Annotated in this window: 53 protein-coding genes (2 of these 53 running past the window's edge); 28 read left to right on the top strand and 25 right to left on the bottom strand. The window is 71.6% G+C overall.

Annotation, left to right across the window (positions count from 1 at the left end; genetic code table 11):
* The 8 genes from ACR68M_RS04555 to ACR68M_RS04520 form a co-directional block, all read right to left on the bottom strand.
* Positions 1–295, bottom strand: partial view of an amino acid permease gene (locus ACR68M_RS04555; RefSeq protein ID WP_441249095.1) — the beginning only. Its footprint begins 1,115 nt before the window's first position; the window shows 295 of its 1,410 coding nt (coding positions 1–295); its start codon is at positions 293–295; its stop codon lies off the left edge, out of view.
* A gap of 224 nt (positions 296–519) precedes the next feature.
* Positions 520–1,902, bottom strand: a complete 1,383-nt coding sequence (locus ACR68M_RS04550; protein WP_441249094.1) for an 8-oxoguanine deaminase — start codon at positions 1,900–1,902, stop codon at positions 520–522.
* A gap of 61 nt (positions 1,903–1,963) precedes the next feature.
* Positions 1,964–3,436 (bottom strand): nucleobase:cation symporter-2 family protein, encoded by a 1,473-nt coding sequence (locus ACR68M_RS04545; protein ID WP_441249093.1) that lies wholly within the window; start codon positions 3,434–3,436, stop codon positions 1,964–1,966.
* A gap of 251 nt (positions 3,437–3,687) precedes the next feature.
* Positions 3,688–4,602: a factor-independent urate hydroxylase gene (gene pucL, locus ACR68M_RS04540; protein ID WP_441249092.1), complete on the bottom strand. Its 915-nt coding sequence runs from the start codon at positions 4,600–4,602 to the stop codon at positions 3,688–3,690.
* A 26-nt stretch (positions 4,603–4,628) separates the two neighbouring features.
* Positions 4,629–4,964, bottom strand: coding sequence for a hydroxyisourate hydrolase (gene uraH, locus ACR68M_RS04535; protein ID WP_441249091.1), 336 nt, complete (start codon positions 4,962–4,964; stop codon positions 4,629–4,631).
* A 39-nt stretch (positions 4,965–5,003) separates the two neighbouring features.
* Positions 5,004–5,534: a 2-oxo-4-hydroxy-4-carboxy-5-ureidoimidazoline decarboxylase gene (gene uraD, locus ACR68M_RS04530; RefSeq protein WP_441249090.1), complete on the bottom strand. Its 531-nt coding sequence runs from the start codon at positions 5,532–5,534 to the stop codon at positions 5,004–5,006.
* A 202-nt stretch (positions 5,535–5,736) separates the two neighbouring features.
* On the bottom strand, positions 5,737–6,117 hold the full coding sequence (locus ACR68M_RS04525) for a helix-turn-helix domain-containing protein (protein WP_441249089.1): 381 nt from the start codon (positions 6,115–6,117) through the stop codon (positions 5,737–5,739).
* Positions 6,114–6,398 (bottom strand): thiamine-binding protein, encoded by a 285-nt coding sequence (locus tag ACR68M_RS04520; protein WP_441251510.1) that lies wholly within the window; start codon positions 6,396–6,398, stop codon positions 6,114–6,116. The genes ACR68M_RS04525 and ACR68M_RS04520 overlap by 4 nt, the downstream gene beginning before the upstream one ends.
* A gap of 171 nt (positions 6,399–6,569) precedes the next feature.
* On the opposite strand from ACR68M_RS04520, the gene ACR68M_RS04515 reads away from it, so the two are divergent.
* The 14 genes from ACR68M_RS04515 to ACR68M_RS04450 all read left to right on the top strand — a co-directional run bounded on the left by ACR68M_RS04515 (position 6,570) and on the right by ACR68M_RS04450 (position 21,932).
* A complete protein-coding gene (locus ACR68M_RS04515) occupies positions 6,570–7,409 on the top strand; it encodes a TIM barrel protein (RefSeq protein WP_441249088.1) in 840 nt (279 codons plus the stop codon).
* Positions 7,410–7,478: 69 nt separating this feature from the next.
* The gene (locus tag ACR68M_RS04510; protein WP_441249087.1) at positions 7,479–8,372 is read left to right on the top strand and encodes a 2-hydroxy-3-oxopropionate reductase; all 894 of its coding nucleotides are present in this window, start codon (positions 7,479–7,481) and stop codon (positions 8,370–8,372) included.
* A 335-nt stretch (positions 8,373–8,707) separates the two neighbouring features.
* Positions 8,708–9,850, top strand: a complete 1,143-nt coding sequence (locus tag ACR68M_RS04505; protein WP_441249086.1) for a glycerate kinase — start codon at positions 8,708–8,710, stop codon at positions 9,848–9,850.
* Positions 9,851–10,023: 173 nt separating this feature from the next.
* Positions 10,024–11,382 carry an allantoinase AllB gene (gene allB / locus ACR68M_RS04500; protein ID WP_441249085.1) on the top strand — a complete coding sequence of 453 codons (1,359 nt, stop codon included), beginning with the start codon at positions 10,024–10,026 and terminating at the stop codon, positions 11,380–11,382.
* 11 nt (positions 11,383–11,393) lie between these two features.
* Positions 11,394–12,659 carry an allantoicase gene (gene alc, locus ACR68M_RS04495; protein WP_441249084.1) on the top strand — a complete coding sequence of 422 codons (1,266 nt, stop codon included), beginning with the start codon at positions 11,394–11,396 and terminating at the stop codon, positions 12,657–12,659.
* A gap of 71 nt (positions 12,660–12,730) precedes the next feature.
* Positions 12,731–14,188 (top strand): catalase, encoded by a 1,458-nt coding sequence (locus ACR68M_RS04490; protein ID WP_441249083.1) that lies wholly within the window; start codon positions 12,731–12,733, stop codon positions 14,186–14,188.
* A 297-nt stretch (positions 14,189–14,485) separates the two neighbouring features.
* Complete coding sequence (locus ACR68M_RS04485; RefSeq protein ID WP_441249082.1) at positions 14,486–15,265, top strand: IclR family transcriptional regulator; 780 nt, start codon at positions 14,486–14,488, stop codon at positions 15,263–15,265.
* A 75-nt stretch (positions 15,266–15,340) separates the two neighbouring features.
* Positions 15,341–16,318, top strand: a complete 978-nt coding sequence (locus ACR68M_RS04480; RefSeq protein WP_441249081.1) for a DUF6528 family protein — start codon at positions 15,341–15,343, stop codon at positions 16,316–16,318.
* Positions 16,319–16,431: 113 nt separating this feature from the next.
* The gene (locus ACR68M_RS04475; protein ID WP_441249080.1) at positions 16,432–17,328 is read left to right on the top strand and encodes a metal-dependent hydrolase; all 897 of its coding nucleotides are present in this window, start codon (positions 16,432–16,434) and stop codon (positions 17,326–17,328) included.
* A gap of 57 nt (positions 17,329–17,385) precedes the next feature.
* On the top strand, positions 17,386–18,465 hold the full coding sequence (locus ACR68M_RS04470) for a PDR/VanB family oxidoreductase (RefSeq protein ID WP_441249079.1): 1,080 nt from the start codon (positions 17,386–17,388) through the stop codon (positions 18,463–18,465).
* Positions 18,466–18,477: 12 nt separating this feature from the next.
* Entirely contained in the window at positions 18,478–19,323 is an 846-nt protein-coding gene (locus ACR68M_RS04465) for a M24 family metallopeptidase (RefSeq protein ID WP_441249078.1), read from the top strand.
* On the top strand, positions 19,320–21,041 hold the full coding sequence (locus ACR68M_RS04460) for an SDR family oxidoreductase (RefSeq protein WP_441249077.1): 1,722 nt from the start codon (positions 19,320–19,322) through the stop codon (positions 21,039–21,041). Before ACR68M_RS04465 ends, ACR68M_RS04460 begins: the two co-directional genes overlap by 4 nt.
* Before the next feature lie 48 nt (positions 21,042–21,089).
* Positions 21,090–21,293 (top strand): cold shock domain-containing protein, encoded by a 204-nt coding sequence (locus ACR68M_RS04455; RefSeq protein WP_441249076.1) that lies wholly within the window; start codon positions 21,090–21,092, stop codon positions 21,291–21,293.
* A 12-nt stretch (positions 21,294–21,305) separates the two neighbouring features.
* Complete coding sequence (locus ACR68M_RS04450; RefSeq protein ID WP_441249075.1) at positions 21,306–21,932, top strand: LysE family translocator; 627 nt, start codon at positions 21,306–21,308, stop codon at positions 21,930–21,932.
* Between the two features lie 11 nt (positions 21,933–21,943).
* Here ACR68M_RS04450 and ACR68M_RS04445 read toward each other — a convergent pair whose 3' ends face one another.
* The 8 genes from ACR68M_RS04445 to ACR68M_RS04410 all read right to left on the bottom strand — a co-directional run bounded on the left by ACR68M_RS04445 (position 21,944) and on the right by ACR68M_RS04410 (position 30,790).
* Positions 21,944–23,029 (bottom strand): DUF1648 domain-containing protein, encoded by a 1,086-nt coding sequence (locus ACR68M_RS04445; protein ID WP_441249074.1) that lies wholly within the window; start codon positions 23,027–23,029, stop codon positions 21,944–21,946.
* Positions 23,026–23,454 carry a GntR family transcriptional regulator gene (locus ACR68M_RS04440; RefSeq protein WP_441249073.1) on the bottom strand — a complete coding sequence of 143 codons (429 nt, stop codon included), beginning with the start codon at positions 23,452–23,454 and terminating at the stop codon, positions 23,026–23,028. Before ACR68M_RS04440 ends, ACR68M_RS04445 begins: the two co-directional genes overlap by 4 nt.
* Before the next feature lie 101 nt (positions 23,455–23,555).
* A complete protein-coding gene (locus ACR68M_RS04435) occupies positions 23,556–23,849 on the bottom strand; it encodes a hypothetical protein (protein WP_441249072.1) in 294 nt (97 codons plus the stop codon).
* A gap of 205 nt (positions 23,850–24,054) precedes the next feature.
* Positions 24,055–25,239, bottom strand: a complete 1,185-nt coding sequence (locus ACR68M_RS04430) for an XdhC family protein (RefSeq protein WP_441249071.1) — start codon at positions 25,237–25,239, stop codon at positions 24,055–24,057.
* Between the two features lie 78 nt (positions 25,240–25,317).
* Complete coding sequence (locus ACR68M_RS04425; protein ID WP_441249070.1) at positions 25,318–26,799, bottom strand: NCS2 family permease; 1,482 nt, start codon at positions 26,797–26,799, stop codon at positions 25,318–25,320.
* Between the two features lie 261 nt (positions 26,800–27,060).
* Complete coding sequence (gene pucD, locus ACR68M_RS04420) at positions 27,061–29,421, bottom strand: xanthine dehydrogenase subunit D (protein ID WP_441249069.1); 2,361 nt, start codon at positions 29,419–29,421, stop codon at positions 27,061–27,063.
* Positions 29,418–29,906 carry a (2Fe-2S)-binding protein gene (locus ACR68M_RS04415; RefSeq protein ID WP_441249068.1) on the bottom strand — a complete coding sequence of 163 codons (489 nt, stop codon included), beginning with the start codon at positions 29,904–29,906 and terminating at the stop codon, positions 29,418–29,420. Before ACR68M_RS04415 ends, pucD begins: the two co-directional genes overlap by 4 nt.
* Positions 29,903–30,790 (bottom strand): FAD binding domain-containing protein, encoded by an 888-nt coding sequence (locus tag ACR68M_RS04410; RefSeq protein ID WP_441249067.1) that lies wholly within the window; start codon positions 30,788–30,790, stop codon positions 29,903–29,905. Before ACR68M_RS04410 ends, ACR68M_RS04415 begins: the two co-directional genes overlap by 4 nt.
* Before the next feature lie 409 nt (positions 30,791–31,199).
* On the opposite strand from ACR68M_RS04410, the gene ACR68M_RS04405 reads away from it, so the two are divergent.
* Positions 31,200–32,789 (top strand): PucR family transcriptional regulator, encoded by a 1,590-nt coding sequence (locus ACR68M_RS04405; protein ID WP_441249066.1) that lies wholly within the window; start codon positions 31,200–31,202, stop codon positions 32,787–32,789.
* Between the two features lie 58 nt (positions 32,790–32,847).
* Here ACR68M_RS04405 and ACR68M_RS04400 read toward each other — a convergent pair whose 3' ends face one another.
* The gene (locus ACR68M_RS04400) at positions 32,848–33,825 is read right to left on the bottom strand and encodes a glycoside hydrolase family 16 protein (RefSeq protein WP_441249065.1); all 978 of its coding nucleotides are present in this window, start codon (positions 33,823–33,825) and stop codon (positions 32,848–32,850) included.
* Between the two features lie 268 nt (positions 33,826–34,093).
* Here ACR68M_RS04400 and ACR68M_RS04395 point away from each other — a divergent pair, with 268 nt between their 5' ends.
* The 4 genes from ACR68M_RS04395 (at position 34,094) to ACR68M_RS04380 (ending at position 38,429) form a co-directional block, all read left to right on the top strand.
* The gene (locus ACR68M_RS04395; RefSeq protein ID WP_441249064.1) at positions 34,094–34,573 is read left to right on the top strand and encodes a hypothetical protein; all 480 of its coding nucleotides are present in this window, start codon (positions 34,094–34,096) and stop codon (positions 34,571–34,573) included.
* 106 nt (positions 34,574–34,679) lie between these two features.
* Complete coding sequence (locus tag ACR68M_RS04390; RefSeq protein ID WP_441251509.1) at positions 34,680–36,755, top strand: bifunctional polysaccharide deacetylase/glycosyltransferase family 2 protein; 2,076 nt, start codon at positions 34,680–34,682, stop codon at positions 36,753–36,755.
* A gap of 2 nt (positions 36,756–36,757) precedes the next feature.
* Complete coding sequence (locus tag ACR68M_RS04385; RefSeq protein WP_441249063.1) at positions 36,758–38,017, top strand: acyltransferase family protein; 1,260 nt, start codon at positions 36,758–36,760, stop codon at positions 38,015–38,017.
* Between the two features lie 49 nt (positions 38,018–38,066).
* A complete protein-coding gene (locus ACR68M_RS04380; RefSeq protein WP_441249062.1) occupies positions 38,067–38,429 on the top strand; it encodes a hypothetical protein in 363 nt (120 codons plus the stop codon).
* Between the two features lie 53 nt (positions 38,430–38,482).
* Here the strand turns inward: ACR68M_RS04380 and ACR68M_RS04375 are convergent, their stop codons facing one another.
* Both ACR68M_RS04375 and ACR68M_RS04370 read right to left on the bottom strand, forming a co-directional pair.
* Positions 38,483–38,692 (bottom strand): DUF397 domain-containing protein, encoded by a 210-nt coding sequence (locus ACR68M_RS04375; protein ID WP_441249061.1) that lies wholly within the window; start codon positions 38,690–38,692, stop codon positions 38,483–38,485.
* Positions 38,679–39,446 carry a helix-turn-helix domain-containing protein gene (locus ACR68M_RS04370; RefSeq protein WP_441249060.1) on the bottom strand — a complete coding sequence of 256 codons (768 nt, stop codon included), beginning with the start codon at positions 39,444–39,446 and terminating at the stop codon, positions 38,679–38,681. Before ACR68M_RS04370 ends, ACR68M_RS04375 begins: the two co-directional genes overlap by 14 nt.
* A 353-nt stretch (positions 39,447–39,799) precedes the next feature.
* Here ACR68M_RS04370 and ACR68M_RS04365 point away from each other — a divergent pair, with 353 nt between their 5' ends.
* Positions 39,800–40,978, top strand: a complete 1,179-nt coding sequence (locus ACR68M_RS04365) for a methyltransferase domain-containing protein (RefSeq protein ID WP_441249059.1) — start codon at positions 39,800–39,802, stop codon at positions 40,976–40,978.
* Positions 40,979–41,036: 58 nt separating this feature from the next.
* Here ACR68M_RS04365 and ACR68M_RS04360 read toward each other — a convergent pair whose 3' ends face one another.
* On the bottom strand, positions 41,037–42,164 hold the full coding sequence (locus ACR68M_RS04360) for an alpha/beta hydrolase (protein ID WP_441249058.1): 1,128 nt from the start codon (positions 42,162–42,164) through the stop codon (positions 41,037–41,039).
* A gap of 328 nt (positions 42,165–42,492) precedes the next feature.
* Here ACR68M_RS04360 and ACR68M_RS04355 point away from each other — a divergent pair, with 328 nt between their 5' ends.
* From ACR68M_RS04355 to ACR68M_RS04340, 4 genes are read left to right on the top strand one after another with little or no spacing between them, the layout of a single operon-like run.
* On the top strand, positions 42,493–43,479 hold the full coding sequence (locus tag ACR68M_RS04355; RefSeq protein ID WP_441249057.1) for a substrate-binding domain-containing protein: 987 nt from the start codon (positions 42,493–42,495) through the stop codon (positions 43,477–43,479).
* Positions 43,476–44,516, top strand: coding sequence for an ABC transporter permease (locus tag ACR68M_RS04350; RefSeq protein ID WP_441249056.1), 1,041 nt, complete (start codon positions 43,476–43,478; stop codon positions 44,514–44,516). The genes ACR68M_RS04355 and ACR68M_RS04350 overlap by 4 nt, the downstream gene beginning before the upstream one ends.
* Positions 44,513–45,307 (top strand): ATP-binding cassette domain-containing protein, encoded by a 795-nt coding sequence (locus ACR68M_RS04345; RefSeq protein ID WP_441249055.1) that lies wholly within the window; start codon positions 44,513–44,515, stop codon positions 45,305–45,307. Before ACR68M_RS04350 ends, ACR68M_RS04345 begins: the two co-directional genes overlap by 4 nt.
* A gap of 41 nt (positions 45,308–45,348) precedes the next feature.
* Positions 45,349–46,404: an ROK family glucokinase gene (locus ACR68M_RS04340; protein WP_441251508.1), complete on the top strand. Its 1,056-nt coding sequence runs from the start codon at positions 45,349–45,351 to the stop codon at positions 46,402–46,404.
* Positions 46,405–46,426: 22 nt separating this feature from the next.
* Here ACR68M_RS04340 and ACR68M_RS04335 read toward each other — a convergent pair whose 3' ends face one another.
* Positions 46,427–49,213: a PKD domain-containing protein gene (locus tag ACR68M_RS04335; protein WP_441249054.1), complete on the bottom strand. Its 2,787-nt coding sequence runs from the start codon at positions 49,211–49,213 to the stop codon at positions 46,427–46,429.
* A 196-nt stretch (positions 49,214–49,409) separates the two neighbouring features.
* Between ACR68M_RS04335 and ggt the strand changes: the two genes are divergently transcribed.
* The 3 genes from ggt to ACR68M_RS04320 all read left to right on the top strand — a co-directional run bounded on the left by ggt (position 49,410) and on the right by ACR68M_RS04320 (position 52,978).
* A complete protein-coding gene (gene ggt / locus ACR68M_RS04330) occupies positions 49,410–51,200 on the top strand; it encodes a gamma-glutamyltransferase (protein WP_441249053.1) in 1,791 nt (596 codons plus the stop codon).
* 97 nt (positions 51,201–51,297) lie between these two features.
* Entirely contained in the window at positions 51,298–52,095 is a 798-nt protein-coding gene (locus ACR68M_RS04325) for an exodeoxyribonuclease III (protein ID WP_441251507.1), read from the top strand.
* A gap of 160 nt (positions 52,096–52,255) precedes the next feature.
* Complete coding sequence (locus tag ACR68M_RS04320) at positions 52,256–52,978, top strand: hypothetical protein (protein ID WP_441249052.1); 723 nt, start codon at positions 52,256–52,258, stop codon at positions 52,976–52,978.
* 21 nt (positions 52,979–52,999) lie between these two features.
* Here the strand turns inward: ACR68M_RS04320 and ACR68M_RS04315 are convergent, their stop codons facing one another.
* Together ACR68M_RS04315 and ACR68M_RS04310 are read right to left on the bottom strand one after the other, a co-directional pair.
* The gene (locus ACR68M_RS04315; protein ID WP_441249051.1) at positions 53,000–53,656 is read right to left on the bottom strand and encodes a lysoplasmalogenase; all 657 of its coding nucleotides are present in this window, start codon (positions 53,654–53,656) and stop codon (positions 53,000–53,002) included.
* Positions 53,653–54,513 carry a sterol desaturase family protein gene (locus ACR68M_RS04310; RefSeq protein WP_441249050.1) on the bottom strand — a complete coding sequence of 287 codons (861 nt, stop codon included), beginning with the start codon at positions 54,511–54,513 and terminating at the stop codon, positions 53,653–53,655. Before ACR68M_RS04310 ends, ACR68M_RS04315 begins: the two co-directional genes overlap by 4 nt.
* 129 nt (positions 54,514–54,642) lie before the next feature.
* Here ACR68M_RS04310 and ACR68M_RS04305 point away from each other — a divergent pair, with 129 nt between their 5' ends.
* Positions 54,643–56,016, top strand: coding sequence for a DUF2398 family protein (locus tag ACR68M_RS04305; RefSeq protein WP_441249049.1), 1,374 nt, complete (start codon positions 54,643–54,645; stop codon positions 56,014–56,016).
* A gap of 25 nt (positions 56,017–56,041) precedes the next feature.
* Here the strand turns inward: ACR68M_RS04305 and ACR68M_RS04300 are convergent, their stop codons facing one another.
* On the bottom strand, positions 56,042–56,233 hold the full coding sequence (locus ACR68M_RS04300) for a hypothetical protein (RefSeq protein WP_441249048.1): 192 nt from the start codon (positions 56,231–56,233) through the stop codon (positions 56,042–56,044).
* 35 nt (positions 56,234–56,268) lie between these two features.
* Positions 56,269–56,318, bottom strand: the final stretch of a protein-coding gene (locus ACR68M_RS04295) for a hypothetical protein (protein ID WP_441249047.1). It continues 1,060 nt past the right edge of the window; the window shows 50 of its 1,110 coding nt (coding positions 1,061–1,110); its start codon lies beyond the right edge, outside the window; the stop codon is at positions 56,269–56,271.

Below are 56,318 nucleotides of genomic sequence, written 5' to 3'. Positions count from 1 at the left end.
ACCGGCCGAGCGCGCGGTCCGCGTACGCCGAGAACGAGCCGCTCTGCGGGTCCGCCGCGGCCATCTCGCCGAGCATCCGCATCACCATCACGACCAGCACCCCGGCCAGCGCGTACGACAGCAGGATGCCGGGGCCGGTGGAGGCGATCCCGGCGCCGGAGCCGACGAAGAGGCCGGCGCCGATCACCCCGCCGATCGCGATCATGGAGAGGTGGCGGTTCTTCAGACCGGCCTGGAGGTGGCCGTCGCCGGGGGTGGGCGGGCTGATGCTGGAGGGCTTGGTTTCCGTGCTCATGACGGGTAGCAAACCCGGACATCCGGGATTTGGTAACCCCGGAGCCGATTCCCAGAGCTTCTTTTGAGGGTTACTCGCAAGTTACCCGTAAGTTCACGTGTGACAGCCCCGGACTCTCGCCGTGAGTCCGGGGCTGCTCTCCGTTCCCCCGCGCGGTCTCCCGAGCGGGGGCGGAGTCCGGGTGTCGCGCCGTCCCAGGCGCGGCCCGGAGTCTTCGGGGTGGGTCAGCCGCGGGCGGCCAGCTCCTTGGCTGCGCGGGCGCAGTCCTGGGCGATCTTCTCCTCGTTGACGGTGGTCAGCAGGCCCTTCTCGACCACCGGGTTGCCGTTGACGAGCAGCAGCGCCAGCGGCGGCAGGGCGCCCAGCGAGAGGGCGGCGACCGGGTCGGCGATCGAGGAGTGCATGATGCCGTCGATCTTCCAGAGCGCCAGGTCGGCGAGCTTGCCGACCTCGATCGAGCCGATCTCGTTGTGACGGCCGAGCACCCGGGCGCCGCCCATGGTGCCGAGGCGCAGCGCGGAGCGGGCGGTCAGCGCGTCCGGGCGGCCGTGCAGGCGGTTGATCAGCAGCGCGTTGCGCAGCTCGGTGCCGAGCTCGCCCGACTCGTTGGAGGCGGTGCCGTCGACGCCGAGACCGACCGGGACACCGGCCTTCAGCATGTCCGGGACGCGGGCGATGCCGGCCGCGAGGCGGGCGTTGGAGGACGGGCAGTGCGCGACACCGGTGCCGGTCTCGGCGAACTTGGCGATGTCCGAGTCGTTCATGTGGACGCAGTGCGCCATCCAGACGTCCTCGCCGAGCCAGCCGGTCGACTCGAAGTAGTCGGTCGGGCCCATGCCGAACAGCTCCTTGCAGAACTGCTCCTCCTCGGCCGTCTCGGAGCCGTGGGTGTGCAGGCGTACGCCCTTGCGGCGGGCGAGGAGGGCGGCCTCGCGCATCAGCTCGGTGGAGACCGAGAAGGGGGAGCAGGGCGCGATGGCGATCTGCAGCATCGAGTCGAAGGAGGCGTCGTGGTACTTGTCGACGGCGGCCTCGGAGGCGATCAGGATGTCCTCGGTCTTCTCGACCGCGTGGTCCGGCGGCAGGCCGCCGTCCTTCTTGCTGCGGTCCATCGAGCCGCGCAGCGCGGTGAAGCGCATGCCGAGCTCCTGGACGGCCTCGATCTCGGCGCCGAGGATGTCGCCGCCGTCCTTCGGGAACACGTAGTGGTGGTCCGAGGCGGTCGTACAGCCGGACTTGAGCAGGGCGGCGGCCGAGCCCTGGGCGGCGGCGTGCACCAGCTTGTCGTCGATCCGGGCCCAGGTCGGGTAGAGCGCGACCAGCCAGTCGAAGAGGATGTTGTCCTGGGCCAGGCCCCGGGTGATCCACTGGTAGAAGTGGTGGTGGGTGTTGACCAGGCCCGGGGTGATCAGGTGGCCCTCGCCGTTGACCCGGCGCACCACGTTGTCCAGCCACTGCGGGGCGGGGCCGTTGCCGACCGACTCGATCTTGTTGCCGAGCACGACGACGTGGCCGCGGGCGTACTCGGTGTCGTTGGCGTCGACCGTCGCGATCGCGACGTTCTCGATCACGATCCGCTGGTCGGCGGGCGGGGGCTGGACTGCCATGGTGTGTCTCCTATGGGGGAGGGTCGGGGGCGCGTAATGAGCGGTACGCGCCCCCGACCGGTCAGGACGGTGTCGCCGTTGGCACCGTCGCGCCGGGTGCCTCCGGGTTTGGGGCCCTACGGGCGGCACCGACGTGGTGGAAGAGCAGGTTGAGCAGGACGGCCATCACGCAGCCGGCCGAGATCCCGGAGTGCATCAGGGTGCGGACGGCCTCCGGGAAGGCCTCGTAGAAGTCCGGGACGGCGATCGGGACGATGCCGATCCCGAGCGAGACGGACACCAGGATGGTGTTGCCGCTGGACTCCATCCCGGCCTCCGCCAGGGTCCGGATGCCGCTCGCCGCGACCGTGCCGAAGAGCACGATCCCGGCGCCGCCCAGGACGGGCTGCGGCACCAGTGACACCAACGAGCCGAGCACCGGGAAGAGACCCAGCAGGATCAGGATCCCGCCGCCGGCCGCGACCACGAAGCGGCTGCGGATCTTCGTCAGTGCGACCAGCCCGATGTTCTGGGCGAAGGCGCTGCAGGCGAAGCCGTTGAAGACGGGGCTGAGTGCGGTGGCCAGCCCGTCGGCCCGCAGACCGGCCGTCAGCGTGCGCTCGTCCGCCTCGCGTTCGACGATCTGGCCCAGCGCCAGCATGTCGGCGGTGGACTCGGTCATCGAGACCACCATGACGATGCAGAACGAGGTGATCGCCGCCGCGTCGAACATCGGGGCGCCGAAGTGGAACGGCGAGGGGAGCGCGAAGACCTGCGCGTCCCGCACCGCGCCGAAGTCGGCGAGACCGAGGGGGAAGGCGAGCAGCGTGCCGGCGGCGAGCCCGACGAGCAGCGAGAGCTGCTGCCAGAAGCCGCGGAGCAGCTTGTTGCAGAGGACGACCGCGGCGAGGGTGAACGCGGCGAGTCCGATGGCCCGCATGGAGCCGAAACCGGGTGCGGCGGGTGAACCGCCACGGGCCCAGTTGACCGCGACCGGCAGCAGGGACACCCCGATGAGGGTGATCACGGTGCCCTGGACGACCGGCGGGAAGAACCGGATGAGCTTGGAGAAGTACGGTGCCGCGAGGAAGCACAGGACCCCCGCGACGATCACTGCTCCGAAGATCACCGGTAGGGCGTCCTTCGGGCCGTGTTCCTTGGCGATCGCGATCATGGGCGCGACCCCGGCGAACGAGACGCCGTTCACGAACGGCAGCCGTGCGCCTATGCGCCACACGCCGAGCGTCTGGAGCAGGGTGGCCAGGCCCGCGGTGAACAGGCTGGCCGAGATCAGGAGGGCGAGCTCGGCGGGGGTGAGACCCACGCCGGCCCCGACGATGAGCGGGGGCGCTACTACGCCCGCGTACATCGCGGCGACGTGCTGGAGACCGGTGCTGATGAGTTTCACCGGGGGCAGCAGCTCGTCCACGGGGTGGACACTGGGGACTTCGTGTCCGGACGGTGCATCGGGGAGGTTGGTTGACACACCGTCCGGACCCGAAGGTCTGGAAGGGGTGGAACCGCCGTCTTTGGTACGGGTGAAGCGGAGTGCCATGTCGAGCCCCTCTTGTGCTCGTGGCTCTCGGCGCGCCCGCGGCGCTGGAGAGGGTCCGGGGGCGGGACGGCGGAGCAAGGGTCCCCCGGGCGGCTTCTCCAGCTCCCCGGGCCGGCCGCCGCGAGGCGAGCACGATCTCCGGTTGGTGGGGGTGGAGAAACAGGTGGTGCAAGGGCCCGTCCGGTACCGTCCAGAGCTGTGGGCCTGGTGGGTGCAGCGGTGCCGGGCGGGAGTCATGGGGTGGTGCTGGGTCAGGCGACCGGGATGACCGGTACGACGCCCTCGCGGTGCACGGTGCCCTCGATCAGGCCGTACATGCGGTCCGCGGCGTAGTACACCTCGTTGTCGTTCTTGAGGCCGAAGGGCTCCAGGTCGACGAGGAAGTGGTGCTTGTTCGGGAGCTCCAGGCGGACCTCGTCCACCTCGGCGCGGTTGTTCAGCACCCGGGTGCCCATGGCGTGCAGGGTCTGCTGCAGCGAGTACGAGTAGGTCTCGGCGAACGCCTCCAGCATGTGGCGGCGTACGTGGGCGTAGGAGCGGTTCCAGTTCGGCTGGGCCTCGCCCTCCGCGCCGCTGAAGGAGTACTTCCAACGAGCCGTCACCTGGGTCGCCAGGATGCGGTCGTAGGCCTCCTTCAGGGTGGTGTACTGGTCCTTGATGTAGCCCCAGAACTCCGAGTTGGTGGTGTTCATGACCACCAGGTCCTTGAGGCCCGAGATGACCTGGACGGTGGTGCCGTCGTAGGTGATCTCGCAGGTCCGGGTCTCACCGCCGTTGCGCGAGAAGGAGTGCCCGACCTCCTCGGAGCCGATGAAGCGCGAGGAACTGTCCGGGGTCTTGATCCGGTCCCAGGTGTACTCCTCGATCCGGATCCGGGCGCGGTGGATCGGCTCGTTGTTGTCGACGAAGTGCTTCGCCAGCGTGATGCCGAAGGCCTCCGCCGACTCGATGCCGTACTCCTTCGCGAACGCGAAGACGGTGTTCTTGGTGGTGTCGGTGGGCAGGCAGTTGGCGTTGGAGCCGGTGAGGTGGACGTCGTCGAGGTCACCGGAGAGGGCGACCGAGACGTTCAGGTCCTTGATCTCGTGACGGGTGCTGTCACGGTAGACGCGGACGATGCGGTTCTCCGCCTTGCCGTACTGGTTCTGACCGAGCACGTGGGCCATGGCGTGGCTCCTAAGCTTTTCGCGGTCTAGCTTCCGCGGTAGACCGAGTATCCGAACGGGTTGAGCAGCAGCGGCACGTGGTAGTGGTGCTGCGCGGGTGCGACCGTGAAGACGATCGAGACCTCGGGGAAGAACGGCTGCTCGTCCGACTTCTGCGCGTAGTAGGCAGCGGTGTCGAAGAGGAGCCGGACGACCGAGCCCGCCTCCACGGCCGGCAGGTCCTTGGCCCGGCCGTCGGAGTCCGTGGCGGAGGTGCCGAGCACCTGCCAGCCACCCTCGGTGTGCAGTGCGAGCTCGACCGGGACACCTTCGGCCGGGCGGCCGAGGCTGGTGTCGAGCACGTGCGTGGAGATGCCAGTCATGGGTGAAGAGACCTTAACTTTGGCAGAAGTGACGAGCCGTCAGCCGACGTACTCGTCCAGCAGGCGGTTGATGCGGATGTCGTTGATCTTGCGCAGCTCGCCCCGGACGATCTCCGCCTCGGCGGGGGCGTCGTTCGGGTAGCGCTCGCGGAGCGAGCCGAGCATGGTGGCCGCGGTGCGGCCGGTCGCGCAGATCAGGAACACGTGGCCGAACTTCGCCTCGTAGGCGGCGTTCGCCTCGTGCAGTTCATCGAGGAGAGCGGAGTCCACTCCCTGGATGCCGGCCTGTTCGCGCTCGGAGGTGGCGTCGCCCGCCTTGGGCTTGCCGATCCGGGCGTGCCCGGCCATCGCGTCGGCCAGGTCACCGGTGGTGAGCGCAGCCATCGCGGCCGCGTTGGCGGCCAGCAGTGCAGCGCGGTCGGCCCAGGGCCGGGAGCCGGCGACGGCCTCGGCCCAGCTGGGGCTGGAACAGATCTCCAGCAGGGTCTTCGTCAGCTCGGCGGCGGGTGCCGCCGCCAGCGCCTCGAGGGCGGTGGTCGCGTCGGAGGACGGAAGGGGGTGGTTGGTCACGGGTGGACCTCCTGAAGAGTGGTGCCACCCGCAAAAGCTAGATCGACCACCCCCGGCCGTCAACACTTTGTTGAACGGTTGGTGGTTACGTTTTGGGCAGAGGCCCCTGACCGGCCACTTTCGTGTGCGATTCGCCAAATGTGCCCGGTGTGTCAGGTGGGACAGACTGGGCGAAGCCGACCGCAGGGCCGGCGCTCGCGGGTCAGCTCTTGGCCGTCCCGTCCTGGCGGTTCAGATAGTTGTACACCGTGAACCGGCTGACGCCGAGGGCCGAGGCCACCGTCTCCACCCCGTGGCGGACGGTGAACGCGCCGCGCTCCTCCAGGAGGGCGACCACGCGCTGCTTCTCCCAGCGGTCCAGATCGGCCAGCGGGCGGCCGTCGAACTGGCGGGTCATCTCCGCCAGCATGCGGTCGAGGGCGCTGCTGAGGTGCGGCAGGCGCACGGCGACCGCCGGGGCGCCGTCCCACTCCAGCACCACGTCCTCCGGGCGCGCTTCGGCGACCGGGACGGGAGTCGCGCCGACCGCGTCGAGCAGCGGCTTTATCGCTGCGGCGAGCGGGTGTTCCAGGGCGTTGCTCACTGCGTACCCACTCCTTCCGGGGTGTTGTCCTTGTCGCCGTCCTTGCTGCCGTCCTCCGTCAGCACGCTGACCTGGACGGAGATCCGGGTCGCCCCGGCGGCCAGGGTCTCGTGCAGCAGCTTGGTCACCGCCGCGAGGATCTGCTCGGCCTCGCCCTCGGCACCCGTGCCGAACGGGCCGACGGCGACGGCCAGCCCGGCCTCGTCGACGACCCGCTGCGCGGCCACCGCGTGCTCGGGGAACGTGTCCAGCTCGAACGGTTCTGTCGTGAACTCCACCATCAATCGCACTCGCTCACTGTATCGAGCGGGCCCGCAGATGGGAGGGGGCGGGCGACTGCTTCAACAAAATGTTGCGGCGGCCTTGACACCTCCTCGGTTCCCGGAGCAAGCTTCCACCAAGCAGAATCCCTCTTCCGGATCGTGGAAGTTGGATGTACGGAAGAGTGAAAGGTGATTGACGTGACTGCCGCTTCCAAGCAGAGCTATACGGTCAACCTGTCGATCCTGTTCAGTGAGCTTCCGCTCCTGGAGCGCCCCGCCGCCGCGGCCGCCGCCGGTTTCACGGCCGCCGAGCTGTGGTGGCCGTTCGGTGCGGACCACACCCCCTCGCAGGCCGAGCTGGACGAGCTCCGCAAGGCCTTCACCGACGCGGGTGTGCAGCTCACCGGCCTCAACTTCCTCGACGACCTCACCAAGGGCGCCAAGGGCACCCTCTCGGTGCCGGCCGAGAAGGAGCGCTTCCGGGAGAACCTCCCGGTCAGCATCGCGCTCGCCGAGTCGCTGGGTACCAAGGCGCTCAACGCCCTCTACGGCAACCGGGTCGAGGGCGTGGACCCGGCGGAGCAGGACGCTCTCGCCCTGGAGAACCTCACCCTCGCCGCGCAGGCCGCGCACGCCATCGGCGCCGTCCTGCTGATCGAGGCCCTGAACCGGAACGACGCCCCGGACTACCCGCTGCACACCGCGAAGGCCGCCGTCGAGATCGTCGACAAGGTCAACGCCGCCACGGGCCTGGGCAACGCCAAGTTCCTCTGCGACTTCTACCACCTGGCGGTCAACGGCGAGGACCTCGTGCAGGTCATCGACACCTACGCCGACCGCTTCGGCCACGTGCAGATCGCCGACAACCCGGGCCGCAACGAGCCGGGCACCGGCACCCTCGACTTCGAGGACCTCTTCGCCCGGCTGACCGCCGCCGGCTACACCGGCCGGATCGGGCTGGAGTACCGCCCGTCGACCGGCGTCAGCGCCGACAGCTTCGAGTGGCTCCCGCGCGACCTGCGCGGCTGAGCGGCGCAAGCCGCCAGAGCAGTCTGAGCTGCACCTCTCCCTCCCCCCGTACGTAAGGAACGCGACGCGATGAGCGCCTCCCGCAAGATCGCCTTTATCGGCCTCGGCATCATGGGCAGCCCGATGGCCGCCAACCTGGTCAAGGCCGGGCACCACGTCACCGGCTTCAACCTCCAGCAGTCCGCGATCGACGCCCTGGTGGCGGCCGGTGGCCACGGCGCGAGCAGCATCGCCGACGCGGTGAAGGACGCCGAGGTCGTCATCACGATGGTCCCCGCCGACCCGCAGGTGCTGCAGGTCATCCTCGGTGAGGGCGGTGTGCTGGAGAACGTGAAGCCCGGCACGCTCGTGATCGACATGTCCAGCATCACCCCGCAGACCTCGATCAAGGTCGCCGCGGCCGCCAAGGAGAAGGGCGTCCGCACCGTGGACGCGCCGGTCTCCGGTGGCGAGGCCGGTGCGGTCGAGGCGGTGCTCTCGATCATGGTCGGTGCCGACGACGCGGCCGACTTCGCCGAGGCGAAGCCGCTCTTCGACGCGCTGGGCACCACGGTCATCCACGTCGGCCCGGCCGGTGCCGGCCAGACCGTGAAGGCCGCCAACCAGCTCATCGTGGCCGTCAACATCCAGGTCCTGGCCGAGGCGGTGGTCTTCCTGGAGAACGCGGGCGTCAACCTGGAGGCCGCGCTCGACGTGCTCGGCGGCGGGCTGGCCGGTTCGACCGTGCTGAACCGCAAGAAGGCCAACATGCTGAACCGCGAGTTCGCCCCGGGCTTCCGGATCGACCTGCACCACAAGGACATGGGCATCGTCACCGACGCGGCCCGCGCCGTGGGCGCGGCGCTGCCGGTCGGCGCGGTCGTCGCCCAGCTGGTCGCCTCGGCCCGCGCCAACGGTGACGGCTCGCTGGACCACTCCGCGCTGCTGCGCGGCGTCGAGCGGCTCTCCGGCCGCACGATCTAGTCCCTCCAAGCTCCTCCTGGTGGCGTGTACCTGTCCGGTCGTGCCCGCGTCACCAGGAGGCTCAGTTCGGTCGGCAGGAGAGCTGGTGCTCAACCGTTCTCCTGCTGACCGTGCCAGACCGGCGACGCGCGCCACCCCTCCCGGGGGCACTTCGGTCGTGCCGCGCGCATCGCCCGGCCCCCTCCCTCGCCGAGGGGAGCCTCTCGTACGTCGGAAGCGGGACGAGAGGAACGGCGGGGAGGGGGTCGCACCCCGACTTTCCCGAGGTTTTACGTACAGACTCGGTAGCAGCACCCAGCTCCAGATCAACCCGTACCGGAAGTGAGGCCCACGCCATGCCCGCCACCCCCACTCAGGGTCATGTCGTCGTCGCCCCCGACAAGTTCAAGGGCACGCTGGAGGGCGCGGAGGTGGCCGCCCGGATCGCGGACGGCATCCGCCGCGTCGCGCCGGAGCTGGAGATCCGCGAGCTGCCGGTCGCCGACGGCGGCGAGGGCACCCTGGCCGCCGCGCTGGCGGCGGGCTTCACCCGCGTACCGGCGAAGGTGGCCGGGCCGACCGGCCTGCCGGTGGACGCCGCGATCGCCGTGCGCGGTGACACTGCAGTGGTCGAGCTGGCGCAGTCCTCGGGCCTGGCCCGGCTGCCCGGCGGCCGGACGGCCCCGCTCGGGGCCGGCTCGTACGGTGTCGGCCAGCTGATCGCCCGCGCCCTCGGTCAGGGCGCCAAGCGGATCGTGCTCGGCCTCGGCGGCAGCGCCTGCACCGACGGCGGCGCGGGCATGGTCCAGGCGCTCGGCGTCGGCCTGTACGACGCCGAGGGCGCGGAGCTCGCGCCCGGCGGCGGCGCGCTGCGCAAGCTGGCCCGGATCGAGCTCGGCTCGCTCGCGGACGGCCTCACGGGGGTGGAGATCGTCGTCGCCTGCGACGTCGACAATCCGCTGCTCGGGCCGCGCGGTGCGACGGCCGTCTACGGCCCCCAGAAGGGCGCGGACGGCGATGACCTGGTGATCCTGGAGGAGGGCCTGACCCGGTTCGCGGACGTCGTCCGCGACGCCACCGGGCGGGACTTCCGGGACGCCCCCGGCGCCGGGGCGGCAGGCGGAGTGGGCTTCGCGGCCCTCGCCCTGCTCGGCGCCACCATGCGACCCGGCATCGAGCTCCTGCTCGAACTGCTGGGCTTCGACGAGGCCGTGCGTGGGGCACGCCTCGTCGTGACCGGCGAGGGCTGCCTGGACGCGCAGACGCTCCATGGCAAGGCTCCCGCCGGCGTTGCCGCGGCGGCTACCCGGGCGGGGGTTCGGGTAGCCGCAGTGGCAGGGCGGCTGGAGCTGTCCGAGGACCAGTGGCGGTCGGCGGGCTTCGTCGCCGCGTACGCGCTGACCGACCTCGCCGAGCAGCCAGGCGACAGCATGACCCGGGCGGCGGAGCTGGCCGAGGTCGCGGGGGAGCGGCTGGCGGCCGACCTCCTCACGGGCTGACCGGAAGCTGACAGAGCCCTCGTACGTTCCTACATTGACGTTTTGTTGAAGGCGGGCCTAGGCTCCGAGCAATCGCAGTGGAAGTCCGATCATCAGACTTCCCAACTGCCGTGCGGCGACTGCCTGCCCGCCTTCGACGACCCCCAAGCCGTACATCCTTCCCGGAGGTCCAGATGTCCCTCAGCGAGACGCCGTCCGCGACGGTGGTGATCCGCTCCCGCCGCGTGGTCCTGCCGGAGGGTGAGCGCCCCGCTGACGTCCTGGTCCGGGACGGGAAGATCGTCGCCGTCGCCGACCACGGCACCTTCGCCGGAGACCGGATCACCGACCTCGGCTCGGTGGCCCTGCTGCCCGGCCTGGTCGACACCCACGTGCATGTCAACGAGCCCGGCCGCACCGAGTGGGAGGGCTTCGCCACCGCCACCCGGGCCGCAGCCGCCGGTGGCGTCACCACCGTCATCGACATGCCGCTCAACTCCATCCCGCCGACCACCACGGTCGACGGCCTGGAGACCAAGCGGAAGATCGCCGAGGGTCAGGCCTGGGTCGACCTCGGCTTCTGGGGCGGCGCGATCCCCGGCAACGCCGCCGACCTCGAACCGCTGCACCGCGCGGGCGTCTTCGGCTTCAAGAGCTTCCTCGCCCCCTCCGGGGTGGACGAGTTCCCGCACGTCGAGCAGGCCGACCTCGAGCTCGCGCTCGCCGAGCAGGCCCGGATCGGCGCGCTGGCGATCATCCACGCCGAGGACCCGGCTGTGCTGGAGGCCGCCCCGCAGCAGCCCGGCGTGCACTACCGCGACTTCCTCGCCTCCCGCCCCGACGATGCCGAGGCCGCCGCCGTCGCCCGGCTGCTCGACACGGCCCGCCGCACCGGCGCCCGGGTCCACATCCTGCACGTCTCCTCGGCGGCCGTGCTGCCGCTGCTGCGCCAGGCCCGCGCGGACGGCGTGCAGGTCACCGCCGAGACCTGTCCGCACTACCTCACCCTCGCGGCCGAGGAGGTGCCGGACGGCGACACCGCCTTCAAGTGCTGCCCGCCGATCCGCGACGAGTCCAACCGTGACCAGCTCTGGGCGGCGCTGGCGGCCGGCGAGTTCATCGCCGTCGTCTCCGACCACTCGCCCTCCACCCCGGATCTGAAGCTGCTCCAGCGCTACGGCGGCAGCGGCGACTTCGCGGCCGCCTGGGGCGGCATCGCCTCGCTCCAGCTCGGGCTGCCGGCGATCTGGACGGAGGCCCGCAAGCGCGGCCACTCGCTCGTCGACGTCGTCCGCTGGATGTCCTCCGGGCCTGCCTCGCTGGTCGACCTGACCGGCACCAAGGGCGCCATCGCCGTCGGCAACGACGCCGACCTGGTCGCCTTCGACCCCGACGCCGCATTCTCCGTGCACGCCGAAGAGCTGCACCACCGCAACCCCGTCACCCCGTACGCGGGCAAGACGCTGACCGGGGTCGTCCGCACCACTTGGCTCCGCGGCCGGGTCGTCGACGTGGACGCCGAGCCGTTCGGCCGTCAGATCACTCGTCACTAGGAGAGACTCAGATGAGTACCAGTCAGATACCGAGCGCTCCCTTCACCGAGCTGGTCAACCTGGCGTCCCGGCTGCTCGGGGCCGGTGTGGTGGCGACCAACGAGGACACCTTCGCCGACGCGGAGAACCTGCTCGTCGCCAAGCCCGCCGAGTTCCGTGCCCACACCTTCGGGCACAAGGGCCAGATCATGGACGGCTGGGAGAGCAAGCGCCGGCGCGGCGTCTCCGCCGAGCAGCCGCACCCGACCGACGAGGACCACGACTGGGCGGTCGTCCGGCTCGGCGTCGGCGGCGTCATCCGCGGCGTGATCGTGGACACCGCGCACTTCACCGGCAACTACCCCGAGTCCGGCTCCGTCCAGGGCGCCTCCATCCCGGGCGTGCCGTCGGTGGAGGAGCTGGACGCGGCCGAGTGGGTCGACCTGGTACCTCGTACCGCGCTCCAGGGCAACACCGCCCACGAGTTCGCGGTCGAGGACGACACCCGCTACACCCACGTCCGCCTCAACATCTGGCCCGACGGCGGCGTCGCCCGTCTGCGGGTGCACGGCGAGGTGCTGCCCGACCCGCGCGACCTCGACGGTCTGACCTTCGACCTCGCCGCGCAGGAGTTCGGCGGCGTGGCCGAGGCCGCCTCGGACCGCTACTTCTCCTCCCCGCACAACCTGAACTCTCCCGGCCGAGCCTCCGTCATGGGCGAGGGCTGGGAGACCCGGCGTCGGCGCGACAAGGCCAACGACTGGGTACAGATCGCCCTGGCCGGGGGCGGCGAGGTCCTTGCCGCCGAGGTGGATACCACCCACTTCGTCGCCAACGCCCCCGGCTGGGCCGACCTGGTGGGCTACGACGCCTCGAACGGCGGCAACCCGTCCGACGACGCTGATGGCTGGTTCGAGATCCTCCCCCGTACGCGGCTCCAGCCCGACACCCGCCACCGCTACCGCCTCGCGGGCGGACGCACCGTCACCCACGTGCGGATCAACGTCTACCCCGACGGCGGCCTGGCCCGCCTGCGGCTCACCGGCAAGCTCACCGAGGCCGGCCGTGCCGCCCTCGCGCTGCGCTGGTTCAACGCCCTCCCGGCCGCCGAGGCCGAGACCGCACTCACCGAGGCCGGCCTGAACCCGGCGGAGGCCACCGCGCTCACCGCCGCCCGCCCGCTCGCGGACGCCGCCGCGACCACCGCCGCCGTCACGGCCCTCCAGCCCACCGACGGCCCCGACGGTGAGCACGCCTCCCGCCGCCGGTCCTCGATCTGGCGCCTGCTCGGCGTCTGATCCGACCGTCCGACCGTCCGGCCGGAAAGAACCTCTTCTCCTTGCACCGCCTCTCCTCAGAAGGACCCGTCATGTCGAAGATCCTGACCACGGAATCCGGCGCCCCGATCGCCGACAACCAGAACTCGGCCTCGGCCGGCGAGTACGGCCCGCTGCTCATCCAGGACCAGCAGCTCATCGAGAAGCTCGCCCGCTTCAACCGTGAGCGCATCCCGGAGCGCGTCGTGCACGCCCGTGGCTCCGGCGCGTACGGGTACTTCGAGGTGACCGACGAGGTCTCGCAGTACACCAAGGCCGACTTCCTCTCGGCCGTGGGCAAGCGCACCGACGTCTTCCTGCGCTTCTCCACCGTCGCCGGTGCGCTCGGCTCCTCCGACGCGGTGCGCGACCCGCGCGGCTTCGCGCTGAAGTTCTACACCGCCGAGGGCAACTACGACCTGGTCGGCAACAACACCCCGGTGTTCTTCATCAAGGACCCGATCAAGTTCCCCGACTTCATCCACTCGCAGAAGCGCGACCCCTACACCGGCATCCAGGAAGCCGACAACGTGTGGGACTTCTGGGCGCACTCGCCGGCCTCCACCCACCAGATCACCTGGCTCTTCGGTGACCGTGGCATCCCGGCCTCGTACCGGCACATGAACGGCTACGGCTCGCACACCTACCAGTGGGTCAGCGAGACCGGCGAGGCGTTCTGGGTCAAGTACCACTTCAAGACCAACCAGGGCGTGCGCTCGCTGGACGGCAACCAGTCCGCCGAGGTGCTCGGCGCCGACGCCGACAGCCACCAGCGTGATCTGCACCAGGCCATCGAGCGGGGCGTCTTCCCGTCCTGGACGCTCTACGTCCAGCTGATGCCGGTGGCCGAGGCGGCCAACTACCGCTTCAACCCGTTCGACCTGACCAAGGTGTGGCCGCACGCCGACTACCCGCTGGTCAAGGTCGGCCGCCTGGTGCTGAACCAGAACCCGGACAACGTCTTCGCCGAGGTCGAGCAGTCGGCGTTCTCGCCGAACAACTTCGTCCCCGGCATCGGCGCCTCCCCGGACAAGATGCTCCAGGGCCGCCTCTTCGCCTACGCGGACGCCCAGCGCTACCGCCTCGGTGTCAACCACACCCAGCTCGCCGTGAACGCCCCCCGGGCCACCAAGGCGGAGAACTACGGCCAGGACGGCCTCTCCGCCGTCGGCCGCGGCCGCGCCAAGAACTACGAGCCCAACTCGTACGACGGCCCGGCCCAGACCGACAGCGCGCTGGCCGCCCCCGTCCGCCTGGACGGCTACACCGGCACGTACACCACCCCGGCCCACACCAAGGACGACGACTTCTTCCAGGCCGGTGAGCTCTACCGCCTGATGTCGGCCGGTGAGCAGGAGCGCCTGATCAACAACATCGCGGGCTTCCTGGCGCAGGTCAGCCGCGACGACGTGGTCGAGAAGAACCTCGCCCACTTCCACGCCGCCGACGAGACGTACGGCGCGCGCCTGGAGGCCGCCGTCGCCAAGCTCCGCGCCGGCGACGAGGGCTGACCACAGCCCGGCTGACACCTGAACCACCTGACCAACCCTCATCGGTCGGCCCGAGCCACCCCTCGGGCCGACCGGCTGACGGGCCTCTCCCCCCGGACAGTGGGGGAGGGGCCCGTTCTGGCGTCCGCCCGCCGGTCGATCCGCTGGTCGATCCCCGTTCTGGCATATGCCTCCTGACAATCCCTCATGACCTGCGTCAATATCCGGTGAGCAGGGCGTGCAGCGGCCGTCCGATGGATAGTCTGGAGAGGCTCGCCGCCCGTCGGCGCGCCAGGACGCACCACGGAAGGGGTCGCCATGTCGGCACAGAGCCGGGACCGTCAGGCCACGCTGGCCGAGGGCGGCCGGGGCCCGTTCCGGACCCTCCAGCGCGCGCTGCGCCTGCTGGAGGCCGTCGACCGGCACTCCGGCGGGGTCACGCTCGGCACGCTGGCCCGCGAGCTGACGATGCCGCTGGTGGCCGTCCAGGAGCTGGCCGAGGTGCTGGAGGTCGAGGGCTACCTGAGCTTCCAGGACGGCGCCTGGGTGCTCGGCGGCACCTTCTCGCTGCTCGGCAGCCAGAACCGCGAGCAGCTGCTGCGGACGAGGCTCGACCAGAAGCTGCTCGAACTCCGGGACGAGCTGGGCGCAGCCGTCTACTTCAGCCGCTACCACGACGGCGAACTCTCGGTGGAGGCCGTCTCGGCCGCCGACCACGCCCCCGCCGTCCACGAGTGGGTCGACTTCCGGGCCACCGCCCACGCCAGCGCGATCGGCAAGTGCCTGCTCAGCCAGCTCGACCACGACGGCCGCCGCGACCACCTCTCCCGGCACCCGATCGCCCGACTCACCTCCCGCACCATCACCGACGCCGAACAGCTGATGCACCGGCTGGAGCGCCAGCCCTCGACCGTCCCCGTCCTGGACATCCAGGAGTACGCCCTCGGCACCGTCTGCGCCGCCGTCCCGGTCACGGCAGGCAGCACGGTCGGCTGCCTCGCCACCTCGATGCCGGTCGAGAACATCCACCGCCTCCGGGCCGCCGCCGAACTCCTCGCCGAGCGGGCGGCCCCGCTGATGGTCGCGATGGCGGTCTGACGGTCTGACGGTCTGGCGGTCTGACGAGCCGTGTGAATCCGGGCTTCCGACGGGCCTTCGTGATCCCATGGCACGGTGATCACTTGGCTGCCGGCCCCCGTCCCGTCCCGGCGCTCGGTCGTCGGGGCCGCCGTCGCCGCACTCCTCGCGCCAGGCCGCCCGGCCGCCGCGCAGGGGCTGCCGACCTCCGATCGCAGCCTCGTCCTCGCCGCCGACCAGGCCAGCGGCCGGGTCCTCCTGGTGGACCCCAACGACCTGCCCTGGCACGACGGGCGGGCGGACGTACGCGGCCCGGCGGCCGCCCGGCTCGCGCTCTGGTCCTGGTCGGCCGCGGACGTGCTCGGGCTGGGCGGGGACGGCCTGGGCGGGGACGGCAGTTGGTGGGCCGTCAACGAGGCCAAGTACCGGCGGTGGCGGGGGGAGGGGTGGGTGCTCACCTGCGCCTCCGGCGGGCTGGCCGCGATGGTGTCCTTCCCCGAGGGGCGGGTCCGCTGGGCGGCCCGGCCGGGCGGGAACCCGCACAGCCTCGAACTGCTGCCGGACGGTCGGCTCGTGGTCGTCGCCAGCGATCCGGGCTTCGTCCGCCTCTACTCCTCGTCGACCCGGTACACCCAGTACGACCTCGCCGGGGCGCACGGCGTGCAGTGGGACGCCGACCGTCGACTCCTCTGGGTGCTCAGCGACAGGGCCCTGACCGCCTTCACCACCGGGGATGCCCTCGCGCCCGTCCGGTCCGTCCCGCTGCCCACCCCCGGCGGCCACGACGTGGGCCCGGCCGCCCCCGACCGCCTCTGGGTCACCACCAACCGGCACGTGTACCAGTACTCGATCCCCGCCGACGCCTTCGTCCGCTACCCCGGCGACCGCTCGATCGACGGCCCGGGAATCAAGAGCATCGGCAGCGACTCCCGCAGCGGCGAGATCCTCACGGTCAACCCCGACTCCGAGAACACCTACCCCTGGTGCACCTCGAAGCTCACCTTCCACCACCCCGACGGCACCACTCGCCTGGCCGGCGCCAGCCTGTACAAGGCCCGCTGGCTCCCGGGCTGACCGGGCTTATTAGACTCGATGTCGATAAGAGTTGCCGAAACCCTTGTCCGTCGGTCTACCCGCGAGTAGTTTGCTGTTGGTCCCGCCGCCACCAGCAGGTCAGGAGGCTCCTCATGCCCCGCACCACCGAGCCCACCAACGTCCACGACAGCCTCGTGCTGGAGCCCCGGGACGTCCGCTTCGACTGGGGGCAGCTCCCGCTGCACTGGATTCCGGGCGAGCCGATGGCCACCCACACGATCAACGTGCTGCACCTGCTGCTGCCGGAGGGGGAGCGCTGGTTCGTCCGGCTGTTCAAGGACGCGCTGCCGATGATCACGGACGAGCAGCTCCGCGAGGAGGTGCTCGGGTTCATCGGGCAGGAGGCGATCCACGCCGAGGCGCACCAGGAGGTGCTGGAGCACCTGCTCGGCCAGGGGCTCGACCCGGCGCCGTACGTCCGACAGGTCAGCTGGCTGTTCCAGCGGGTGCTGGGTGACCGCCCGACCCTGACACCCGCCCAGCAGCGGGAGCACATCATCGAGCGGGTCGCCGCCGTGGCCGCGATCGAGCATTTCACGGCATTTCTCGGCAACTGGATTCTCAACTCGCCCGGCCTGGACCGCGCCGAGGCCGACCCGACCATGCTCGACCTGCTGCGCTGGCACGGCGCCGAGGAGGTCGAACACCGCAGCGTCGCCTTCGACCTGATGACCCACCTCGACCCCGGCTACCTCCGACGGGTGCGCGGCATGGCCATCGCCGGCCCCGTCCTGATCCACCTCTGGGTACGCGGCGTCCGCTTCCTGCTCGCCGCCGACCCCTCCCTCAGGGGCAGGGTCCGCCCCACCTGGCGCGAGGTCCAGCTGATCGCCCGCCGCGGCCTGCTGCCCGAGCCCGGCCGGATGGCCCGCTCCGCCGCCCGGTACTTCAAGCCCCGCTACCACCCCACCCAGGAGGGCTCCTCCAGCCAGGCCATCAGCTACCTCGCGACCTCCCCCGCCGCCCGGTCCGCCGCAGCGGCACACTGAGGCAACCGGCCCGCCCCTAGTGGTTAACGCATCCCCAACCGACCCGGAGCTGACCGGATGGACCTGCTCAACCCGCCTCCCGACCTGTACGGCCGCCCCGGGCCCGACCGGTTCCTCCGGCGGCTCACCGCGTTCAGCGACTGGTACAACCCGTCGCTCGGCCGGCCGCTGCTGCGCCGCAGGCCGGGCCTCCCGCCGGCCCGGCCGACGCCGCCGCTGCCGCTGGCCGTCACCCGCCGCACCGAGATCGCCACCGACGTGGTCGAGCTGCACCTCGCGTCCCCCTTCGGCGACGAGCTGCCCGCCTGGCAGCCCGGTGCCCGGCTGCTGCTCACGCTGCCCTCGGGCCGCGAGCGGCACTACTCGCTCTGCGGCGACCCGGCCGACCTCGCGACCTACCGCATCGCCGTCCGCCGAGTCGCCGACGGCGGTGGCGGCTCGGCCGAGATCCACGACAGCCTGCACGTCGGCAACCGCCTCACCGCCCGCCGCCCGCGCAACGGCTTCGCGTTCTGCGGCGAGCCCGCCGTGCTGCTGCTCGCGGGGGGCATCGGCATCACCCCGCTGCTCCCGATGGCCCGCGAGGCGCAGCGCCGGGGCCTCGACTGGCGGCTCGTCCACACCGGCCGGGACGCCGCCTCGATGCCGTACGGCGACGAGCTGCGCGCCCTCGACCCGCGCCGGGTCGAGCTGCTGACCGACGACCGCGACGGCACTCCCGACGCGACCGAACTGGTGGCCCGCGCGCCGAAGGGCGCTGCCGTCTACTGCTGTGGCCCGGCCCCGATGCTGGCCGCAGTGCAGGCCGCCGTCGCGCCCGGCGCCGCGCTGCACTTCGAACGCTTCGGCGCCGCACCGATCCTGGACGGCAGGCCGTTCGCCCTCCAGCTCGGCGAGGACGGCCCCCGGCTCGAAGTCCCCGCCGACCGCTCCGCGCTGGACGTGCTGCGCGAGCAGCGGCCCGACCTGCCGTACTCCTGCCACCAGGGCTTCTGCGGCACCTGCCAGGTGCGGCTGCGCTCCGGCACCCCCGAACACCGCGACCGCCGGCTCACCGAGGAGGACCGCGCCGCCGGGGCCCTGCTGCCCTGCGTCTCACGCGCCCCTGAGGGCGAGACCCTCGTGCTGGATCTCTGAAGGAGAGCACCCATGGCACCCAAGCCCTTCGCCTTCGATGCCGACGACCTCGACCGCTTCCGGGAGACCCAGCAGCTCGCGTACGCCTGCGCCGAGCAGGTCGCCGCCTGGATCGAGCCGGGTGTGACGGAGCGTCAGGCCACTGCCAAGCTGCGCTCCTGCCTGGTCGCGGCGGGTGTGCAGGACTACTTCCACGTCCCGTTCGCCTGGTTCGGCGACCGCACCGCCTTCCGGCACTTCCACACGCCGCTCCAGTTCTTCGCGGGTGGTCGCAAGCTGGAGGAGGGCATGCCGTACGTGCTGGACTGCGCGCCCGTCGTCGACGGTTACACGGCCGACATCGGGTACGGCGGCAAGGTCGGCGACAACCCGGTCTGGGACAGGCTGGCCGCCGACCTCCAGGTCTACCGCGAGCTGATCCTCCGCGAGGTGAAGGCCCGGAAGCCGCTGAACGAGGTGTACGCCGCCGTGGACGCCCAGATCGCCGCGCACGGCTACGACAACCGCCACCAGGTCTACCCCGGCCGGGTGATCGGCCATCAGGTGACGCGGATGACCGCGCGGGGCCCGGCCGGGGTCAACCTCTTCGGGTTCGGCGTCCGGACGATCCAGACGCTCGGCCGTGAGCTGATCAGCGAGCGCCTCCAGGGCCGTTCCCCCCTCTGGGCCGACGGCCGCTCCTCCCGGCACGCGCCCACGCCCGGCCTCTGGGCGGTCGAGCCGCACATCGGCTTCCGCGAGGTGGGTATCAAGTTCGAGGAGTTGCTGGTGGTCACCGAGGACGATGCCTACTGGCTCGACGACGACCTGCCGCACGTCCGCCGCTGGGCCCAGGCCCCGAAGGAGACCGCCAAGTGAGCATCCGCCGCAGCACCGTCCAGGCCACCGACGGCCTCCCGCTGGCCGTCTTCGAACAGGGCGACCCCGGCGCGACCACCGTGCTCCTGGTGCACGGGTACCCGGACACCCATGTGGTCTGGGACGACATCGCCGCCGATCTCGCCGCCGACCACCACGTCGTCCGGTACGACGTCCGCGGCGCCGGCGACTCCGGCGTGCCCCGCACGCGTGACGGGTACCGGCTGGCCCAGCTCGGCGCCGACCTGTTCGCCGTCGCCGAGGCCGTCAGCCCGGACCGGCCCGTGCACGTCGTCGCCCACGACTGGGGCTCGGTGCAGTCCTGGGAGGCCGTCACCGAGCCCGGTGCCGAGCGGCGGCTCGCCTCCTTCACCACCATGTCCGGGCCCGCGCTCGACCACGTCGGCCACTGGATGCGGCACCGGCTGCGCCGCCCGACCCCCCGGCACCTGCGCCAGCTGCTCGTCCAGGGCGCCCACTCCTGGTACATCACGGCCTTCCACCTGCCCGTGCTCGCCCCGGCGACCTGGCGGCTCTGGCTGGCCCGCGCCTGGCCGCGCGTGCTGCGCGACCTGGAGGCCGTCAGCCCCCGCCCCGGGCACCCGCAGGCGACCCTCAAGCAGGACGCGGTACGCGGCATCGAGCTCTACCGGGCCAACATGCGGCCCGCCGTCCGGCACCCGCGCGAGCGGAGCACCGAGCTGCCGGTCCAGCTGATCACCCTGGCCCGGGACCACTACGTCTCCGACTTCCTCTCCGAGGGCCTGGAGCGGTGGGCGCCGAAGCTCACCCGGCGCACCGTCAACGCCACCCACTGGTCGGCGCTGCTGGAGAAGGGGCCGCTGGTGGCCGGGATGGTCCGCGACTTCGCCGCCCGGGTCGAGGCCGGGCAGTCCCAGGCCCCGCCGGACTCCGGCCAGCTCGTCGTGATCACCGGCGCGGGCAGCGGCATCGGTCGGGCCACCGCACTCGCCTTCGCCGAGCAGGGCGCCCGCGTCGTCATCGCCGACCTCGACCTGCCCGCCGCCGAACGCACCGCGGAACTCTGCACCCTGGTCGGCGGCCGGGCCCACGCGTACGCGCTCGACGTCAGCGACGGCGCCGCCTTCGAGGCCTTCGCCCAGGAGATCGCCGCCGCCCACGGCGTGCCCGACGTGCTGGTCAACAACGCCGGCATCGGCCACTCCGGCACGTTCCTGCAGACCACCGAGAAGGAGTGGCAGCGCGTCCTGGACGTCAACCTCTGGGGCGTCATCCACGGCTGCCGCGCCTTCGGCACGCTGATGGCAGAGCGCGGCGAGGGCGGCCACATCGTCAACCTCGCCTCCGCCGCCGCCTACCTGCCCTCCAAGCTGCTCGCCGCGTACGCGACCAGCAAGGCCGCCGTCCTGATGCTCTCCGACTGCCTGCGCGCCGAACTCGCCCCCGCAGGCATCGGCGTCTCGGCGATCTGCCCCGGCATCGTCAACACCAACATCACCCGCACCTCGACCTTCTCCGGCCTCACCGCCGCCCAACAGTCGGCCAAGCAGGAGAAGGTCTCCAAGATGTACGCCCGCCGGGGCTTCCCGCCCGAGAAGGTCGCGGCCGAGATCCTGCGGGCCGTCCGCACCGGCAAGCCGGTCGTCCCGGTCACCTTCGAGGCCAAGGCCGCCCGGCTGCTCGGGCGGATCAGCCCGGCGCTGCTCCGGCGCGCCGCCCGGCTCGACCTGGGCTGAGTTGGTACTCCTGGTGGGGTCGTCCCGTCCCGCGCGGAGGAGCAGCCGATGGCCACCGGAGTCGTGAAGACCTACAACGTGCACCACAGCTACGGGGTGATCACCCCGGACGACGGGGGCCCCGAGCTGACGGTGTACTTCGACTCGATCGAGGGCGGTGAGCAGCGCGTCCTCGCCGAAGGCCAGAAGGTCGCCTACGACCCGACGGAGCAGGAGGGCAGGCCCGTTGCCGAGCACGTCCGCGCCCTGTGACAATTGCGGCTCATGGGGATATCGGCAGCACTCTGGTCCTTCGCCCTCGTCGTTGGGCTCCTGACTCTCACGCCCGGCCTCGACTCCGCACTGATCCTGCGGACGGCCGCGCTCGGCGCCCGTAGGCAGGCCTGGGGGGTCGTGCTCGGCATCCAGTGCGGCACCCTCGCCTGGGGCACCCTCAGCTCGCTCGGCGTGAGCGCGCTCCTGACGGCCTCGCAGCTCGCGTACGAGACGTTGCGCTGGGCCGGGGTGGCGTACCTGCTCTGGATGGGCGCGCGGATGCTCCGGCCCGGGGCCGCTGAGGACGCCCACGGGGACGAGCCCGAAGTCACGGCGGGCGGCCTGGCCGCCGGCTGGCGGCGTGGCTTTCTGACCAACCTGCTCAACCCCAAGGTCGGCGTCTTCTACGTCGCCGTCCTCCCGCAGTTCATCCCCGCCGGTGCGCCGCACCTGGCCACCGGCGTCCTGCTGACCTGCGTGCACGTCGCGGAGGGCCTGCTCTGGTCGGCCGTCCTGGTCGGCTTCGCCCGGGTGCTGGGCGGCTGGCTGCGGCGGCCCGCGGCCCGGCGCGTCCTCGACCGCGTCACCGGCATCGTGGTGGTCGGCTTCGGCGTACGGCTGGCGCTCACCGACTAGGCGCTCGTCCGTCAGGAGCTGATCGCGCTCATGGCGACCACGAAGCCGGCGATCAGCGCGACCAGCAGCAGCGAACGCGGGTTGCCCAGATTGACCGTCCAGCCGATGCCGAGCCGCTTCGGGACGAGCAGCGCCGGGTCCTGCCGGTTGGCGTAGACGGTGCCGGCCAGCCGCCAGTACCGGTCGTCGTCGACGTGGACCAGGCCGGTCGGCGGTTCGGCGGCGGTCGGTCGGCTGCCGGCCTTCCCGGTACGGACGGCGACGACCACGACGGCGGCCAGACCGAACAGGACCGGCGTGAGCAGCTGGGCGGGGGAGATGGTGCGGTCGCCGTGCCAGATCCGCAGGGCGGCCAGCAGGATCGTGAGGTCGGCGGCACCGGCCAGCACCAGGATCGCGGCGCTCGTCCGTACGACGAACCGGCGGTGGCGCGCCGCACTCGCGGCAGGCTCCGCCGGGTCGAGGTCGGCCCGGCCGCGCAGGACGAGCCAGACGGTCAGCAGGATCACCGCCGTCAGCCCGAACTGCGCGAAGACCGGCGCGAAGGCGCTGGCGACCGACTTCGGGGCGAAGCGGTCGACCGTGCCGTCCGTGCCGAAGTGGGTGGCCAGCTGCGGCGGCATCCCGCCGTACCGGGTGACCCCGATCGCGGTGGTCGCCGCGACGATCAGCACGGCGGGCACGGCCCACGGCCAGGGGAACCGTACGGGCCGCGTCCGCAACGAGGTGTCGGCGGCCGTCCCCTGCCGGAGGCCCTGGTACCACCCGCCGCTCTCCTTGGCGGCCAGGACGGCCCGCCTCGCCCGGACGTACCCGCTCGCGCCGACCCCGAAGGCGGCGGCCACCGGGGCCAGCCCCAGCACGGGGTTCCAGCCACGGAACGCCATCGCGACCCCGCACGCCACCACGACCCCGCCCCCGACGCCGAGCCACCTGCGGTAGGCGCGCCGCTGCTCGGCGAGCACCGCCTCGCCCTGCCGCGCCGCCGGTATCCGCACCCCGAACGGCAGGCTCGGAGCGGCGAAGGCCGGCACCAGCCAGGCCATCACCAGAATCACCACCGGGACGCCCACCCCGGACACCACTGTCGTCGTCATGACCGTTCCCCCTCGTCTGCTGCCGTACGCATGTCCGCTGTCCCCTGCCCGAACCCGCCCACCGTCGCCGCACAGGACGCCAGCACCTCGGCACCGTCCATCCCCTGCGCCACCGCCTCGGCCAGCAACGTCCGCAGCCGGCCCCCCCACTCCTCCCCGAACCCGGCCTCCGGCGGCCCGGACCGGGCATCCCGCCGCACCACCGCCCCACTCTTGCGGTTGAGCTGCAGCAGCCCCTCCCGCCGCAGCAGGTCATAAGCCTTGTTGACGGTGTGGAAGTTGATCCCGAGGTCACCCGCGAGCTGCCGCGTCGACGGCAACGGACTGCCCTCGACGAGCCCGCCACCGGCGATGGCCTCCACCACCTGATCCCGGATCTGCTGGTAGATCGGGACTTCGCTGCCCAGATCGATGCTGAGGATCACACCTGCGCCCACCCCTTCTCGCGGTCTGTTCTATTACTTATAGAGCAGATGGCCGCAGAAGGGCAAGGCACCGAGCTGCGCGCGGCTGCCGCGCTGTGCCGTCAGCTCCCCAACTTGGCGAGGCCTGCGGCGAGTTCGTCGGCGTTCATGCACGGCGTCAGCGAGATCTTGGCGTTGAGCTCCAACCAGAGCGGTTCGAGGCTCGGCACGATCGAGGACGGGTCCGCCAGGTCGAAGACGAGCAGCGCGCTGCGGTGGCCGTCCTTCGCGAAGAAGTAGGCGGCCTCCGGCTTCAACTCGCCCAGCGTCGACTGCATGAAGGCCGGCAGCGTCCCGTCGGTGATCTTCTTGTTGCTCGCCTCGGTGTCCATCTCGATCTGCAGCAGGGTGCGCATGACTCGGCCGTCCCTTCCCGTGAGGCCAAACCCCCCTCTACCCCAGCCTCCGGCCGCCCGCGACCCCGCGCAACCTGCCGTGCTGTCGCGGCGCCGCAAGCTGACGCAGCGAAGCGCCGTCTCCCGGAGAGGACGGCGCAGGCTCGTGTCGCAGGTGCCAAGGAAAACCCGGTGCGGCCAGGCTGCGCCGGGTCGCGCCGGGCGGTCAGGCGGCCTGGGTGGCCTGGGTGGCCTGGGGGGCGGGGGTGCTGCGGGCGAGGTCGTGGTGGATCGGGCCCTGGCCGGCGGAGAGGGGGAGGCAGCTGCCGCCGCGGCGGTGGGCGACGATCTCGGCGGCGACGGAGACCGCGGTCTCCTCGGGGGTGCGGGCGCCGAGGTCGAGGCCGATGGGGCTGCGGAGGCGGGAGATCTCGGCGTCGGTGAGGCCGATCTCGCGGAGGCGGGTGTTGCGGTCGCGGTGGGTGCGGCGGGAGCCCATCGCGCCGACGTAGCCGACTGGGAGGCGCAAGGCGCGCTCCAGCAGGGGGATGTCGAACTTGGCGTCGTGGGTGAGGACGCACAGGACGGTGCGGCCGTCGATCCGGTCGAGCTGGGAGTCGAGGTAGCGGTGCGGCCAGTCGACGACGACCTCGTCGGCGTCGGGGAAGCGGCGGGTGGTGGCGAAGACCGGGCGGGCGTCGCAGACGGTGACCCGGTAGCCGAGGAACTTGCCGATCTTGACGACGGCGGCCGCGAAGTCGATAGCGCCGAAGACGATCATCCGGGGCGCGGGCACGTACGACTCGACGAAGAAGGTGATCGTCCCCTGCGCAGCGTCGTCGCAGGGCCGCCCGTCGAGGCCGAGGACGAGCTTGCCGGTGCGCCCGGCGTCGAGCATGGCGCGGGCCTCGGCGACGGCGGCGCGTTCGAGGGCGCCGGTGGTCGTCGGGGCGGGGGAGAGCGAGCCGTGGTGGGTGTCGGCGGTGACGGCGACGGTCGCGCCGAGCAGCCCGGTGGGCCCGTCGACCACCCGGGCCAGGGCGACCGGCGTGCCGGAGGCGATGTAGGTGATGCCCGCGTCGAGGCCGGGGTCGGCGCCGGGGGTGACGGGCTGGACGAAGACGTCGAGCAGCCCGCCACAGGTCAGGCCGACGGCGAAGGCGTCCTCGTCGCTGTAGCCGAAGTGCTCCAGGACGGGGCGCCCGGAGGCGATGGCCTCCTGGCAGAGCTCGTACACCGCACCCTCGACGCAACCGCCGGAGACGGAGCCGATCGCCTCGCCGGAGGCGTCCACGGCGAGGGCCGCACCCGGGTCACGCGGGGCGCTGCCGGAGACGCCGACGACGGTGGCGACGGCGAAGGAGCGCCCGGAGGAGTGCCAGGCCAGCAGCTGCTCGGCGATGTCCTGCATGTCGGGTGCTCCTGTCGTCAACATCGGGAACGGGGAGTGCCGCCGGTACGGAGGGGCCCGTACCGGCGGCGTTCGGTGCTAGTGCACACCCAGCCAGGACTTGATCGGGGTGAGCGCGAAGTAGACCACGAAGACTGCGGTCAGGATCCACATCAGCGGGCCGGGCTCGCGCCACTTGCCGGTGCCGGCCTTGATGACGGTGTACGAGACGACGCCCGCGGCGACACCGGCGGTGATGCTGTAGGTGAACGGCATCAGGACGCAGGTGAGGAAGGCCGGGATGGCGACCTCGCGGTCGGACCAGTCGATGTGCCGGGCCTGGCTCATCATCATCGAGCCGATGACGACGAGGGCGGCCGAGGCGACCTGGACGGGCACGATCGCCGCGATCGGGGAGAAGAAGAGCATCAGGGCGAACACGCCACCGGTGACGGTGGAGGCGAGGCCCGTCCGGGCGCCGTCGCCGACTCCGGTGGCGGACTCGACGAAGACCGTCTGGCCGGAGGCTCCGGCCAGGCCGCCGATGGCACCGCCGGCACCGTCGATGAAGAGCGCCTTGGAGAGGCCGGGCATCCGGCCCTGCTTGTCGGCGAGACCGGCCTCGGTGCCGACGCCGATGATGGTGGCCATCGCGTCGAAGAAGCCGGCCAGCACCAGGGTGAAGACGGCGACGGAGGCGCTGATCGCGCCGAGGCCCTTGCCGCCGAAGGCGCCGAAGAGGTCGACGTGGCCGAAGAGGCCGAAGTCGGGCGCCGAGACCGGGCTGCCCGGCCAGACGGGGGCGGAGCCGCCCCAGACCTTCGGGTCGAGGTGGCCGACCTTGTTGACGACGACCGCGACCACGGTGCCCGCCGCGATGCCGATCAGGATCGCACCGCGGACGTTGCGGGCCATCAGGACGAAGATCGTCAGCACGGTCAGGCAGAAGATCAGCACGGGCCAGCCGGACAGCTCGCCGAAGGGGCCGAGCGAGAGCGGGGTCGGACCGCCGGTGTGCACGAAGCCGGCCTTGTAGAAGCCGATGATCGCGACGAAGAGACCGATGCCGATGGTGATGGCGTGCTTGAGCGGCAGTGGAATGCCGTTCATGATCTTCTCGCGGAGCCCGGAGACGACCAGGAGCACGATCAGCAGACCGTAGATCACACAGAGGCCCATGGCCTGCGGCCAGGTGGTGTGTGGCACCACGAGGGCGGATATCGCGCCGGAGACGGAGAGTCCGGCGGCGACGGCCAGCGGCACGTTGCCGATGACGCCCATCAGGATCGTGGTCACTGCGGCGGCGAGCGCGGTCGCGGTGGTCAGCTGCGCGTGGTCCAGCTTGAGGCCGTTGACGTCGGCGCCGCTCAGGATGATCGGGTTGAGCAGGACGATGTAGGCCATCGCCATGAACGTGGTGAGGCCGCCTCGGAGCTCGTTGCCGAGGGTGGACCCTCGGGCGGAGATCTTGAAGTAGGCGTCCAGTGCGTTCTTCGGCTGTACTGCCGGTCCCGCCGTGGGGGCGTCGGGCTCGGTGGGTGACTCTTCGGTGGTGCCGGGCTCCGTGGAGGTCCGGGTCATGTCCACTCCCAAGGTTCAAAGGGGGTTGGGGTGGGCGAGTCGACCTGATGTGCCAAGCCAGGGAGCAGGCGCAGGGGGACTGTTCGACTCACGTTGAGCTGTGCACACGGTGTGCTGGCGGTGCGGGGTGGAGCGCACCGCTGCAGAGCCCCGGCGTGGGAGAGGCAGCGGCTGGTGCACATGAGAGCTCTTGTTCGGTGCTGCCCCGGGGCGGTGGGGAAGACTTGCTGTCGCCGCCCCGGGGAGGTCTTGTCGAGACTGCTAGAGCGTCCCGGTCAGGTGCTCGGGCCGGACGGGAATGCGGGTGAGCGCGATCCCGGTGGCCTGGCGGATGGCCGCGACGATGGACGGCGTGGCGGAGACGGTGGGGGCCTCGCCGACGCCGCGCAGCCCGTACGGGGCGTTGGGGTCGGGCAGCTCCAGGATGTCCACCGGGATCGGCGGGGTGTCCAGGATGGTCGGGATCAGGTAGTCGGTGAAGGAGGCATTGCGGACCTTCCCGTCCTTGACGATGATCTCCTCCATCACGGCCAGGCCGAGGGCCTGCGTGCAGCCGCCCTGGATCTGGCCGACGACGGAGAGCGGGTTGAGCGCCTTGCCGACGTCCTGGGCGGCCGTCAGCTCGACGACCTTGACCAGGCCGAGTTCGACGTCCACGTCGACGACCGCGCGGTTGGCGCAGAAGGTGTACTGGACGTGGCCGAAGCCCTGCCCGGTCACCTTGTCGAAGGGGACGGTCGGGCGGTGGTGGTGCTCACGGGTCAGGTCGATCGCCTCGTCACCGAGCAGGTCGACCATCGAGATCAGCACACCGGCGGAGTCGGAGACGACCTTGCCGCCCACGAGCGTGAGGTCGTCGTGCGTCCAGCCGTAGCGGCGGCGGCCCTTGTCCAGGACGGCCTGCTTGACGGCCTCGGCCGCGTACTTCACAGCGCCACCGGTCATGTACGTCTGCCGGGAGGCGGAGGTGGAGCCGGCCGAGCCGACCTCGGTGTTGGCCGGGTGGATGGTGACCTGCTCGACGCCGAGCTCGGTGCGGGCGATCTGGGCGTGCACGGTGACGCCGCCCTGGCCGACCTCGGCCATCGCGGTGTGCACCATGGCGACCGGCTCGCCGCCGATGACCTCCAGGCGGACCCGGGCGGTCGAGTAGTCGTCGAAGCCCTCGGAGAAGCCGACGTTCTTGATGCCGACCGAGTACCCGATGCCGCGGACGATGCCCTCGCCGTGCGAGGTGTTCGACAGCGCGCCGGGCAGGGCGCGGACGTCCAGGTTGTCCAGGTCGAGCGGCGGCGGCAGCGGCATGTCCTTGACCCGCTGCAGCAGCTCGGCGACCGGGGCCGGGGAGTCGATGACCTGGCCGGTGGGCAGGTGGTCGCCCTCCGCCATGGCGTTCAGCTGGCGCAGCTCGACCGGGTCCATGCCCAGCTCGGCGGCGAGCTTGTCCATCTGGGTCTCGTAGCCGAAGGCCGCCTGCACCGCGCCGAAGCCGCGCATCGCGCCGCAGCTCGGGTTGTTGCTGTAGAGGGCGATGGCGTGCATCTTCACGTTCGGGATGACGTACGGGCCGTGGCCGAGCGAGGCCGCGTTGCCGACGACGGCGGGGGAGGCGGAGGCGTACGCGCCGCCGTCCAGCACGATCCGGCAGTCGGCGTAGACGAGCTTTCCGTCGCGGGTGGCGCCGTGCTCGTAGTGCATCCGGGCCGGGTGGCGGTGCACGTGGCCGAAGAAGGACTCGTCCCGGGCGTAGACGATCTTGACGGGCTTGCCGGTGTGCATGGCCAGCAGCGAGGCGTGGATCTGCATCGACAGGTCCTCGCGGCCGCCGAAGGCGCCGCCGACACCCGCGAGGGTCAGGCGGACCTTCTCCTCGGGCAGGCCGAGCACGGGGGCCATCTGCTGGCGGTCCACGTGCAGCCACTGGGTGGCGATGTAGAGGTCGATGCCGCCGTCCTCGGCGGGCACGGCGAGGCCGGACTCGGGGCCGAGGAAGGCCTGGTCCTGCATGCCGACCTCGTAGTCACCGGAGACGATGACGTCGGCCAGCGCGCGGACCTCGTCCGTCACGCCGAGGCCGGAGACCAGCCGCTGCTCGTGGCAGATGTTGTCGTAGCCGTGCGACTTGAACTCGTGCGGCTCGTGCACGTAGCCGTGGGTCTGGGGGTCGAAGCACTGCTCCTCGGTGACGATCGGGGTGAGCACCTCGTACTCGACCTTGATCTTCTTCACCGCGCGGCGGGCCGTCTCCGGGTGGTCGGCCGCGACGAGCGCGATCGCCTCACCGTGGTAGCGGACCTTGTCGATGGCCAGGGCCGGCTGGTCCTGGATCTCCAGGCCGTAGAACTTCGTGCCCGGGATGTCCTGGTGGGTCAGCACGGCGTAGACGCCGGGGACCTTCAGGGCGTCCGAGATGTCGACCGAGAGGATGTTGGCGCGGGGGTGCGGCGAGCGCAGCGCCATGCCCCAGAGCATGTCCTCGTGCCACATGTCGGAGGAGTAGGCGAACTCGCCCTTGACCTTCAGGTTGCCGTCCGGGCGCAGCGGCGAGCCGCCGATGCCGTCCTTGCTGGACTGCCTGATGTCCTGGAGGTTCTTCTGACCCTGGATGGTGCGAGTACTCATGCTCCATGCCCCTTACCAGCGCACTTACGGGCGGAGGCGAGCCGCACCGCGTCCATGATCTTCTCGTACCCGGTGCAGCGGCAGAGGTTGCCCGACAGCGCCTCGCGGATGTCGTTGTCGCTCGGCTGCTCGTCCTGCTCCAGCAGCGCGTCGGTCTGCACCAGCAGACCGGGGGTGCAGAAGCCGCACTGCACGGCGCCGGCGTCGACGAACGCCTGCTGGACGAGGCCCAGCTCGCCGTTCTCGTCGGTCAGACCCTCGACCGTGCGGACCTCGCGGTCCTGCACCTGGCCGGCCGCGACCAGACAGGAGCAGACGGGCGTGCCGTCCAGGTAGACGGTGCAGGAGCCGCACTCGCCCTGCTCGCAGGCGTTCTTGGAGCCCGGCAGGCCGACGCGCTCGCGCAGCACGTAGAGCAGGCTCTCGCCCTCCCAGACGTCGTCCGCCTCCACGGGCTTGCCGTTGGCGGTGAATGTCACCCTCATGCCGCGCTCCTGATCTGCTTGCTGTAGTCGTTCCACGTCCAGGTGAGCGTGCGCCGGGCCATCACGGCCAGCGAGTGCCGGCGGTAGTCGGCGGTGCCACGGACGTCGTCGATCGGGGAGGCGGCGGCCTTCACCAGCTCACCGAACTCGCGGATCACCTCGGCGCCCAGCAGCTCGCCGGACTCCCAGAGGCCGCGCTCGGCGAGCACGCCCTGGAGGTACTCCTCGGCCTGGACGGCGCGGCGCGGCGTGGGGGCAGCCGAACCGATACCGGTGCCGACGGTGCCGCTCTTCGGGTGAAGGGCGAAGCCGAAGGCGCAGACCGCGATGACCATCGCGTTGCGGGTGCCGATCTTGGAGAACTGCTGCGGACCGTCGGCGACGGGGATGTGCACCGCACGGATCAGCTCGTCCTGCTCCAGCGAGTTGCGCTTCACGCCGACGTAGAAGTCGTCGATCGCGATCATCCTGGTACCCCGGACGGACGCGGCCTCGACGAAGACGTCCCGCCCGGCGGCGAGCAGCGCGGGGTGCGCGTCACCGGCGGGGGAGGCACCGCCGAGGTTGCCGCCGACGCCGCCGCGGTTGCGGATCTGGGGCGAGCCGACGGTGTGCGCGGCCAGCGCCAGGCCCGGCAGCGGCTCGGAGAGCTCGTTGATGATCCGGGTGTACGGGACGGAGGCGCCGAGCCGCACGACCTCGTTGTCGATCGACCACTCGGTCAGCTCGGTGATGCGGTTCAGGTCGAGAATCGCGGATGGCCGGTGCACGTCGAAGTTCATCTCGACCATGACGTCCGTACCACCCGAGATGGGCAGCGCGGTCGGGTACTCAGCCTTCGCCGCGAGAGCCTCGTCCCAGGTAGCGGGCCGAAGGAACTCCATGCGGGTGTCTCCTCAAGTCGTCGCCAATGCCGGACATTTGGGCATTTTGCCCGGTACTCGGTGTATCGGACGGTGTCGCCGCGTCGTTGCCTTCGCGTCGCGTCCTGGTCACCGGGGTGTGTCCGGCGGCGTGTGGCCAGTGAACCGCTGTGACGGGGCCCACTGGCAGTCACCGATGGCATGAGCCCCGACTTCGCAGTCGCCCGGCATCCTGTACGTTCCTCTAAGCGGGACAATTGCCCTGTACAGGGCTCCGCTTCCCACTACCTACGACCGTAATCCGGCCGTGATTCCAAGGCTATGGGCCCGTGACCCGGGAGCCGATTGATACGTAACACCCACTGGGCGATCTCGTGCACACTGTGAGCCCCCCGAGTGAGCCCCCCACCCCCAGACGAAGGAGTCCCGGATGCGTGTCCGTGACCTGCTCGCCCCCGGCGCCCCGAGGCTGCGTCTCCTCGCCGCCGAGGACGAGCTAGACCGGCAGGTCAGCGGTGTCATGACCACGGACCTGCACGACCCCGGCCGGTACCTGCACGGGGGAGAGCTGGTGCTCACCGGGATGCTCTGGCGCACCGCACCGGAGGACTCCGAGCGGTTCGTCCGGACGATCGTGGCGGGCGGCGCCGTCGCCCTCGCGGCCGGTGAGGCGGAGGTCGGGCCGGTGCCCGACGACCTGGTCGACGCCTGCCGCAGACACCGGATGCCGCTGCTCGCGGTGCCCGACGACATCGCCTTCGGGGCGGTGGTCGAGTACATCGGCCGCCAGGTCTCCGCCGACCGCGCCGCCGACCTCGCCGCCCTCGTCGACCGGCACCGGGTGCTGGTCTCCGCCGCGGGGGGCGGCGGGCTCGACGCGGTGCTCGACCTGCTCGGCGGCGATCTCGACCTGGACTGCTGGGTGCTCGCGCCGACCGGACGGGTGATCGCCGGGCCCGCCGACCGGCTCTCCGCCGAGGACCGCGACCAGCTCGTCCGCGCCCATCTGGCCGCCCAGCGCCAGCGCCGCCGCCCCCCGCACCGAGCCAGGCTCAGCACCGGCTCGTACTCGCTGCTGCCCGCCCCCGGCGCACCCGAGGCCGACAGTCCGCTGGCCGACTGGGTGCTCGCCGTCGCGGGCGACGTCACCGAGTGGACGGGCAAGCGCCAGCAGCTCGCCGACAACCTGGCCCGGCTGGTCGCCGCCGAGCGGACCCGCCGGGACGAAGGCCGCAGGCTGCGCCGCCGGATCGCCGACGAGGTGCTGACGCTGCTCCAGCGCGACGCCGACCCGGCCGAGATCAGCCGTGCGCTGCACGCCTCCACCGCGATGGCCGCCCGCTACGAGGGCACGCCGAGGGTGCCCGAGACCGAGGGCAGCTGGCTGGTCGCCAGCGCCGAGGGCACCGGCCTCCCGGACGGGGCCGTCCGGGCGATCCTGGAGGAGGCGCTCACCGACGCCACCGACCGCGCGCTGGTCGCGGGCACCGGCAGCGGCGCCGTGGTGATCGTCCCCGCGCCGAGCGGCGCCGTCCCGGCCGACGCGCTGCGCGAGCTGCTCGCCCCGCTGGAGGCCGGCCTCGGCTCGGAGGGCCGGATCACCGTCGGTGTCTCCGCCCCCGCCCAGGAGGCGGGCGGCCTGCGCGGCGCCCTGGAGGAGGCCCGGCACGCCCGCCGGATCGCCGCCGCCCGGGTCGGCCGGGTCTGCGTGGCAGGCCCGGAGGAGCTGGCCTCGCACGTCCTGCTGCTGGCCGCGGTGCCGGACGAGGTCCGCCGGGCCTTCCGCAGCCGCCTGCTGGACCGGGTGATCGCGTACGACATCGAGCACCAGGCCGACCTGGTCCGCACCCTGGAGGCCTTCCTGCGATCGGACGGCTCGTGGACGCGCTGCGCGGCCCAACTCCACGTGCACGTCAACACGTTGCGCTACCGGATCGGCCGGATCGAGGAGCTGACCGGACGTGACCTCTCGCGGCTGGAGGACCGGGTGGACTTCTACCTGGCGCTGGAGCTCGCCTGAGCGCCCCCGGCCCCGGAGCTGTGCTCCGGGGCCGGGGTCAGGGTCCGGGGGGCCGGGGTCAGGACTTCGGCACGGTGTTCACGTAGTCGGTGCCGGCACCGTAGAAGCCGTCCACCGTCTTCTGAACGTCCGCCGGTGAGACGGCCTCGCCGGCCTTGTAGTAGAACCAGTTGACCTTCATGTCCCAGTTGCGCGGGCCGCCGGTGAAGGGAAGGTCGATGAACCAGTCGCTGAAGTGGATGTCCATCTTCTCGCGCGGGACGTACTTGCCGGAGCTGGTGAACAGCTCCTTGCCGTCCATCGAGTAGGTCGCCTTCCCGTTCACGGCGGTGATCACCATGACGTGCCAGCCCTTGAGGTGCTGCTTGACCGCGTGGGTGACCCGGTCCGGCGGATCGGACTTGAACCAGCTCGTCGTGTCGAGCTGCGGGCCCACCGAACCCCAGCCACCGTTCGCCATGTACTCGTAGTCGAGTTCGCTGTAGTTCGCCGAGGTGTCGTCCGGGGAGATCGCCGAGAAGGACTGGACGATGTGGTCGCCGCCCTTACCGCTCGTCGGCTCGTCGCCGAGGTAGATCCGCGCGGCGAAGGTCCCCGTGAGGAAGGCCGTGCCGGTGCTCAGCACCTCGGTCTGCTTGGTGCCCTGCTTGGTGCCGTCGGTGGTGGCCCGCAGCTGCAGGACCCGGCCCCCCTGGGCGGTGGTGTCCGAGGGGAACCCGGCACCGGCGGGGGACCAGGTGTCCTTGATGCCCGGGGTGCCCCCGTCGGTACGGACCTGCCAGCCGTGGGCGGCGAGCGAGGGGTCGTCGGCGCCGCTGTAGTGGAAGTTGTCGAACAGGGTTCCCGGTGGTCCGGTCGGGGTCGGCGAGGCGCTGGGGGCGGCCGTGCCCTGTGCGGGGGCGGCGTTGTCGGCCCCCCGGCCGGTGGCGGGTCCGGCAGCGGGGCTCGCGGAGCACGAGGCGAGGACGCACACCAGGACCGGCAGTGTGAGCACGGCCCACGCACGGCGACGAGAGGTGCGGCGGGGCTGGCTCACTCGGGCTCCTTTGAGGATCAGCGGTTGATCACATGGAAGGGGGACATCCTAACGAAGCGCGCAACTCCCACCCCTCGGCGGTGATGTGCAGATCGGCATTTCGATCCGATTACAACGACCGGGCAGATGGCGCCAAATGCGGACATCAGGACTAATTCGCCTCAGGTCGGTGCACTAGTGTTCGCTCTACCTTTTCGCGGTCTTAGTACCTGCCCCAAGTACCTGCCTACGTACCTGCATTGAAAGGCCCCGCAAGGTGCGCCCAGTCATGACTTCCAACGAACAACCATCGGCGCACCGGGTGCAGCCTGACATGCATGAGTCGAATTCCGAAGAGCCCGCTCCCGCGCCGGTTTTCGTCGACCAGACGGGTCTGCGCGGCCGTCTGCTGCGGGGCCTCGGCTGGCCGGTCTCGGTGGTCGGCGCGGTTCTGGCGGCGGCCATGGCCGGCAGCCTGATCGGTGTGCAGTCGGACGCCCCGGCGATGGGGATACCGGCGCAGCCCTCGCTGTCCCCGACCCTGTCCCCGTCGCTCCCGCCCGTGCCGTCGCCCACCCCGTCGATCCCGTCGTCCGCGCCTCCCACGGCCACCCGGTCCGCGCCACCCCGTGCGAGGAGCTCGGCCACCACGTCGAAGCCCACGACCACCACGTCGAAGCCCACCACGCCGAAGCCGACGACGTCGAAGCCCACGACCAGCACCCCGCACCGGGCAACGCCTCCGGGTCTGCCCACCAAGCACGCCTGATCGTCCGCACCACCCATCTCCAGGAGCGCCATTGTCCCGCCACCAGCGCCGCCGGCAGTCCCTGCTGAGGCAGCGCCGACTGGCCGCGCCGCCACTGCGCTTCGTCATGCCGCTGTCGCTGCTGGCCTGCCTGCTGGCGCTCCTCGTCCTGCGCGGCCTCGCCACCAACGAGGTGTTCCACGACACCCGGATCGCGACCTCGGTCGACAAGACGACCGTGCCGGACGACCTGCTCAAGGGCGGCCCGATCATCGACGCCCGTGGCGCCAAGAACGCGAACCCCGTGAGCTACCGCATCCCGGACCGCACCGTGGTGCTGAGCTTCGACGACGGCCCCTCGCCGGAGTGGACCCCGAAGATCCTGGCCGTGCTCGCGGCCCACCACATCAAGGCCGACTTCTTCGTGACCGGCTCGATGACCACCCGCAACCCGGAGCTGATCCGGCAGATCGTCGCGGGCGGCAACGAGATCGGCGTGCACACCTTCACCCACCCCGACCTGGTGTACCAGTCGCACGCCCGGATCGCGTGGGAGCTGGCGCAGACGCAGGTGGCACTGGCCGGCGTCGCGGGCGTCCACAGCGCGTTGTTCCGCCCGCCCTACTCCTCCGACGCCTCCGCGCTGGACGACTGGACCTACCCGGTGATCAAGTACGTGGGCGCGCACGGCTACCTCACCGCGTTCATCGACGCCGACACCGACGACTGGAAGCGCCCCGGCGTCGACGCGATCGTCAAGGCGGCGATGCCGCCCACTCCCGGCGCGGGCCGGCTGATCCTGCTGCACGACGCGGGTGGTGACCGCGCCCAGACCGTCACCGCGCTCGAGCAGATCATCGACAAGCTCCAGGGCGAGGGCTACCACTTCGCCACCATCTCCGAGGCGCTCGGCGCTCCCAGCGCCATGGTGCCGGTGCACGGCTACCAGCTCTGGGCGGGCAAGGCGTTCATCTGGGCGACCCAGGCTGCCGTGTTCAGCCTGCCGGTGCTGGTCGGGCTGCTGGCCGTCGTCGGCTTCCTCAACTTCGGCCGGTTCGCGCTGATGCTCGTCCTCGCACCGATCCACGCCCGCCGGTCCAAGCGGCGCGACGCCTGGGGGCCGCCGATCACCGCACCCGTCACGGTGCTGGTACCGGCCTACAACGAGCTCGAGTGCATCGCCAACACCCTCAACTCCCTGGCCGCCAGCGACTACCCGATCGAAGTGATCGTCATCGACGACGGGTCGACGGACGGCACCTCGGAGATCGTCGAGGCGATGAACCTGCCGTTCGTCCGGCTGATCCGCCAGGTCAACGGCGGCAAGCCCGTCGCGCTCAACACCGGCATCGCGGCCGCCTCGTACGACATCATCGTGATGATGGACGGCGACACCGTCTTCGAGCCGTCCACCGTGCGCGAGCTGGTCCAGCCCTTCGGCGACCCGGCGATCGGCGCGGTCGCGGGCAACGCCAAGGTCGGCAACCGCGACAGCCTGATCGGCGCCTGGCAGCACATCGAGTACGTCCTCGGTCACAACCTCGACCGCCGGATGTACGACATGCTCAACATCATCGTGACCATCCCCGGGGCGGTCGGCGCCTTCCGCCGGGAGGCCCTGGAGCAGGTCGGCGGGATGAGCGACGACACCCTGGCCGAGGACACCGACATCACCATGGCGGTGCTGTGCGAGGGCTGGCGGATCGTCTACGCCGAGCGCGCCCGCGCCTGGACGGAGGCCCCGGCGAGCCTCCCGCAGCTGTGGTCCCAGCGGTACCGCTGGAGCTACGGCTCCATGCAGGCGATGTGGAAGCACCGCCGCGCCGTGACCGCCAGCGGCCCGGCCGGGCGCTTCGGCCGGCTCGGGTTGCCGTTCGTCGTGCTGTTCGGCGTGGTCGCCCCGCTGCTCGCGCCGCTGGTCGACCTGTTCTTCCTGTACGGCGTGCTGTTCACGAACGCCCCGGTCACCCTCGCCAGCTGGGGCGGCTTCATCGTGCTGCAGGGCGTCCTGGCCTGGTACGCCTTCCACCTCGACGGCGAGAAGCCCTGGCACCTGATCACCCTGCCGATCCAGCAGTTGGTCTACCGGCAGCTGATGTACATCGTCCTGCTGCAGTCCTCGATCACGGCGCTGACCGGAGGCCGACTGCGTTGGCAGAAGCTCCGGCGCACCGGCGAGGTTTCCGTACCGGTGGAGGCCTGACCATGACCGCATCGATCGAGTTCGGGTTCGGCCAGGACACCGTCCAACTGCGCATCCCCGACATGCGGCTACCGGAGCCGGGGCCTGAGCCCGAGCCGGAGGCTGCGCCCAAGCGCAAGGGCGGTCGGGACCGCTACCTCGACCTGCTGCGCGCGCTGGCGCTGGTCCGCGTGGTGCTTTACCACAACTTCGGCTGGTTCTGGCTGCCGATCGTCTTCCCGTCGATGGGCGTGATGTTCGCGCTGGCCGGGGCGCTGATGGCACGTTCGCTCAGCCGACCCGCCCTCGGCGTCATCCGGAGCCGACTGCGCCGGCTGCTGCCACCTATGTGGCTGTTCGGCGCGATCATGATCACCGCCCAGATCCTCGACGGCTGGGGGCCCGACGCCGAAGGCCACCCCAACTGGTGGTGGGCCAAGCTGGCGTTCTGGATCCTGCCGCTGAGCACTCCGCCGTACGCCGACTCGCTGAACGGCTTCCACCACCACCTGGAGCACATCTGGGCGGAGCAGACCGTCGTCCCGCTCTGGTACCTCCGCGCCTACCTCTGGTACGTCCTGCTCTCACCGTTGATGCGGTGGGCGCTGCGGCGGCTGCCGTGGGTGACGCTGTTCGTGCCGCTGACGCTGTCGATCGTCATGAACGCGCTCTTCGCGAACCAGGAGTTCATCTACGGCCGGGTCTGGGAGACCGCGACCGACTTCACCACCTTCGGCTCCTGCTGGATCCTCGGCATGGCTCACCAGGAGGGCCTGCTCAAGAAGATCCCGCAGTACGTCGTGCCGTCCATCGCGCCACTGGTGATGGTGGCCGGTTGGTGGTACCTGCAGACCCGGCCGGCCGATCCGAGCAGTCCCACCGACATCGAGAGCTGGCCGATCGCTCAGGCCCTGTGGTCCTTCGGCTTCGTCGCCATCCTGCTCCACGTCAGTCCGTCCTGGGAGCAGTGGCCCAGTCCGCTGGAACGCTGGAACGGCCTGGTCAGCCTGCTGAACTCGCGGGCCGTCAGCGTCTACCTCTGGCACGAGACCGCCCTGGTGCTCGCCATTCCGCTGATCGATCCCCTCTGGACAGTCGACTTCATCTACAAGCACTTCCACTGGCTGCTGACCAGCCCGTGGTTCCCGCTGATGGTGGCGCTCCCCGTGATCGCTCTGCTGGTGCTGGTCTTCGGCTGGGTCGAGGACGTGGCCGCCAAACGCTCCCCGCGGCTCTTCCCGTACCCGCGCCGCCAACGCGGCAAGCGCCGGGCCGCCGTCTGAGCCGAAACGCGCGCGGGCGCCGGCTCACGGCGCCGTAGGCTCCCACGTCATGCACAGCACCCTGACGGAGTACGCCCGGTGCCTCTACGGCGACGAGTACCGGCCCGCGCCGAAGTGCGGGCGCGACCACGATGACCACTACTTCGTCGAGCGTCTGACCTTCGCCGAGGCGGAGTCGATCCTGGCCATGCTGCGCGAGCTGTGCCCGTACGTGGTCGACGGTCTGCTCCCGGTCTGGGTCCGCAACCTGGCCTACCGGCTGGTCCTCCTACAGCGGCCGGATGATCCGGAGCTGATGCGCACGGCGGCACACAGCCTCTACCTGCACGGCCCCGACTGGGACGACATCGCGGCCGAGCTACGGCAGCGGGCCGACGCCCTGGACGAGGCACAGCGCCGACGAGGGCAGTAGCCGGACACCCAGAAGCCCCGGCCGGTCGTGGGCCGGGGCCTGCGGATGGAGCGTCAGATCGTGCCGAACGCACCGGCTGCGGCGGCGGTCGCGAACGCGGCCCATGCTTCCTTGGTGAAGTGGAGCTGTGGGCCCGAGGGGTCCTTGCTGTCGCGGACGGGCACGATGCCGGCGGACAGGAGATCCTCGCTGATCTCGATGCAGTTGCCGTTGTTGCCGCCGGAGTAGGTGCTCTTGCGCCAGGTCAGGTCAGTTTTGCTCATGTGCGTGGTCCTCCGCCGCCGAGTCGAGCAGGGCCAGGGACGCCTCCGGCGACAGCGCGGCAGCCCTGACCAGATCGTAGGACAGCAGGCACTTCGCCACAAAGGCCGGATCATCAATCAGTTGACCGGCGTGCGGCCCTTCGACGTAGGCCACCGGGGGAGCGTCGGCGAAGGTCATCAGGCAGAGCGCGCCTTCGAGCAGCGAGTGGGCACCGGCCGCGAACGGCAGTACCTGCACGATGATGCGGCAGTCTCGCACCAGGGCCGCGAGGTGCGAGAGCTGACCGTGCATCACGGCCGCCCCGCCGATGGGCCTCCGGACGGCGCTCTCGTCCAGGACGGCCCAGAACATGGGCCTTGTTGGATCGTGGATGATCTGAGCCCGCTCCATGCGGCGGACGACCCAGTCGTCGATGTCGGATGCCGACCGCAGCGGTTGAGCCGCGCGGAAGACCGCCCGCGCGTACTCGGGGGTCTGCAACAGGCCCGGGACGAGAGCCGGCGCGTACTCGCTGATCGTCAGGGCTATGGCTTGCAACTCGGCGGCCTTGGTGAAGTACTCGGCGAAGCCGGAGCGCGTGACCATCGGACAGAGTCGGGAGAAGTGCCCGTCCGTGCCGAGGGCCGTGTCGAGGCGCTCGGACAGATCCTGCTGGGGCCTGCGGGTGGCGGCCTCGATCTGGCCGATGTAGGTGCCCGAGCAGAACACCCGCTCGCCCAGTTGGTCCTGCGAGAGTCCGGCGGTCTTGCGCAACCGGCGAAGTTCCGCCCCGTAGAAGGCCTTTGGGGATTCGGAGGGGTCAAGATCCCGAGGGCTCACCACAGCTCGGCACCGCTTCCTGAACACAGCAGTTGTTGGGTCGTCAGCACTGTTCAGGGTAGTACGGGTTGCCGAAGCTTGAAGGGCAGGAAGTTCGGTTCGATGAGGGCCGGGCTGCAAACCCCCACGGGTGTCCGCCCGTTGGGCACAACCAGTCAGGGAGTGATCGTGATCCTTCGGAACGACGGTGGGCACGGGGGCGACCCCGCGCCGATCCAGCCGCCCGCACCACCGCCACCGCCGTCACCCGACGGCCAGAGCCCGCCCGGTGACGGGGGCCACCGCAAGTGAGCGAGACCCTCTCGGAGGGAGCGGGCCGCCTCGGCAGTGAGCTGGGGCGGGTCCTGCTCTCCAACGGTTCGATGGCGCCTGAGTGGGCGGAGACGTTCGAGGCGGTGCCCCGCGCGGCGTTCACACCTGATGTGGCCTGGGCGTTCGACATGGCCACCGGCCGGAATGCGGCGGTGGACCGCAGTGAGGCCCCCGACGCCTGGTCGACGGCCGTCGGCGCCGACGTACCGCTCGTCACGCAGTGGGACGACGGCGACCACACCGGCACCGACCCGGGCAGTGTGGCGACCAGCAGCCTGAGCATGCCGAGTGTGGTCATGTCGATGCTGGGCGACCTGGACGTGCGGCCCGGCATGAAGGTGCTCGATCTGGGCACCGGGCCGGGGTGGAACGCCGCCCTGCTGGCGCAGCGGATCGGCTCCCGGAACGTGGTCAGCGTGGAGGTGGACGAGTCGGTGTCGCAGCGGGCACGGCACAGGCTCACCCGCCACGGCCTCTGGCCGGAGCTCGTCACCGGTGACGGACAGCTGGGCTGGCCCAAGGGCGGTCCGTACGACCGGATCATCGCGACGTACGGAGTCCGGGACATCCCCCGCGCGTGGGTCCGGCAGACCGGGCCGGGTGGGGTGATCGTGGCGCCGTGGGGGACCGACTTCAGCGCGCTGGACGCTGTCGTCAGGCTGACCGTGGGCGACGGGAACGCGGCCTCCGGGCACTTCACCCGCATGGTGGAGTTCATGAAGGCCCGCAGCCAGCGGCTCGCCTTTCCCGAGCACGCCGCGTACGTGCCCGAGTTCCCGGGCGGTGCCGACGCGAAGCACCGGACGACGCTCGCGGCGGACGACCTCGGGGACCGGTGGTCGGTGCAGCGGTTCGTGATCGGCCTCGCGGTGCCGCACCTGACGCACGTCGCCCAGCAGCAGGGCGACGACACCACGACGGCGTGGTTCTACGGGCTCACCGACAGGTCGTGGGCGGCGGTGCGGTGGGAGCGGGCCAGTACGACCGTGTACCAGGCGGGCCCCCGGCGGCTCTGGCAGGCCGTGGAGCGCGCGCTGGCCTGGTGGGAGCGGCAGGGCAGGCCGGAGCTGACGCGCTTCGGCCTGACCGTGGAGTACACGCGCTGCACCCCGTGGCTGGACTCCCCGGACAACCCCGTGCCGCAGCAGCTCTGAAGCATGGCACCTCAACAGCACAGCGCCCCGCCCGGTACAGACGGGCGGGGCCGGCGGGTCAGTGCTGGGCGGGGATGAGGGTCGACAGCCACTTGAAGACCTCGGGGACCATCGGGCCCCAGACGTCGCTGCTGTGGGCGCCGGAGGTCTCCTGCACGGTGACGGTGGTGGGGGCCTTCGCGGCGCTCTTCAGGGCCAGGCCGCCCTCGTAGCCGTCGCCCTTGTTGCCGCTGATGAAGAGGGCGGTCTTCGGCGGGGTGGTGGCGCTCTTGAGGATGTTGAGCGGGTTGGAGATCTGCCGCAGGTGCGGGTCCTTCGCGGTGAGCGACTTGTCCTCGGCGGCCGGGTCGTTGTAGCCGGAGAGGCTGATGCCCGCGCGGTAGCGGTCGGGGTGCGACAGGGCGAGCTTCGCCGCGCAGTGCCCGCCGGCCGAGTAGCCGGCGACGGCCCAGCGGTCGGGGGAGGGGTCGACCCGGAAGTTGTCCAGCATCATCTGCGGGACGTCCCGGGAGAGCCAGGTGTCGGCGTTGACCTTGCCGGGCACGTTGGCGCAGCCGGTGTCGGCGGAGTTGCCGAGCAGCAGCGTGCGCGGCGACATCAGGATGAAGGGGGTGACCTGCCCGTCCTGCATCAGCGGCTTGAGCCGCTCGGAGACCTTGAGCGTGCCGTACCAGGTGCTGGAGGAGCCCGGCCAGCCCGGCAGCAGCTCGACGACCGGGAACTTCTTGTCCTTGTACGCCGGGTCGTTGTACTGCGGCGGCAGCCAGACCAGCACCTCGCCGTCGACGCCGGAGACCCGCCCCTGGAGCTCCGTCCGCTGGACGTCGCTCGGCACCACCGGGTCGTCCACGCTCTTGAACTGCTGGATCACCTTCGGCTCGGTCTTGGCGTCGTTGCTGCCCGAGGCCCCGTGGGGGTTGTCGGCGGGGATCTGCGGCACCGCCCGGATGTGGTTGCCCGTCCCGAGCAGGTCGTCCCAGCTGCCGTAGATCAGGTTGGCATTGTTGACCATGACGAAGACCGTCGTCACGGCCGTGATCTGGGCGAAGAGGATCATCACGAGTCTGGCGAGGAACTGGACGGGCTTCGGCCCGCGCACCCGTCCCCACAGCAGCATCGCCACCGCGATGGAGAGCGGTACGAGGACCACCGTCAGGATGAGGAAGGGGGTGCCAGTCAGTTGCATCAAGTTCTCGTATCCGGGTCGCCAGCCGACCGGGCCCCACTTGCCCGGTACGCATTCAATGAGGTCAGACGGTGTCGAACGGGTGATCAGTTGCCAGCGACCGGAAAAGGAAGCTGAGAGGAACATCACGTTTTTCTGAGAATCGGCTGTACAGCCGTATCCAGTCTGCCATCCGGGCCGGGAAGTCCGACGGACGGCCCCAGGGTTCTCCCAGCGAGTCGGCCGGACGCCCAGGCCTCCCGCAGCCGACTGTCAGATCGTCAGACTCCGCTCACCCGCCCGGCGGTGCGCAGCGGCGCCACCGCCCCCGGCCCCCGACACTGGGACAGTGAAACGTACCGCAGCGCTGCTGCTGCTCCTCGTACTGGTGGCCGGATGCAGCAGCACGGGCGGGCTCCGCGCCGAGCAGGCCCGGACACGAAGCTCGGCCGGAGCGGGCGGGGCCGTGGACACCCCCCGCTGGCGGGTGGCGATGGTCACCCACGCGGGGGCGGGCGACGCCTTCTGGGACACCGTCCGCAAGGGCGCCGAGCAGGCCGCCGCCAAGGACAACATCACCTTCCTCTACTCCAACGACGCGCAGACCCAGGGGCAGGTGCAGCTCGTCCAGGCTGCCGTCGACCAGCACGTCGACGGCCTGCTGGTCTCGCTCGCCAAGGGCGACGCGCTGGCCGCCGTGCTCGGCAAGGCGAAGGTGGCGGGCATCCCGGTGATCAGCATCAACTCGGGGGCCGAGTTCTCGGCGAAGTTCGGCGCCCTCACCCACATCGGCCAGGACGAGACCACCGCCGGGCAGGCGGCGGGCACCGCCCTGACCGGGCGCGGGCGGCACGCGGCGATCTGCGTCATCCACGAGCAGGGCAACGTCGGGCAGGAGCAGCGCTGTGCGGGCGCCGCCGCGACCTTCTCCGGCAGCCTCCAGACCCTGTACGTGGACGGTGTGAACCTCCCCGACGCGCGGGCCGCGATCGCCGCGAAGCTCCAGGCCGACCCGGCGCTGGACACCGTGCTCACGCTCAGCGCCCCGCTCGCCGCGACCGCCCTGCACGCCGTCCAGGACGCCCGCCGCCCGGTCGAGACCGACACCTTCGACCTCGGCACCGACGTGGTCGCCGGGCTGCAGGCCGGCACCGTCGGCTTCGCCGTGGACCAGCAGCCGTACCTCCAGGGCTACCAGGGCGTCGACCTGCTCTGGCTCCACCGCTACAACCTCGACGCGCTCGGCGGCGGCAAGCCGGTGCTCACCGGCCCGCAGGTGCTGACCAAGGACGACGCGGCGGCGCTGGCCCGGTACGTGGCCCGGGGCACCCGGTGAGCCCGGCGGGCGCGCCGCCCGACCTGCTCACCGCTGAGCCCCGGGTGCGGCGGCGCAGGGCCCGGCCGGAGCTGGGTGCGCTGCTGGCGGCCGTCGCTGTCTTCCTGTTCTTCTCCGTCACGGCCGACAGCTTCCTGCGGGCCTCTTCGATCGGCACCGTGCTCTACGCCGCCTCGACGATCGGGATCATGGCCGTGCCGGTCGCGCTGCTGATGATCGGCGGCGAGTTCGACCTCTCGGCGGGGGTGCTGGTCACCGCCGCCGCGCTGACCTCCTCGATGGTCTCCTACCAGCTGACGGCCGTGACGTGGGTGGGCGTGCTGGTCTCGCTCGTGGTGGCGCTGGCCGTCGGGGGCTTCAACGGCTGGGTGCTCAGCCGCACCAGGCTGCCCAGCTTCATCGTCACCCTCGGCACCTTCCTGATGCTGACCGGCGCCAACCTCGGCGTCACCAAGCTCGTCTCGGGGACGGTCAGCACCAAGCCGATCGGTGACATGCAGGGCTTCGAATCCTGCCGCCTGCTCTTCGCCTCCGAGTTCACCGTCGGCGGCCTGACCGTCAAGGCGACCGTCTGGTGGTGGCTCGGCCTGGTCGCGGCGGGCAGCTGGGTGCTGCTGCGCACCCGCTTCGGCAACTGGATCTTCGCGGTCGGCGGCGACGCGGCCGCCGCCCGCGCGGTCGGCGTGCCGGTCGCCCGGACCAAGACCTGCCTCTACCTGGGCGTCGGCTTCTGCGCCTGGGTGCTCGGCCAGCACCTGCTGTTCTCCTTCGGCACCGTGCAGTCCGGCGAGGGCGTCGGCAACGAGCTGATCTACATCGTGGCGGCGGTGATCGGCGGCTGTCTGATCACCGGCGGCTACGGCTCCGTCGTCGGCTCGGCGCTCGGCGCGCTGATCTTCGGCATGACCAGCAAGGGCATCGTGTACGCGCAGTGGAACCCGGACTGGTTCAAGTTCTTCCTCGGCGCGATGCTGCTGCTGGCGGCCCTGCTCAACAGTTACGTCAAACACCGCGCGGAGCGGGGGCGAGGGCGATGACGCTGCTCGAACTGGAGGGCGTGGGGAAGACGTACGGCTCGGTGCGGGCCCTGGAGGACGTCTCGCTGACGGTCGAGCGGGGGCGGATCAGCTGCGTGCTGGGGGACAACGGCGCGGGGAAGTCCACCCTCATCAAGATCATCGCCGGGCTGCACCGGCACGACGAGGGCCGCTACCTGATCGGCGGCGAGGAGGTACGGCTCGACTCGCCCCGGCAGGCACTGGACCGGGGCATCGCCACGGTCTACCAGGATCTCGCCGTGGTGCCGCTGATGCCGGTCTGGCGGAACTTCTTCCTCGGCGCGGAGCTGGGCGGTCCGTTCCGCCTGGACACCGCCCGGATGCGGGAGATCACCCGGGACGCGCTGGCCCGGATGGGCGTCGAGCTGGCCGACGTCGACCAGCCGATCGGCACCCTCTCGGGCGGCCAGCGGCAGTGCGTGGCGATCGCGCGGGCGGTGCACTTCGGGGCGGAGGCGCTGGTGCTGGACGAGCCGACGGCCGCGCTCGGCGTCAAGCAGTCCGGGGTGGTGCTCAAGTACGTCGCGGCGGCCAAGGCGGCCGGGCTCGGCGTGGTGCTGATCACCCACAATCCGCACCACGCATATCTCGTCGGAGACCACTTCACGCTGCTGCGACGAGGCAGGATGGCCGGTAGCCACCCGCGCGCGGAGATCAGCCTCGAACGGCTGACCACCGAGATGGCGGGCGGCTCCGACCTGGCCGAGCTCTCCCACGAACTGGCCCGGCCGGACGACCGCAGCGACCCGAAGGAGCGACCGCCCCAGTGACCACGCCCAAGCCCACCACGCGGGTCACCGCCCTGCCGACCCTGCTGGGCATCGGCCCGCGCGCCGAGCGCCGCCGCCGGGCCCTGCCCGCGAGCCTGCTGCGGCTGCCCACCGTCGGCATCGACATCGGCGGCACCAAGGTGGTCGCCGGGGTGGTGGACGGCGAGGGCAAGGTGCTGGAGAAGCTCCGCACGGACACCCCCGACAAGAGCAAGAGCCCCAAGGTCGTCGAGGACGTCATCGTCGAGCTGGTGCTTCAGCTCGCCGACCGGCACGACGTGCACGCGGTGGGCATCGGCGCGGCGGGCTGGGTCGACGCCGACCGCTCCCGGGTGCTCTTCTCACCCCACCTGAACTGGCGCAACGAGCCGCTGGAGGAGGCGCTCAGCCAGCGCCTGCGCTTCCCGGTGGTGGTCGAGAACGACGCCAACGCCGCGGCCTGGGCGGAGTGGCGGTTCGGCGCCGGGCGCGGCGAGGACCACATGGTGATGCTCACCCTCGGCACCGGCATCGGCGGCGCCGTCGTCCGCGAGGGCTTCGTCGACCGGGGCAAGTACGGCCTGGCGGGCGAGTTCGGCCACATGCAGGTGGTGCCCGGCGGGCACCGCTGCCCCTGCGGCAACCGGGGCTGCTGGGAGCAGTACTCCTCCGGCAACGCCCTCGTCCGGGAGGCCCGCAGCCTGATCGCCGAGGAGTCCCCGGTGGTCGAGCCGCTGCTCGCCCGCGCCGGCGGCACCCCCGACGGCCTCACCGGCCCGCTGATCACCGAGGCCGCCCAGGCGGGCGACGCCGTCGCGGTCGAGCTGCTCTACGACATCGGCACCTGGCTGGGCGTCGGCATCGCCAACCTGGCCGCCGCCCTCGACCCCGGCCGCTTCGTCATCGGCGGCGGCGTCTCCGAGGCGGGCGATCTGCTGATCGCGCCCGCCAAGGAGGCCTACCGCCGCACCCTCAGCGGCCGGGGCTTCCGCCCCGAGGCCCAGATCGTCCACGCGGCCCTCGGCAACGATGCCGGCCTGGTCGGCGCCGCCGACCTGGCCCGCCAGGTCGCCCGGCGCTTCCGCACCATCAAGCGGCACCGGGTGGAGCGGGTCTAGCCGGTCTGGGCGGTCCAGTTGGTCACTTGGTGAAGTAGCCGAAGAGGTCGGCGACGACGTGGGTGGTGCCGGCGAAGTTGTAGACGTCGAAGGCGCCGTTGGTGCCGAGCGGGGTCGTGACGTGGTTGGGGACGGTCTTTCCGGCGAGGAAGTTGAGGTTGGAGGTGCTGGGCCTGGCGGCGCCGTCGGCCCAGACGGTCAGGTAGCCGCCCGCGGTGGGTGCGGTGCCGGTGATGTTGAGGACGGCGCCGGTGGAGCCGGCCGGTGCGCCGGAGGGCACGCTCAGGACGCCGCCCTGGCCGAGGGCGGTGTGGCCGGGGGTGCGGGTGTCGACCAGGCGGGTCGGGGCAGTGGGGACGAAGAGCGAGGAGCCGGACGGGCTGTAGTAGCCGAAGACGTCGGCGACCACCTGGGTGTGGGTGGAGTGGTTGTAGAGCGAGACCTTGCCGTCCGCTCCGATCGGCACGATCACCTGGTTGGCGACCGTCTGCCCGGCGCTGAAGTTGAGGTTCGAGGTCCCCGGGCGGTCGGTGCCGCTCGGGTAGGCGGTGAGGTACCCGGCCGACGCGGCTTCGGTGGTGGTCAGGTTGAGCACCACGGCCGTCGCGTCCGCCGGGACACCGGCCCGGCCACGGATCGGGAGCGAGACGGTCTCGCCGTTGCCGACGCCGCCGGTCGGGCGGGTGTCGAGCAGCCGGGAGGGGTCGAGGGCGGTGAAGCGGTTGCCGCCGCTCGGCGTGTAGGTGCCCATCAGGTCGACCACCACGTCGGTGCTGCCGGAGAAGTTGTAGATCGTCACCCGGCGCCCGTCGCCGACGGGAGAGGTCACCAGGTTCGGGACGTTCTGCTCGGGGGTGAAGTTGACGTTCGAGGTCGCGGGCCGGCTGTTACCGGTGGGGTAGACGCTGAGGTAGCCGGCCTGCGAGGGGGTGACAGCGGTGACGTTCAGGACGGCCGCGTCGCCCGTCCCGGGGATCGTCACGTCGATGGACTGGCCGGCGCCGAGCCGCTGCCGGGTCGATCGGGTGTCGAGCAGGCGGGTGGGCGTGGCCGGGGTGTAACCCATCGGCTTGTAGGCGACGTGCAACGAACTGGTGACGCTCGCCGTGCGGCCCATCTCGTCGGTCTCCGTCAGGGTGACCTGGTAGTCACCCGGCTTCTGGTACGAGTGGCGCGCCGTCGACGGGGAGATCTCGCCGACGGTGCCGTCGCCGTAGTCGATCCGGTACGAGTGGACCGGCCAGGGGCTGGCCGTGACCCCCGCTACGACGGCGAACTGCAGGGGGCCGCCGCCGAGTTCGTACGGGGCGGCCGTGATCCGGAGGTCTGGGACCAGCGGGCCCGGGTCGGTGATCTCGACCGTGGCGGTGTTCTGCGAGGTCCAGTTGACGCCGGTGCCGGCCGCCGTCGCCGTCACGGTGTAGCTGCCCTTGACCGTGTAGAGGTGCTCGGCCTGGGGGTCGGTGCTGACGACCGGTGCGCTGCCGTCGCCGAAGTCGAAGGTGTACGTGGTGGTACCGGGCCAGTTCTGCCTGATGTTCACCGCCGCCGTGATCTTCTGCGGGTGTGGCGCGCGGTAGATGTCGAGCTGGAGGTACACGGCGGCGTACGCCGGGAGTTCGCCCGCCCCCCGGTCGTAGTAACCGTCGCCACCGAGGCCGGTGTTGGCACGCTGCGGGTCGTCCACCCGGGGGTTGCCGTTGAGGTCGGTGTCCAACTCGCCGGGCGCGGTCGCGTCCGCCGAGTCGGTGGCGCCGGAGGCGGCCGTCGGTGTGAACCCGTCGGGCAACGAGGTCGGCTGGACGCCCGGGGCGCCGAGCAGGTCGTGCGTGCCCTGGCCGGTGGCCGCCGTCAGTTCGGTCGGGGTCTTGAACGTCTGCCCGCCCCAGGAGTACGCCGAGCCCTTCGGGTCCGTGAGGTTGTAGTCCAGCTTCGTCCCGGCGCGGGAGTCGGCCGAGACCGACAGCTCGACATCGCGCGAGGGGTCGGGGGCGGTCGGGGTGCTGGACCGCATCACGATGTTGTTCTCGACCGTCGCATGGTCGGAGCCACCCACCAGCGCGACACCGATGCCCCCGCTGTTGCTGACGGTGTTGCTGGTGATCACCGTCCCCGGCGCGTCCGCCACCCGGATGCCCACCGGGCCGTTCATCGCCACCCCGTTGGTGGTGATCACCGTGCCGGTCACGCCCGGGTCGACGACGATGCCGTCACCCAGGCTGTGCGCGACGGTGTTGCGACTCAAGGTGAGGTCCTTGCTCGCGCCCGTCACCCGCAGTCCGGGCCGAGGGCCGCCTGCCTCCCGCATGCGCCCGGTGGACTTGACCTCGTTGTGGTCGACCACGACCCGGGTCGAGCCGCTGACCAGGATGCCCTCCTGGGGCGTGCCGAAGACGTGGAAGTTCTGCACCGTCACGTCGTGGACCTGGTCGAGGACGAAGCCGTGCAGGAGATCGGTGTCCATGTTCAGCGCACTCTGGCCGACCTGAACGTCAGGACCGGCGGCCTTGACCACGATCGGCCGCCCCGGCTCGCCGGAGTGCGTGAGCCGCACCTGCTCGCGGTAGTACCACCCGGCGACCAGCACCGTCTGCCCCGCCCCTGCGGCGTCCACCCCCGCCTGGATCGAGCAGAACGGCTGCGCCTGGCTGCCCGAGCCGGAGTCGCTGCAGGTGGCGGCGGTGTTGTCGACGTACAGCGTGGAGGCTGTCGCGGCGACGGCGGGCAGCGACCACCCCACCCCCACCAGCCCGGTCGAGGCGACGACGACTGCGGCGGCAAGTCTTTGACGACGGCGTGCAGATGACATGTGAAGATCCCCCCGTGGTGTGGTGTGCGCGGTGGCGCAGGTGAGGTTGTAGCACCATCCGGCCCACCGCACCACGGGAAATCCTCGCGGGCCCGTCAGTCGAGCGGCAGGCAGGTGGCTTAGTCGGTGCACGGCTGTTGTGGCTGCAACGGAACCCGAGTAAGAACGGGGAGTTGACGCTGCCTCAGGAGGCCCGATGAATTCCTTGGCCCGACTCACCCCAGCACTCGCTCTCGCCGCAGCACTGGTCGGCTCGGCCGTGGCGCCCGCCCAGGCCGCCGACGGGCTGACGCCCAAGTCGCCGGAGGCCGTCGGCTACGGCGGCGCCGTGGCCAGTGTGGACGCCGACGCCACCGCCGCCGGGATAGCGGTGCTGCGCAAGGGCGGCAACGCCGTCGACGCGGCCATCGCCACCGCCGCCGCGCTCGGTGTCACCGAGCCGTACTCCGGCGGGATCGGCGGCGGCGGGTACTTCGTCCACTACGACGCCCGCACCGGCAAGGTCTCCACCCTCGACGGCCGGGAGACCGCCTCCCACACCGCCGACCAGTCGCTCTTCCTGGAGAACGGCAAGCCGCTGGCCTTCGCCGACGCCGTCACCAGCGGCCGTTCGGTCGGCGTGCCCGGCACGGCCGCCATCTGGAACGAGGCGCTGCGGCTCTGGGGCACCCGCTCGCTCGGCGACATGCTCAGGCCCGCCGAGAAGATCGCCGACCAGGGCTTCGTGGTCGACCAGACCTTCCAGGACCAGACCGCCCTCAACCAGGCCCGGTTCAAGGACTTCCCGGCGACGAAGGCGATCTTCCTGCCCGGCGGCGCCCTGCCCGTCGTCGGCAGCAGGCTGAAGAACCCCGATCTCGCCGCCACCTACCGCGAGCTCGGCCGCAAGGGCGTCCAGGAGTTCTACCGGGGGCAGCTGGCCACCGACATCGTGAACACCCTCCAGCACCCGCCCGTCGACCCGGCCTCCGGCCGTAACGCCCGGCCCGGCGCCGTGGACACCACCGACCTGGCGAACTACCGGGTGCACCAGCAGCAGCCCACCCACGTCAGCTACCGGGGCGACGACGTCTACAGCATCGCGCCCTCCTCCTCCGGCGGGACGACCATCGGGGAGGCGCTCGGCATCCTCGGCCACAGCGACCTCGCCGCCCTCGGCCGGACCCAGTACCTGCACCGCTTCCTGGAGGCGAGCCGGATCGCCTTCGCCGACCGCAACCGCTGGGTCGGCGACCCGGCCGCCGTCGACGTGCCGACGAAGGAACTCCTCTCGCCGGCGTACGCCGCCGCCCGTGCCTGCCTGATCGACCCGGCCCACGCCCTGACCAGCCCGCTCGCCCCCGGCGACCCGCGCCACCCTGCCGCCTGCGCGAGCAGCGGCCCGGCGGTGCCGGAGACGTACGAGGGGCCCAATACCACCCACCTCACGGTCGCCGATTGCTGGGGCAACGTCGTCTCGTACACCATGACGATCGAGCAGACCGGCGGCAGCGGGATCACCGTGCCCGGCCGGGGCTTCCTGCTCAACAACGAGCTGACGGACTTCTCCTTCACGCCCGTCGTCCCCGGTGTGCCGGACCCGAACCTGCCCGGCCCGTCCAAGCGCCCGCGCTCCTCGATCTCGCCGACCATCGTGCTGCGTGATGGCAAGCCGTTCTTCGCGGCCGGCTCGCCCGGCGGGGCGACCATCATCACCACCACCCTCCAGGTGCTGCTCGGCCGGATCGACCGGGGCCTGAGCCTGGAGCAGGCCATCGCCGCGCCGCGCGCCAGCCAGCGCAACTCCGCCACCACCGGCGCCGAGCCGGCCTTCCTGAACGGCCCCGACCGGGCCGCCCTGGAGGCGCTCGGCCAGAGCTTCGTGGACGCCGGCGAGATCGGCGCCGCGACCGGCGTCGAGCGGCTGCCCGACGGCCGGTGGATCGCCGCCGCCGAGCCCGTCCGCCGGGGCGGCGGCGCGGCGGCGGTGATGTGGCCCGCGCGCTGACACCCGCTGTCGGTGCCTGACGGTATGTTCGGGGTGGGCCAGGCCTTCGGGTCGGCCCACCCCGTCCGTACGTGTGGGAAGGCCGTCCGTCGTGACCATTCGCGTCGCCACCTGGAACATCAACTCCGTCACCGCCCGGCTGCCCAAGCTGCTGGAGTGGCTGGGCAGCGCGGAGCCCGACGTGCTCTGCCTCCAGGAGCTCAAGTGCGCGACGGACGCCTTCCCGTTCGAGGCCGTCCGCGAGCTCGGGTACGAGACCGCCGCCCACGGCACCGGCCGGTGGAACGGCGTCGCCATCCTCTCCAAGCTCGGTCTGGAGGACGTCGTCAGGGACTTGCCGGCCCAGCCCGGCTTCCTCGCCGACGACGCCCTGCTGTCGACGGTCGAGCCCAGGGCGATCGCCGCGACCTGCGGGCCCGTCCGGGTCTGGTCGGTGTACGTGCCGAACGGCCGCGAGGTCGACCACGCCCACTACCGCTACAAGCTGGAGTGGTTGGAGGCCCTGCGGCTGGCCTCCGCCGAGGACGCGGCCGGCTCGCGCCCGTTCGCCGTGCTCGGCGACTTCAACGTCGCGCCGACCGACGAGGACGTCTACGACCCGAAGGTCTTCGAGGGTCAGACGCACGTCACCCCCGCCGAGCGCGCCGCCCTCGCCGCCCTGCGCGACGCCGGGCTCCAGGACGTGATGCCGCGCCCGCTCAAGTACGACCGCCCCTACACCTTCTGGGACTACCGCGCCCTGGGCTTCCCGAAGAACCTCGGCATCCGGATCGACCTGACGTACGCGAACAAGCCCTTCGCGGACGCCGTCACCGACAGCTACGTCGACCGCGAGGCGCGGAAGGGCAAGGGCACCTCCGATCACGCGCCGGTCGTCGTCGACCTTGGGCTGTGACCTTGAGCTGTGCCCCTGCTCGAACGGGTGTCCAGCGGTGGCCGGGTGGAGTAGGGGTGCCTAGCGTCAGAGGTGACAGGGCGTAGCCGCTCGATCACGCGGACGACGGAGTCCCCGGCTGCGCCCGAGAACCTGGAGGTACGCCATGGGCCTCACGCGGATGGCAACAGTCGCCCTGCTGGGCGCGGGCACAGTGGCCGGAGCCCCGCTGCTGGGCCTGGGGTCGGCCTCGCCCGCCAGCCCGGCCAAGGACGTCCAACCGGCCTGGGTCAGCCCGGCCGAGGCCGCGCCGGAGCAGAGCGTCACGATCAGCGTCACCTGTGACACCAGCTCGGCGAAGACCATCACCGCCAACTCGCAGGCCTTCTCGACCGGCTCCGCCACGCTCACGGTCGGCCCCGACGGCAAGTACAGCGGCACCGCCCGGCTGGCCTCCAAGGCGGAGTTCGGCACCAAGGGCCCGGACAAGGCCGGCAAGGGCTCCAGCTGGGGCATCGACGGCAGCTGCCCGAACGGCGACACCTTCACCGGCGCCGTCGCCGTCGAACTCGGCGCGGAGGGCCACGCGAGCCCCGGCACGGCGCCGGACGGCCACTCGGGCTCGTCGTACGGCTCCGGAGCGGCGGCCGGGTCGTCGGGGCCGTCGGGGTCCTCGGGGTCCTCGGGCGCCGGTTACGGCTCAGGCTCGGGTTCAGGCCCCGGCTCGGGTTCCGGTCCCGGTGCGGCGGAGCAGTCGCCGCACGGCGCCGTGCACACCGGCCTCGGCGGCTCGGTCGGCAGCGCGGGGCCCGGTCAGCTGGCCACCGGCGGTGCGCTGGTCGCGGCGGGCGTGGGCGGGTTCTGGCTGCTCCGCCGACGCGGCGCCGCCGACGCCGAGGACTGAGCGGCGCCCCGCCACCGGGGGCTACTCGTCGGTGCTCGCGTGCTTCAGGGTGCCGCTGGCCAGCAGGTACTGGGCGACCACGTAGGTGGCCATGATCCAGAACTCGTGGCCGGGGAGCTCCTTCCACTCGGCCAGCTGGGTCGCGATGAGCGTGTCGGAGAGCAGGAAGAGGCCGCCGCCGAGGCCGGCCCGCCAGTTGATGCCGGCCGAGGTGACGGCCGTGGATGCCAGCAGCAGGCTGTAGACGGCCACGGGTATCTTCAGCTCGCCGAGGCCGGGCCAGAGCTGGCTGATCATCCCGGCCCAGGCGGCGCCGTACGCGGCCGCGACGACCGCGCTGCGGCGGCGGTCGGTGAGGGCGCCGCGCTTGACGAACATCGTCACGTAGCAGACGTGGGCCGCCGCGAAGGAGCCCATCCCGGCCAGGAAGGCCGTCTCGCCGCCGAGCTGCAGCGCGACGTCGCCGCCCGCGCTGAGCAGCAGGGCGGGGGCCAGCAGCTTCGGCGCCTTCTCGGCGGTGGCCAGCGAGTGCGCGGCGAGCAGCGGCATCAGGGCGGGCTTGGTGGCGTGCTGGAGCACACTCGCACCGGTGACGATCGCGCCGAGGTGGGCGGCCGAGGCGGCGGCGTAGCCGGAGAGCAGGCCGCGGGCGGCGCGCAGGCGTCGGGTGATGGTCATGCGGTGGTGCCCTCCGGGCGGTCGGTGGGGCCGGGCTGCCAGCCGGGGCCGTTGGTGAGGTGGCGCAGGCGGTCGCGCCAGGTGGTGGCCTTGGCGAGGTCGCGGGCGATGGAGGCGTACTCGTGGGTGGCCACGCGCAGCGGGTTGAAGGTGTCGAGGTTCTTCGTCAGGCCGTAGACGGGCCGGGTGGTCTCGGGGGTGAAGGAGCCGAAGAGCCGGTCGAAGACGATCAGGATGCCGCCGAAGTTGCGGTCCAGGTACCCGCCCTGGGAGGCGTGGTGGACTCGGTGGTGCGAGGGCGTGTTGAAGACGTACTCGACTCCGCGGGGGAGCCGGTCGATCCGCTCGGTGTGGATCCAGAACTGGTAGACCAGGTTGGCCGAGGAGCAGAAGGCCAGCGCGGCCGGGTGGACGCCCGCGAGGATCATCGGGACGTAGAAGACCCAGGTGGTGGCGCTCGTCCAGGGCTGGCGCAGGGCGGTGGAGAGGTTGTAGTTCTTGCTGGAGTGGTGCACCACGTGGCAGGCCCAGAGGATGCGGATGACGTGGTGGCCGCGGTGCGACCAGTAGTAGAAGAAGTCCTGGGCCAGCAGCATCAGCGGGACGGTCCACCACAGCACGGGCACCCGAAGCGGCGTCAGCTCGTACAGCGCGGAGTAGATCAGCGCGATCGGGATCTTCCACCCGGCGTCGAAGAGCAGGCTGCCGATGCCCATGGAGAGGCTCGTCGCGGTGTCCTTCTTCGTGTAGCCCTGCTCGTCGTCGTCCGGATGGAACCGGTAGGAGACGACCTCCAGGACGGTGAGCAGCACAAAGGCGGGTATCGACCAGAGCACCACATTGGGCAGGTTCGGCATGACCGTGACGATAAGCGACGGGCGGCCGGACGGGGAAGGGGTTGTTACTGGTGCGTAGCCAATTTCTGACCAAGCCTGGCGGGTGAGTGCCGGTGGCGGGCACGGGCAGCGTCTAGTCTGGTCCACGACATGGAGCAGCACGAGTACGCGACCGGCCCCGGGGAGGGGCGCGGGGGCGTGACAGGCGGGCGCGGGGCGGGGGCGGGGCAGCTCACCGCCGCCGTCTGTGCCGACGTACACGCGAGCGGCCTGGCCGACCGGTTGGCGGCGGCGGACGCCGAGGCCGCGCACGAGCTCTTCACGGCGGCCTTCGGGCTCTACGGCGCGAGGCACCTCGGGTGCGTGGCGGGCTTCGCCGAGGCCGGGGTCAGCTGGTGGCACGGGCCGACCGTCGGGTCGTCGGGTGGGCGCCGCGTCCGGGAGAAGGGCCTGCGGCGGGCCCCGCGGGAGGACGCGCGCGGCGCGGTCGTCACGGTGGGGCGCGGGCGGCACCGCAAGCCGGAGCGCTCGCCCGGCTGCACCCCGCACGAGATCGCGGTCGAACGCCGCACCGCCGCCCGCCTGCTGGTGGCCCATCCGCTGGTCAGCGAGGCCGGGCCGCACGGCGCCGGCTTCCCGTTGATCCGCCGTCATGCCGACTGGCTCGCCGAACGCTTCCTGACCGTCCTCGGCTACCCCCTCACCATCGGCCACGCCTACGCCCGCCTGCACAAGGCCGGGCTGCCCGGCCGTGGCCTGCCCGGCTTCGGGCCCGCCGGGTACGCCTGCCTGGTGCGGGCGCTGTCGGCGCTGGCCGAGGGGCGGGAGGCCGAGCTCGGCGAGCCCGGGGTGCGTCAGTTGCTGGCCGACTGGCGGGTGCTGACGCCCGGCGGTGTCGACCGCGAGCTGGCGCGGGCGCTCGGCCCGCTCGCCGCGCCGCCCGCCACCACCCCCGAGCTCTCCGTACGCCGCAGGCTGGCCGAGACGCCGGTGCTGCTGCTGGACGAGCTGACGGCGCCCGAGCGGTCCTGGCTGTTGGGCCGTCAGCAGGCCGAGGCCGAGCTGTTCGCGGACTTCCTGGGCCTGGAGGCCGAGATCCGGGCCGAGGGGATGGCCCTGCTGGACCCGGCGGACGAACTCACCGATCTCGCCCTGCCCGGCACCGGCACGCTCGCGCAGGCCGCACTGCTCCTGGTCGAGCGGCTGGTGGAGGAGCTGCGGCCGCTGCCCGAGGAGGCTGCGCCGCCCGCCGTGCTCATCCCGGACGCCCTGATAGACGGCGCGCTTGGTGACGTCACCGACGAGCACGGCGAGGGCTGGAGCCGGGACTACCTCGCCGACCTCACGGCCTTCCGCCGTGACGCCCTCGACCTGCTGCACCGGATGCAGCTGATAGCGCCCGCCGGGCGGGCCTGGGTCCTGCGCGCCCCGGCCGCGAGGTACGCGCCGCAGGCCGAGCTGGACGCCGGACCGGGCCCGGGGCGGCACTCCCGCCGGGTCGGGGCTCACGACCCCGGACGCTGACCGACGGTGGCTCGGCGGCGACGGCTCAGCGGGGGGTGATGGCCACGGCGACGGTGGTGTCCTGGGCGACGGTCTCGACGGTGGCGGCGACTCCCAGGCTGCCGAGGGCGATCGAGGCGGCCACGGCGGCGCAGGCCAGCAGGCGGCGGTGCCGTTGGGGGAGCGGGAAGCGCTCCGGCGGTGGGGCCGGGAGGCCCGCGACGGGTTGGGCGTTCATGTCAGAGAGCATTCCAGTGCGGTGTTAAACGACGACTACGCGTGGGTGAAGTCTGGGCGGGGGCTGAGCGTCGGGACATCGGCGC

Source organism: Kitasatospora sp. McL0602, from assembly GCF_052076145.1.
Classification (GTDB): Bacteria; Actinomycetota; Actinomycetes; order Streptomycetales; family Streptomycetaceae; genus Kitasatospora.
The sequence above is the reverse complement of the archived record's forward strand: the minus strand, read 5'-3'. Positions and strand labels throughout refer to the sequence as shown.

Bases quoted from the DNA above. Each gene is read 5' to 3' on its own strand.
- ACR68M_RS04300 (WP_441249048.1), bottom strand. From the start codon at position 56,233: ATGAACGCCCAACCCGTCGCGGGCCTCCCGGCCCCACCGCCGGAGCGC.
- ACR68M_RS04375 (WP_441249061.1), bottom strand. From the start codon at position 38,692: ATGAGCAAAACTGACCTGACCTGGCGCAAGAGCACCTACTCCGGCGGC.
- ACR68M_RS04510 (WP_441249087.1), top strand. From the start codon at position 7,479: ATGAGCGCCTCCCGCAAGATCGCCTTTATCGGCCTCGGCATCATGGGC.
- pucD (WP_441249069.1), bottom strand. From the start codon at position 29,421: ATGAGTACTCGCACCATCCAGGGTCAGAAGAACCTCCAGGACATCAGG.
- ACR68M_RS04315 (WP_441249051.1), bottom strand. From the start codon at position 53,656: ATGACCATCACCCGACGCCTGCGCGCCGCCCGCGGCCTGCTCTCCGGC.
- ACR68M_RS04455 (WP_441249076.1), top strand. From the start codon at position 21,090: ATGGCCACCGGAGTCGTGAAGACCTACAACGTGCACCACAGCTACGGG.
- ACR68M_RS04550 (WP_441249094.1), bottom strand. From the start codon at position 1,902: ATGGCAGTCCAGCCCCCGCCCGCCGACCAGCGGATCGTGATCGAGAAC.
- ACR68M_RS04410 (WP_441249067.1), bottom strand. From the start codon at position 30,790: ATGGAGTTCCTTCGGCCCGCTACCTGGGACGAGGCTCTCGCGGCGAAG.
- ACR68M_RS04465 (WP_441249078.1), top strand. From the start codon at position 18,478: ATGGCACCCAAGCCCTTCGCCTTCGATGCCGACGACCTCGACCGCTTC.
- ACR68M_RS04470 (WP_441249079.1), top strand. From the start codon at position 17,386: ATGGACCTGCTCAACCCGCCTCCCGACCTGTACGGCCGCCCCGGGCCC.
- ACR68M_RS04305 (WP_441249049.1), top strand. From the start codon at position 54,643: ATGGAGCAGCACGAGTACGCGACCGGCCCCGGGGAGGGGCGCGGGGGC.
- ACR68M_RS04360 (WP_441249058.1), bottom strand. From the start codon at position 42,164: ATGCAACTGACTGGCACCCCCTTCCTCATCCTGACGGTGGTCCTCGTA.
- pucL (WP_441249092.1), bottom strand. From the start codon at position 4,602: ATGGCCCACGTGCTCGGTCAGAACCAGTACGGCAAGGCGGAGAACCGC.
- uraH (WP_441249091.1), bottom strand. From the start codon at position 4,964: ATGACTGGCATCTCCACGCACGTGCTCGACACCAGCCTCGGCCGCCCG.
- ACR68M_RS04335 (WP_441249054.1), bottom strand. From the start codon at position 49,213: ATGTCATCTGCACGCCGTCGTCAAAGACTTGCCGCCGCAGTCGTCGTC.
- ACR68M_RS04415 (WP_441249068.1), bottom strand. From the start codon at position 29,906: ATGAGGGTGACATTCACCGCCAACGGCAAGCCCGTGGAGGCGGACGAC.
- ACR68M_RS04445 (WP_441249074.1), bottom strand. From the start codon at position 23,029: ATGACGACGACAGTGGTGTCCGGGGTGGGCGTCCCGGTGGTGATTCTG.
- ACR68M_RS04425 (WP_441249070.1), bottom strand. From the start codon at position 26,799: ATGACCCGGACCTCCACGGAGCCCGGCACCACCGAAGAGTCACCCACC.
- ACR68M_RS04395 (WP_441249064.1), top strand. From the start codon at position 34,094: ATGACTTCCAACGAACAACCATCGGCGCACCGGGTGCAGCCTGACATG.
- ACR68M_RS04380 (WP_441249062.1), top strand. From the start codon at position 38,067: ATGCACAGCACCCTGACGGAGTACGCCCGGTGCCTCTACGGCGACGAG.
- ACR68M_RS04345 (WP_441249055.1), top strand. From the start codon at position 44,513: ATGACGCTGCTCGAACTGGAGGGCGTGGGGAAGACGTACGGCTCGGTG.
- ACR68M_RS04320 (WP_441249052.1), top strand. From the start codon at position 52,256: ATGGCAACAGTCGCCCTGCTGGGCGCGGGCACAGTGGCCGGAGCCCCG.
- ACR68M_RS04405 (WP_441249066.1), top strand. From the start codon at position 31,200: ATGCGTGTCCGTGACCTGCTCGCCCCCGGCGCCCCGAGGCTGCGTCTC.
- ACR68M_RS04390 (WP_441251509.1), top strand. From the start codon at position 34,680: ATGCCGCTGTCGCTGCTGGCCTGCCTGCTGGCGCTCCTCGTCCTGCGC.
- ACR68M_RS04310 (WP_441249050.1), bottom strand. From the start codon at position 54,513: ATGCCGAACCTGCCCAATGTGGTGCTCTGGTCGATACCCGCCTTTGTG.
- allB (WP_441249085.1), top strand. From the start codon at position 10,024: ATGTCCCTCAGCGAGACGCCGTCCGCGACGGTGGTGATCCGCTCCCGC.
- ACR68M_RS04485 (WP_441249082.1), top strand. From the start codon at position 14,486: ATGTCGGCACAGAGCCGGGACCGTCAGGCCACGCTGGCCGAGGGCGGC.
- ACR68M_RS04450 (WP_441249075.1), top strand. From the start codon at position 21,306: ATGGGGATATCGGCAGCACTCTGGTCCTTCGCCCTCGTCGTTGGGCTC.
- ACR68M_RS04475 (WP_441249080.1), top strand. From the start codon at position 16,432: ATGCCCCGCACCACCGAGCCCACCAACGTCCACGACAGCCTCGTGCTG.
- ACR68M_RS04520 (WP_441251510.1), bottom strand. From the start codon at position 6,398: ATGGTGGAGTTCACGACAGAACCGTTCGAGCTGGACACGTTCCCCGAG.
- alc (WP_441249084.1), top strand. From the start codon at position 11,394: ATGAGTACCAGTCAGATACCGAGCGCTCCCTTCACCGAGCTGGTCAAC.
- ACR68M_RS04435 (WP_441249072.1), bottom strand. From the start codon at position 23,849: ATGCGCACCCTGCTGCAGATCGAGATGGACACCGAGGCGAGCAACAAG.
- ACR68M_RS04505 (WP_441249086.1), top strand. From the start codon at position 8,708: ATGCCCGCCACCCCCACTCAGGGTCATGTCGTCGTCGCCCCCGACAAG.
- ACR68M_RS04430 (WP_441249071.1), bottom strand. From the start codon at position 25,239: ATGCAGGACATCGCCGAGCAGCTGCTGGCCTGGCACTCCTCCGGGCGC.
- ggt (WP_441249053.1), top strand. From the start codon at position 49,410: ATGAATTCCTTGGCCCGACTCACCCCAGCACTCGCTCTCGCCGCAGCA.
- ACR68M_RS04545 (WP_441249093.1), bottom strand. From the start codon at position 3,436: ATGGCACTCCGCTTCACCCGTACCAAAGACGGCGGTTCCACCCCTTCC.
- ACR68M_RS04385 (WP_441249063.1), top strand. From the start codon at position 36,758: ATGACCGCATCGATCGAGTTCGGGTTCGGCCAGGACACCGTCCAACTG.
- ACR68M_RS04490 (WP_441249083.1), top strand. From the start codon at position 12,731: ATGTCGAAGATCCTGACCACGGAATCCGGCGCCCCGATCGCCGACAAC.